This is a genomic window from Ensifer sp. 22460 (assembly GCF_052044935.1).
Taxonomy (GTDB): domain Bacteria; phylum Pseudomonadota; class Alphaproteobacteria; order Rhizobiales; family Rhizobiaceae; genus Ensifer.
Genome location: NZ_JBQENZ010000016.1, coordinates 1 through 56723, shown reverse-complemented (window position 1 = coordinate 56723; position 56723 = coordinate 1). Strand labels below are relative to the sequence as shown.

At 59.4% G+C, this 56723-nt stretch carries 52 protein-coding genes and 4 pseudogenes (1 of these 56 running past the window's edge); 38 read left to right on the top strand and 18 right to left on the bottom strand.

Annotated features, from left to right (window positions below):
• From ACTJKM_RS20110 to ACTJKM_RS20070, 9 genes are all read left to right on the top strand, one after another.
• A protein-coding gene (locus tag ACTJKM_RS20110; protein ID WP_440660741.1) for a class II aldolase/adducin family protein crosses the window boundary here: on the top strand, positions 1-543 show its 3' portion. Its footprint begins 231 nt before the window's first position; only the last 543 of its 774 coding nucleotides appear in the window; the start codon falls outside the window, past its left edge; the stop codon is at positions 541-543.
• A 339-nt stretch (positions 544-882) separates the two neighbouring features.
• Complete coding sequence (locus tag ACTJKM_RS20105) at positions 883-1137, top strand: hypothetical protein (RefSeq protein ID WP_440637050.1); 255 nt, start codon at positions 883-885, stop codon at positions 1135-1137.
• Between the two features lie 27 nt (positions 1138-1164).
• The gene (locus ACTJKM_RS20100; protein WP_440637048.1) at positions 1165-1341 is read left to right on the top strand and encodes a hypothetical protein; all 177 of its coding nucleotides are present in this window, start codon (positions 1165-1167) and stop codon (positions 1339-1341) included.
• Positions 1342-1695: 354 nt separating this feature from the next.
• Positions 1696-3309, top strand: coding sequence for an ABC transporter substrate-binding protein (locus tag ACTJKM_RS20095; RefSeq protein ID WP_440637046.1), 1614 nt, complete (start codon positions 1696-1698; stop codon positions 3307-3309).
• A complete protein-coding gene (locus tag ACTJKM_RS20090; protein WP_440637044.1) occupies positions 3306-4340 on the top strand; it encodes an ABC transporter permease in 1035 nt (344 codons plus the stop codon). Before ACTJKM_RS20095 ends, ACTJKM_RS20090 begins: the two co-directional genes overlap by 4 nt.
• On the top strand, positions 4337-5182 hold the full coding sequence (locus tag ACTJKM_RS20085; RefSeq protein ID WP_440637042.1) for an ABC transporter permease: 846 nt from the start codon (positions 4337-4339) through the stop codon (positions 5180-5182). Before ACTJKM_RS20090 ends, ACTJKM_RS20085 begins: the two co-directional genes overlap by 4 nt.
• On the top strand, positions 5179-6876 hold the full coding sequence (locus ACTJKM_RS20080) for a dipeptide ABC transporter ATP-binding protein (protein WP_440637040.1): 1698 nt from the start codon (positions 5179-5181) through the stop codon (positions 6874-6876). Before ACTJKM_RS20085 ends, ACTJKM_RS20080 begins: the two co-directional genes overlap by 4 nt.
• Entirely contained in the window at positions 6873-8099 is a 1227-nt protein-coding gene (locus ACTJKM_RS20075) for a CaiB/BaiF CoA transferase family protein (RefSeq protein WP_440637038.1), read from the top strand. Before ACTJKM_RS20080 ends, ACTJKM_RS20075 begins: the two co-directional genes overlap by 4 nt.
• A 9-nt stretch (positions 8100-8108) precedes the next feature.
• Positions 8109-10442 (top strand): molybdopterin-dependent oxidoreductase, encoded by a 2334-nt coding sequence (locus ACTJKM_RS20070; protein ID WP_440637036.1) that lies wholly within the window; start codon positions 8109-8111, stop codon positions 10440-10442.
• Positions 10443-10582: 140 nt separating this feature from the next.
• Here ACTJKM_RS20070 and ACTJKM_RS20065 read toward each other — a convergent pair whose 3' ends face one another.
• The 4 genes from ACTJKM_RS20065 to ACTJKM_RS20050 form a co-directional block, all read right to left on the bottom strand.
• Positions 10583-11524 (bottom strand): LysR family transcriptional regulator, encoded by a 942-nt coding sequence (locus ACTJKM_RS20065; RefSeq protein WP_440637034.1) that lies wholly within the window; start codon positions 11522-11524, stop codon positions 10583-10585.
• A 295-nt stretch (positions 11525-11819) separates the two neighbouring features.
• Positions 11820-12773: an NAD(P)-dependent oxidoreductase gene (locus ACTJKM_RS20060; RefSeq protein ID WP_440637032.1), complete on the bottom strand. Its 954-nt coding sequence runs from the start codon at positions 12771-12773 to the stop codon at positions 11820-11822.
• A gap of 43 nt (positions 12774-12816) precedes the next feature.
• Positions 12817-14478 (bottom strand): acyl-CoA synthetase, encoded by a 1662-nt coding sequence (locus tag ACTJKM_RS20055; protein WP_440637030.1) that lies wholly within the window; start codon positions 14476-14478, stop codon positions 12817-12819.
• A 36-nt stretch (positions 14479-14514) separates the two neighbouring features.
• Positions 14515-14907, bottom strand: coding sequence for a rhodanese-like domain-containing protein (locus ACTJKM_RS20050; protein WP_440637028.1), 393 nt, complete (start codon positions 14905-14907; stop codon positions 14515-14517).
• A 219-nt stretch (positions 14908-15126) separates the two neighbouring features.
• Between ACTJKM_RS20050 and ACTJKM_RS20045 the strand changes: the two genes are divergently transcribed.
• The 4 genes from ACTJKM_RS20045 (at position 15127) to ACTJKM_RS20030 (ending at position 16626) form a co-directional block, all read left to right on the top strand.
• Positions 15127-15966, top strand: coding sequence for an AraC family transcriptional regulator (locus tag ACTJKM_RS20045; protein WP_440637026.1), 840 nt, complete (start codon positions 15127-15129; stop codon positions 15964-15966).
• A 98-nt stretch (positions 15967-16064) separates the two neighbouring features.
• Complete coding sequence (locus ACTJKM_RS20040) at positions 16065-16265, top strand: hypothetical protein (RefSeq protein ID WP_440637024.1); 201 nt, start codon at positions 16065-16067, stop codon at positions 16263-16265.
• Positions 16262-16420 carry an IS66 family insertion sequence element accessory protein TnpB gene (gene tnpB / locus ACTJKM_RS20035; RefSeq protein WP_440637022.1) on the top strand — a complete coding sequence of 53 codons (159 nt, stop codon included), beginning with the start codon at positions 16262-16264 and terminating at the stop codon, positions 16418-16420. The genes ACTJKM_RS20040 and tnpB (ACTJKM_RS20035) overlap by 4 nt, the downstream gene beginning before the upstream one ends.
• 29 nt (positions 16421-16449) lie before the next feature.
• Positions 16450-16626: a hypothetical protein gene (locus tag ACTJKM_RS20030; RefSeq protein ID WP_440637019.1), complete on the top strand. Its 177-nt coding sequence runs from the start codon at positions 16450-16452 to the stop codon at positions 16624-16626.
• Positions 16627-16640: 14 nt separating this feature from the next.
• On the opposite strand, the gene ACTJKM_RS20025 is transcribed toward ACTJKM_RS20030, so the two are convergent.
• Positions 16641-17681 (bottom strand): AraC family transcriptional regulator, encoded by a 1041-nt coding sequence (locus ACTJKM_RS20025; protein ID WP_440637017.1) that lies wholly within the window; start codon positions 17679-17681, stop codon positions 16641-16643.
• Between the two features lie 192 nt (positions 17682-17873).
• On the opposite strand from ACTJKM_RS20025, the gene ACTJKM_RS20020 reads away from it, so the two are divergent.
• From ACTJKM_RS20020 to ACTJKM_RS20000, 5 genes are all read left to right on the top strand, one after another.
• A complete protein-coding gene (locus tag ACTJKM_RS20020; RefSeq protein WP_440637015.1) occupies positions 17874-20240 on the top strand; it encodes a beta-glucosidase family protein in 2367 nt (788 codons plus the stop codon).
• 82 nt (positions 20241-20322) lie between these two features.
• Positions 20323-21558 carry an ABC transporter substrate-binding protein gene (locus ACTJKM_RS20015; protein WP_440660739.1) on the top strand — a complete coding sequence of 412 codons (1236 nt, stop codon included), beginning with the start codon at positions 20323-20325 and terminating at the stop codon, positions 21556-21558.
• Between the two features lie 53 nt (positions 21559-21611).
• Positions 21612-22487, top strand: a complete 876-nt coding sequence (locus ACTJKM_RS20010; protein ID WP_243016910.1) for a carbohydrate ABC transporter permease — start codon at positions 21612-21614, stop codon at positions 22485-22487.
• Positions 22488-22492: 5 nt separating this feature from the next.
• The gene (locus tag ACTJKM_RS20005; RefSeq protein ID WP_024899969.1) at positions 22493-23362 is read left to right on the top strand and encodes a carbohydrate ABC transporter permease; all 870 of its coding nucleotides are present in this window, start codon (positions 22493-22495) and stop codon (positions 23360-23362) included.
• Between the two features lie 3 nt (positions 23363-23365).
• Positions 23366-24436 (top strand): ABC transporter ATP-binding protein, encoded by a 1071-nt coding sequence (locus ACTJKM_RS20000; RefSeq protein ID WP_243016909.1) that lies wholly within the window; start codon positions 23366-23368, stop codon positions 24434-24436.
• A 351-nt stretch (positions 24437-24787) separates the two neighbouring features.
• Here the strand turns inward: ACTJKM_RS20000 and ACTJKM_RS19995 are convergent, their stop codons facing one another.
• The gene (locus ACTJKM_RS19995) at positions 24788-25447 is read right to left on the bottom strand and encodes a nucleotidyltransferase family protein (RefSeq protein WP_440637011.1); all 660 of its coding nucleotides are present in this window, start codon (positions 25445-25447) and stop codon (positions 24788-24790) included.
• A 464-nt stretch (positions 25448-25911) separates the two neighbouring features.
• Positions 25912-26061, bottom strand: coding sequence for a hypothetical protein (locus ACTJKM_RS19990; RefSeq protein ID WP_161662585.1), 150 nt, complete (start codon positions 26059-26061; stop codon positions 25912-25914).
• 26 nt (positions 26062-26087) lie between these two features.
• Here ACTJKM_RS19990 and moaA point away from each other — a divergent pair, with 26 nt between their 5' ends.
• Positions 26088-27131, top strand: coding sequence for a GTP 3',8-cyclase MoaA (gene moaA / locus ACTJKM_RS19985; protein ID WP_024899966.1), 1044 nt, complete (start codon positions 26088-26090; stop codon positions 27129-27131).
• A gap of 884 nt (positions 27132-28015) precedes the next feature.
• A complete protein-coding gene (locus tag ACTJKM_RS19980; RefSeq protein WP_440637009.1) occupies positions 28016-30103 on the top strand; it encodes an oxidoreductase in 2088 nt (695 codons plus the stop codon).
• Between the two features lie 18 nt (positions 30104-30121).
• Here the strand turns inward: ACTJKM_RS19980 and ACTJKM_RS19975 are convergent.
• Positions 30122-30706, bottom strand: a pseudogene (locus ACTJKM_RS19975) (DDE-type integrase/transposase/recombinase); the annotation flags it as partial.
• Positions 30707-32019: 1313 nt separating this feature from the next.
• Here ACTJKM_RS19975 and ACTJKM_RS19970 point away from each other — a divergent pair.
• From ACTJKM_RS19970 to ACTJKM_RS19945, 6 genes are read left to right on the top strand one after another with little or no spacing between them, the layout of a single operon-like run.
• Entirely contained in the window at positions 32020-32352 is a 333-nt protein-coding gene (locus ACTJKM_RS19970; RefSeq protein ID WP_243016905.1) for a hypothetical protein, read from the top strand.
• Positions 32342-32728 carry a hypothetical protein gene (locus ACTJKM_RS19965; RefSeq protein WP_243016904.1) on the top strand — a complete coding sequence of 129 codons (387 nt, stop codon included), beginning with the start codon at positions 32342-32344 and terminating at the stop codon, positions 32726-32728. The genes ACTJKM_RS19970 and ACTJKM_RS19965 overlap by 11 nt, the downstream gene beginning before the upstream one ends.
• Positions 32729-32732: 4 nt before the next feature.
• Positions 32733-32900 (top strand): hypothetical protein, encoded by a 168-nt coding sequence (locus ACTJKM_RS19960; RefSeq protein ID WP_024899960.1) that lies wholly within the window; start codon positions 32733-32735, stop codon positions 32898-32900.
• Positions 32901-32913: 13 nt separating this feature from the next.
• Positions 32914-34311, top strand: coding sequence for an APC family permease (locus ACTJKM_RS19955; RefSeq protein WP_024899959.1), 1398 nt, complete (start codon positions 32914-32916; stop codon positions 34309-34311).
• Between the two features lie 22 nt (positions 34312-34333).
• Entirely contained in the window at positions 34334-35011 is a 678-nt protein-coding gene (locus tag ACTJKM_RS19950; protein WP_427142569.1) for a hypothetical protein, read from the top strand.
• 10 nt (positions 35012-35021) lie between these two features.
• Complete coding sequence (locus ACTJKM_RS19945; RefSeq protein WP_243016902.1) at positions 35022-35270, top strand: hypothetical protein; 249 nt, start codon at positions 35022-35024, stop codon at positions 35268-35270.
• Positions 35271-35273: 3 nt separating this feature from the next.
• Here the strand turns inward: ACTJKM_RS19945 and purU are convergent, their stop codons facing one another.
• The 7 genes from purU to ACTJKM_RS19910 all read right to left on the bottom strand — a co-directional run bounded on the left by purU (position 35274) and on the right by ACTJKM_RS19910 (position 42383).
• The gene (gene purU, locus ACTJKM_RS19940) at positions 35274-36158 is read right to left on the bottom strand and encodes a formyltetrahydrofolate deformylase (protein WP_243016901.1); all 885 of its coding nucleotides are present in this window, start codon (positions 36156-36158) and stop codon (positions 35274-35276) included.
• Between the two features lie 78 nt (positions 36159-36236).
• Positions 36237-37544, bottom strand: a complete 1308-nt coding sequence (gene glnT, locus ACTJKM_RS19935; RefSeq protein WP_024899787.1) for a type III glutamate--ammonia ligase — start codon at positions 37542-37544, stop codon at positions 36237-36239.
• A gap of 95 nt (positions 37545-37639) precedes the next feature.
• Positions 37640-38968: an FMN-binding glutamate synthase family protein gene (locus ACTJKM_RS19930; protein WP_440637005.1), complete on the bottom strand. Its 1329-nt coding sequence runs from the start codon at positions 38966-38968 to the stop codon at positions 37640-37642.
• A gap of 15 nt (positions 38969-38983) precedes the next feature.
• Entirely contained in the window at positions 38984-39670 is a 687-nt protein-coding gene (locus tag ACTJKM_RS19925; protein ID WP_024900024.1) for a GXGXG domain-containing protein, read from the bottom strand.
• A gap of 24 nt (positions 39671-39694) precedes the next feature.
• Positions 39695-40600: a class II glutamine amidotransferase gene (locus tag ACTJKM_RS19920; protein WP_024900023.1), complete on the bottom strand. Its 906-nt coding sequence runs from the start codon at positions 40598-40600 to the stop codon at positions 39695-39697.
• Between the two features lie 90 nt (positions 40601-40690).
• On the bottom strand, positions 40691-41359 hold the full coding sequence (locus ACTJKM_RS19915) for a helix-turn-helix domain-containing protein (RefSeq protein ID WP_036568532.1): 669 nt from the start codon (positions 41357-41359) through the stop codon (positions 40691-40693).
• 49 nt (positions 41360-41408) lie between these two features.
• Positions 41409-42383: a GlxA family transcriptional regulator gene (locus ACTJKM_RS19910; protein ID WP_427142564.1), complete on the bottom strand. Its 975-nt coding sequence runs from the start codon at positions 42381-42383 to the stop codon at positions 41409-41411.
• A gap of 90 nt (positions 42384-42473) precedes the next feature.
• Between ACTJKM_RS19910 and ACTJKM_RS19905 the strand changes: the two genes are divergently transcribed.
• From ACTJKM_RS19905 to ACTJKM_RS19870, 8 genes and pseudogenes are all read left to right on the top strand, one after another.
• The gene (locus ACTJKM_RS19905) at positions 42474-43724 is read left to right on the top strand and encodes a sarcosine oxidase subunit beta family protein (RefSeq protein WP_440595081.1); all 1251 of its coding nucleotides are present in this window, start codon (positions 42474-42476) and stop codon (positions 43722-43724) included.
• Between the two features lie 23 nt (positions 43725-43747).
• Complete coding sequence (locus ACTJKM_RS19900) at positions 43748-44023, top strand: sarcosine oxidase subunit delta (RefSeq protein WP_024900018.1); 276 nt, start codon at positions 43748-43750, stop codon at positions 44021-44023.
• Positions 44020-46983: a sarcosine oxidase subunit alpha family protein gene (locus tag ACTJKM_RS19895; RefSeq protein WP_440660737.1), complete on the top strand. Its 2964-nt coding sequence runs from the start codon at positions 44020-44022 to the stop codon at positions 46981-46983. Before ACTJKM_RS19900 ends, ACTJKM_RS19895 begins: the two co-directional genes overlap by 4 nt.
• Before the next feature lie 16 nt (positions 46984-46999).
• On the top strand, positions 47000-47527 hold the full coding sequence (locus ACTJKM_RS19890; RefSeq protein WP_243016894.1) for a sarcosine oxidase subunit gamma family protein: 528 nt from the start codon (positions 47000-47002) through the stop codon (positions 47525-47527).
• A 29-nt stretch (positions 47528-47556) separates the two neighbouring features.
• On the top strand, positions 47557-48453 hold the full coding sequence (gene folD, locus ACTJKM_RS19885) for a bifunctional methylenetetrahydrofolate dehydrogenase/methenyltetrahydrofolate cyclohydrolase FolD (RefSeq protein ID WP_243016893.1): 897 nt from the start codon (positions 47557-47559) through the stop codon (positions 48451-48453).
• Between the two features lie 614 nt (positions 48454-49067).
• A pseudogene (tnpA, locus tag ACTJKM_RS19880) lies at positions 49068-49528 on the top strand (IS66-like element accessory protein TnpA).
• On the top strand, positions 49509-49793 hold the full coding sequence (gene tnpB, locus ACTJKM_RS19875) for an IS66 family insertion sequence element accessory protein TnpB (protein WP_243016891.1): 285 nt from the start codon (positions 49509-49511) through the stop codon (positions 49791-49793). The pseudogene tnpA (ACTJKM_RS19880) and the gene tnpB (ACTJKM_RS19875) overlap by 20 nt, the downstream one beginning before the upstream one ends.
• A 123-nt stretch (positions 49794-49916) precedes the next feature.
• Positions 49917-50762 (top strand): annotated as a pseudogene (locus ACTJKM_RS19870) (IS66 family transposase); the annotation flags it as partial.
• A gap of 152 nt (positions 50763-50914) precedes the next feature.
• On the opposite strand, the gene ACTJKM_RS19865 reads toward ACTJKM_RS19870, so the two are convergent.
• Positions 50915-51817, bottom strand: coding sequence for a VOC family protein (locus tag ACTJKM_RS19865; RefSeq protein WP_427142560.1), 903 nt, complete (start codon positions 51815-51817; stop codon positions 50915-50917).
• 217 nt (positions 51818-52034) lie between these two features.
• Here ACTJKM_RS19865 and ACTJKM_RS19860 point away from each other — a divergent pair, with 217 nt between their 5' ends.
• A complete protein-coding gene (locus tag ACTJKM_RS19860) occupies positions 52035-52928 on the top strand; it encodes a LysR family transcriptional regulator (RefSeq protein WP_427142559.1) in 894 nt (297 codons plus the stop codon).
• Positions 52929-52996: 68 nt separating this feature from the next.
• On the opposite strand, the gene ACTJKM_RS19855 is transcribed toward ACTJKM_RS19860, so the two are convergent.
• Positions 52997-53299, bottom strand: coding sequence for a helix-turn-helix transcriptional regulator (locus ACTJKM_RS19855; RefSeq protein WP_440636994.1), 303 nt, complete (start codon positions 53297-53299; stop codon positions 52997-52999).
• Positions 53300-53379: 80 nt separating this feature from the next.
• Positions 53380-54028: pseudogene (locus ACTJKM_RS19850) on the bottom strand (IS630 family transposase); the annotation flags it as partial.
• 89 nt (positions 54029-54117) lie between these two features.
• On the opposite strand from ACTJKM_RS19850, the gene tnpA (ACTJKM_RS19845) reads away from it, so the two are divergent.
• The 3 genes from tnpA (ACTJKM_RS19845) (at position 54118) to tnpC (ending at position 56626) form a co-directional block, all read left to right on the top strand.
• Complete coding sequence (gene tnpA, locus ACTJKM_RS19845; RefSeq protein WP_065998904.1) at positions 54118-54561, top strand: IS66-like element accessory protein TnpA; 444 nt, start codon at positions 54118-54120, stop codon at positions 54559-54561.
• Positions 54558-54911 (top strand): IS66 family insertion sequence element accessory protein TnpB, encoded by a 354-nt coding sequence (gene tnpB / locus ACTJKM_RS19840; protein ID WP_047637286.1) that lies wholly within the window; start codon positions 54558-54560, stop codon positions 54909-54911. The genes tnpA (ACTJKM_RS19845) and tnpB (ACTJKM_RS19840) overlap by 4 nt, the downstream gene beginning before the upstream one ends.
• A 62-nt stretch (positions 54912-54973) precedes the next feature.
• On the top strand, positions 54974-56626 hold the full coding sequence (gene tnpC / locus ACTJKM_RS19835; RefSeq protein ID WP_065998900.1) for an IS66 family transposase: 1653 nt from the start codon (positions 54974-54976) through the stop codon (positions 56624-56626).
• The last annotated feature ends 97 nt before the right edge of the window (positions 56627-56723 follow it).

Sequence of the window (56723 nt, the reverse complement as noted above, 5' to 3'; positions counted from 1 at the left end):
AAGAAAGTGGACAATGCTGCATCGGATCAGGTGGTTAACGAGGCCGGGTTCGTTATACATTCGGCCTTGCACGCTGTCCGCGATGACTTGGTCTGCATTGTGCACACCCATACCAAAGCCGGGATAGCTGTTTCAGCGCAACGGGATGGGCTGCTGCCGATAAGTCAGCACGCGCTGAAGTTCTATGGCCATCTTGCCTATCACAAATACGAGGGCATCGCGCTGGACGTGGCAGAGCGTGATCGTCTGGTCAGTGATCTCGGCCCCAACCACCGGGCAATGATCTTGCGCAATCACGGACTGTTGGTTGGTGGTCGTTCTATCCCAGAGGCGTTTGACCATATCTATTTCCTCGAACGCGCCTGCGAGGCCCAGATCGCCGCGCAATCCGGCGGGGCCGAGCTCGTGATCTGCCCTGACGAGGAAATCCGGGAACATACAGCCAAACAGTTCCGACATGACGAAATGGTGCCTTGGTATAACATGGCCTGGACCGCTGCGCTTCGCCAAATCGATCCGGATGCAAGTGATGTCTGGACCTGATTGATTAGCGCTCAGGGCGTCCCGCCCGTAAGAAGCCGGCTAGGGCGGTCAATTTTCAGATCGGTGTAGACCTTCCATCCCTTGCATGATCGCGCTCCATGATGTCACGCACGCGAACACTTAGCGTTCCGGTACGTGGCGACGCTTCGCGCCAGTCAAGTTCCATCGTCCATTCTTGCGAATTTGTTGGCTCGGCCGGATATGCCGTCGGTAACCGCTCGATCAACGTCAGCCACGCTCATATGTGGGATTCCGACGTGAAGCCGGCCGTTTTCTTCTGAATATCCCCCTGGGCTAAGAACTTTGGAATCAAGCCTCCCGGTAAACGAGGAGATTTTGATGCCGGCAAACAGAAGATTGACCATTATAGGACAGATGTTCCGGCTTGACGGAGGCGGGGCCAGCAGTGGCGAGATCGAAATGATCCTCGAGATTGTCGGCGGCACCACGCAGGACAACCTCAAGCGGGGCGCGACGGTGTGGTTAAGTTGGTCCCTCTCGCATAACTTAACGGACGATGCCCTGAAGGGTCGGCTTTTCAATTGCCGGGTCAAGCAGGGCAGGCGGCGGCGGCCGGAGCCAAACTGGGCCTAGGTTTTCTATAGTTTTAAGAAGTTAGGCGTGACGCTGCTCACCCTTCAGGAAGAAAATCACAGCATTCATGCCGATGGCTACGACTATAGCCGTTTCTGCAAAACTGTTTTGCGAATTGTAACGCGTCGTTTACCGGCAATGCGGGAGGCGCATGCCGCCGGCGACAGGCTCTTCGTTGGGCAAGAAGCTGCCAGCCGTCGATAGCAAGACGGGCAAGATCCGCGAGGCGAGCTGTTCCGTCGCGAGCTCGGTGCGTTAACCTAAACCTTCGCCGAGGAGACCTAGACGAGACCCTGTCGCCTTTGAGGTCACACCACTTGATGGCCCTGCATCACACAAACTTATTTGCCGAACGGATAGAGGTGCTGCCATGATATCGAAAGCGAGGAGAAGGTTGCGCTTCAAAGACAGCCAATCTGTCCTTTTCGCGAGTTACGCAGTTTTCCAAACTACGAGATAACGTCACTCGACGCCTTCGCAAACGGTCCCAGAAGTCGCCAATATCCTCCGCAGTAAGCCTTTTGCGAACACAATATCCGCAATCAAAAGGGGAACATTATGGATATTACTAGACGAGTCTATCTTGCCGGCAGTCTTGCGCTCGGATTTACAGCCTATGCTGGACTCGGCCACGCGCAGGATCGTAGGGCGACATTGCGCCATGTGATGGGAGGCGGGGTGAATTCTCTCGATTCAAGCCTTCTAGGGGCTTCGCGCGAGAGCTATTGCGTGACCATGAGCGTATATGACAGGCTGATCAGCTTTGGCCGCAAGATGGTTGATGGTCAATGGACATTCGACCAGAGCGTTATCGTTCCTGAGCTCGCAGAACGCGTGGAGAAGAGCGCCGACGGGTTGAAGCTCACGTTCCATCTGAGGCCCGACGCGACTTGGCACGACGGTTCGCCTGTGACCGCCGAGGATGTCAAATGGTCACTTGATCGCATGGTTTCGGCCAAAACTAATGCGCCAGCCCAGCTCCAAAGCGGCAGTATGACGAAGACGGATCAGTTCGTCATTGCCGGACCTCACATAGTCGAAATCAATCTGCCTGACGCTAACCGTCTGGCGCTTCCGAACCTCGGTCTGCCGTTCTGCGCGATCTTCAATTCCAAGCTGGCGAAGCAGCATGCAACAGCGGAAGACCCGTGGGCGCTGGAATGGTTGAAAAACAACACCGCAGGATCGGGCGCTTATATGATAGAATCATATAAGCCGGGGGAGCAGGTTGTACTACGCCGGAACGACAACTGGAAGGGCGGTCGCGACGGGAATATCGCACATTTTGAGCGGATTGTCGTCCAGACCGTGCCAGAACCCGCGACGCGCGCTAATCTTGTGGAACGGGGCGACGCAGACCTCGCGTTGGATGTCCAGGCCAGTGACATCAACTCGCTCAAGGAGCGGGGCGTAGCCAAGGTGGTGCCAATCTCCCCGACCAATGGGTTCACCCACATTTCTTTCAACACCAAACTAGCGCCCTTCGACAACCCTAAGGTCCGTCAGGCTGTCGCAGCCGCCCTACCTTATGAGGAAATATTTCAAGCCGCCCTATTCGGGCGTGGGAAAAAGCTGTTCGGCGCCCAATGGACGGATGAACCGCCAACCCCTGATTTTCCACAGCCGCTTCCCAATCACACAGATCTCGACCGTGCGAAGGCGCTGATGATTGAGGCGGGTCATCCCGATGGCTTTGATACCACGTTTACATTCGCAATTGGTTATGCGGCCGTCGGCGAACCTATCGCAGCTCTCATCAAGGAGTCCCTCGCCAACATAGGCATTCGTGTTACTATCCAGAAAGTCCCGGACGCACAGCTCTTCACGATGCAGGCGGAAAAGAAAGGCCTGCCATTCTATATCGAAAGCGGTAGCGCTTGGCTGCCCGAAACATTCTACTTCTTCTGGGTATACTTCACGCGCGATCAACGCTGGAATTTAGCTAACTGGACAAATGAGAGGATTGTCGAGTTGGTAAACTTGGCGAGAACTGAAGCTGATCAAGCCAAGTACGACGCGTACTGCAAGGAGATGATTGCCATTCTGGCTGAAGAAAATCCGTCAGTCCTGGCCTATCAGGCAAACATCGATGTAGTCATGGCACCCTCGATTGAAGGTTATACCTATCACTACTATCGCCAGGCCGACTATCGGGATCTGGTTCGAGCATGAATATCTTGGTGTCAATCGGGCGCCGCTTTAGGCGGCGCATCGTGTCCTCGATTCCGGCTATTCTCGGCGTCGTTATCGTCACGTTCATCCTCATGCGCATCCTCCCTGGTGACCCTGCGGTCTTCTTCACATCTTCATCGGTCACAGCCGGTCAGGAAGAGATTACGGAAATGCGTGAGAAAATGGGGCTCGACAAGCCCTTTCCCGTTCAACTGGCAATCTATCTGCGAGATGTCGCGCGGGGAGATCTCGGAAACTCTTTGATGACTGGTCAACCAGTGCTAAAGGATATGCTGCAACGGCTTCCGGCTTCGCTTGAGCTGACATTAGTCGCATTGTTCATCGCGCTTGCCGTCTCGATTCCGCTGGGGGTGCTCTCGTCGCTTAAGCCTGGGTCGCTTATCGACCATGCAATCAGGTTATTCTGCACGGTTGGCGTCTGCATGCCCACCTTCGTATCAGGCTTGATGCTGATTTACCTCTTCTATTACCTGCTTGGCATCGCTCCCGATCCAACGGGGCGGATCGACATCTTCGTTGCAACGCCACCGGACATTACCGGATTTCTTCTCATTGACTTCGCGCTTGTCGGCGATTGGGCGGGATGGCGCTCGGCATTGGCCAACATCATCCTGCCGGCGTGCACCATGGCCCTATTTGTATTGGCGCCACTAGCCAGGATGACCCGGGCGTCGATGCTTGGAGTTCTAGGGAGCGAGTACATTCGAACCGCAAAGTCGGTCGGGTTACGCAATTCACGCGTTGTTGTAACTTATGCACTGCGTAACGCGCTTCTTCCGGTGCTCACCATCGCAGGGGTCGTCTTCTCTACGATGCTGGGGGCAAATGTTCTGGTCGAGAAGGTATTTTCCTGGCCAGGTGTCGCTTCTTACACACTCGATGCATTGGTGTCATCCGATTACGCCCCAGTTCAAGGCTTCGTCCTGCTGATGGCCGGCATCTTCGTGTTGGTGAATCTCGTAATCGACATTCTTTATGGCATTGCCGATCCAAGGGTCAGTATCGAATGAACAGCACATTCTCCCACGTCGTCTGGGTCATGCGCGGCAATCTCATCACATCCATCGCAATGGCTGGAATCGTTTGCCTAGTCGTGATTGCCATGCTCGCTCCGTGGATCACACCCTACGACGCCTTAGCGACGGACGTCGCAAACGCGTTGCAACCGCCCAGCGCGCAACATCTTTTTGGTACCGATCAGCTTGGTCGTGATATCCTTTCGCGGCTTATCGTTGCAACTCGGCTAGATCTCGCGATTGCAGCCTCGGCGGTGGTCGTTTCGTTTATAAGCGGCTCCCTGGTCGGGGCTTTTTGCGGATATATGGGCGGCTGGCTGGACCGTTGGGTTGGACGCCTTGTCGACGTGCTCATGGCGTTCCCGCTTTTCGTTCTGGCGATGGCGCTTGTGGCCGTGCTGGGCAATTCCGTCCAAAACATTATCATCGCTACGGCGGTGATTAATCTGCCCATATATATCCGTTTCGCGCGAGCCGAAGTGAATGTCCGGCGCAATGCGGGTTGGGTGGAGGCGGCCCGTGCCGGGGGCCACAATGATGTCTCGGTCGTGATTAAGTACCTGCTGCCTAACATCATGCCTGCCATGGCCGTGCAGATTTCTCTCAATCTCGGCTGGGCGATTATCAACGCCGCTGGTCTCTCCTTCTTGGGACTGGGCGTGGTCGCGCCGACACCGGAGTGGGGCATCATGGTCGCTGAAGGCGCCCGCTTTATCACCGCGGGACAATGGTGGCTGGTGGCCTTTCCCGGTCTTGCCCTGATGCTCACCGTTCTTTGCTTCAACCTCATGGGGGATGGCCTGCGCGACATTCTCGATCCCAGGATGCGTACATGACCCAGCTATTGAGTATAGAGGATCTACGTGTTGTCTTTTCTACACGCAACGGACCGGTAGAGGCGCTACGCGGCATATCCTTCGGATTGGAAGACGGCGAAACTCTTGGCGTGGTCGGCGAGTCCGGCTCAGGCAAGTCGGTGACAGCCTACGCGATTACCCGGCTGCTAGCAAAGTCGGCAAACATCGTTAATGGCCGCGTCCTTTACAAAGGGATTGACGTCACACGCTTGCCCGAGTCCGAATTACGGACCATGCGCGGCGCCGCAATGTCGATGATCTTTCAAAACCCTCGTTCGGCACTGAATCCAATACGGACTGTTGGGCTGCAGATCGCTGACGCACTGCGGGCACACAATAACATGACTGCCCGGGAGGCGCGCGCCGAGGCACTCGAACTCCTGAAGGCGGTGATGATACGGGATCCGGAACTGAGGCTCGAAGCCTATCCCCACGAGCTCTCCGGAGGCATGTGCCAGCGCGTCATGATTGCTATCGCGATCGCGTGCCGCCCCGATCTGCTCATCGCGGACGAACCCACAACCGGGCTCGACGTGACGACGCAAAAGACCGTCATGGACCTGCTCGCCAGCATCACAGCGGATCGCAACATGTCGACGATACTGATCACGCACGACCTTGGTCTTGCTGCACAGTATTGCGACAATATCGTCGTCATGGAGAGAGGGAACATCGTCGAACGAGGTCCGACGCAATCCATCTTCCTGACGCCGCAGCATCCCTACACGAAAAAACTGGTCAACGCATCGCCAACGCCGACTTCGACGATCGAGGATATGGCGCGCGTGTCGGAGTCTCATGAGCCGGCGGGCGCTGTTCTGCCACCCTCCGTCCCGGATTCTAGTGCGCCACCGCTTCTGCAAGTTCGCAATCTCCTCAAGCGGTTCGGCAATGTCACGGCTGTAGACAATGTCTCATTTGATATTCCCGCCGGCGGCAGCATGGGTTTGGTAGGCGAGTCAGGCAGTGGTAAAAGCACGATTTCTCGCATCATCTGCCGCCTCATCTCCCATTCGGAAGGCACGATCCTCTTCGATGGCAAAGACATTGGCGCGATTTCCACGCGCGTTTTTCACCGCGCACCACAGCGAAGGGACATCCAGATCGTCTTTCAAGACCCGGACGACAGTTTGAACCCGCGTTTTTCAGTGTTCGACAGCATCGCCGACCCCCTTTGCCGCCTTGAGGGATTGCGCAGCGGGCCGGAGCTTCGAGAGAGAGTCCGCGAGACTGCAGCCCGTGCTGGCCTTGCGGAGAACCTCCTTGGTCGCTTTCCGCACCAGCTGTCGGGCGGCCAGAAGGCACGCGTTGGCATAGCGCGCGCAATCGCTGTGAGACCACGCCTTTTAGTTCTCGATGAGCCTACGGCGGCGTTGGATGTTTCGGTGCAGGCAATCATCTTGAGCTTGCTCGACCGCCTGCGGCGCGAAGACGGTATGGCCTTCCTGTTCGTGAGCCACGACCTGAATGTGGTTCGCATGATGTGTGAAAATGTTGTCGTAATGCGGCTGGGCAAGGTCGAGGAGATCGGTGGGAGTTCGCTATTCACGGATCCTCGGTCGCAATATACGCGCGAGTTGCTTCACGCCATTCCCCATTTCAATCCAACAGAGCATGCGTCTCGAAATTGCGCGGTGCCCGAGACGGCTATTGCCTCAGGTGTGTCCAAATGAAGTCGATCATGAATTCCGATCAGATGTTCGAGCAGGAAAAAGGTCCGATGGACGGGTTGACGATTGTTGATCTGACCCAGATCTACAATGGTCCATATGCCACTTTTCTTGCTGCCATGGCTGGCGCACGTGTGATCAAAGTCGAACCGCGCGACGGCGAACACCTACGCAAGCGGAGCGCACAGAGCGGTGCAGCCCTGCCATTTGCCCTGCTTAATGCCAATAAGGATTCCATCACACTCGACTTGAAGACGCAAGACGGACACCGCATACTTCTGGAACTGATCGACCGGGCCGATGTGCTTGTCGAGAACTTTGCTCCCGGCGTCATGGACCGACTGCGTCTGGGCGTGGACACTGTGCGAAAGCGAAATCCGCGCATTATCTACGCCTCGGGCTCAGGTTATGGAAAATCTGGGCCGTACACTTCCTATCCGGCGATGGATTTGACCGTGCAGGCAATGTCCGGGGTTATGAGCATCACCGGTTATGCGGACGGCCCCCCAATGAAAGTCGGCCCCGCGATCTGCGACTTTTTCGGCGGCATCCACCTTTACGGCGCAATCGCAACGGCCCTTCTCGGGCGCGAGCGTACGGGCGTGGGCCGTGTAGTTGAGGTATCGATGCTCGAGGCTGTGTATCACTCCCTCAGTTCATCGCTGGGATTGTTATATGGCGGGGCGCGGCAAACACTACGCACCGGCAACCGGCACGGCGGAATGTCGCTAGCTCCCTATAATGTATACCCGACCTCGGACGGCCACATCGCGATCATTTGCAATAATGATGGTCACTGGATGGCGCTGGTTGAGACAATGGGCGCATCGGCGTTAGCTCAGGATGTGCGCTTTGCCACAATGCCCGACCGTGTGCGTAACATGGACGAGTTGGATGATTTGGTTGGCGCTTGGTCGTGCCAACATCCGAAGGCCGTGCTGTTCGACCGCCTAATTGCCGCCCGCGTGCCGTGTGCGCCAATCCGCACGCTTGACGAAGTTACGCATGATCCGCATCTCTTCGAGCGAGGCATGCTGACAGGTATGCAGCACCCGGAATTTGGCGCTATCACCATGGCACACAGTCCGCTGCGTTATCCCGATACGCCGATGACACCACTGCGGCCTAGCCCGCAGCTGGGCGCTCATACGGATTACATTCTTGGTGCCGACCTTGGCTATGACGAGCACGAGATCGAGGCCTTCCGAGCAAACGGGGTAACCTGAGGAAACTCTATGCGCAAACCTTTAGTCCAGGGCACATCGAAACACTATACCGCCGCGCATTGGGGCATCTACGAGGTCGAGACGGATGGAGACGGCACACCCGTTTTAAAATCTTGGCATAAGGACGATTGGCCACCGGAAATAGGCTTTAATCGCATCGATGCCGACCTCAATCGTATGCGGGTCGAACGACCGGCGGTTCGACGCGGATGGCTTGATAATGGGCCCGGCCCGGCTCTGGGCCATCGCGGATCGGATAGTTTCGTTGAGGTTGACTGGAATACTGCGCTGGATCTTGTCGCGCGAGAAGTGGAGCGTGTGCGCTCAAAACACGGTAATAATGCAATCTTCGGCGGTTCGTACGGGTGGGCTAGCGCTGGCCGGTTCCATCATTCGCAAAGCCAGGTTCACCGGTTTCTGAACCTGGCCGGTGGTTATGTGGCGCATTCCGACACCTACAGCCTTGGAGCGGGACGGGTTTTGATGCCACATGTTGTTGCTCCCATGGACGCGCTGATGGCCGAGCACACCTCGTGGCAGAACCTTACGGAGAACACAGAACTTTTCGTCGCATTCGGTGGCGTTCCTTCTAAAAACGCGCAGATCTCGTCGGGCGGAGCCAGCGAGCATCGGACCGATGCGGGACTGAGGGCTATGGGCGCTCTAGGAACTAGGTTTGTCAACATCGGGCCGGTGAATGACAATCTCGATGTCGGCGCTGAACATCGTTGGATAAAGCTACGTCCTAACACGGACACCGCGTTCATGCTCGCGCTTGCGCATGTGCTCTTTACTGAAGACCTCTGGAACGAAGACTTTGTCTTGCGCTACTGCACGGGGTTCGATCGGTTCGTTCCTTATCTTCTAGGCAAGACTGACGGCGCGCCAAAAACGCCGGACTGGGCCGCGCCAATCACCGGCGTCCCTCAAGATGAAATTGTCCGACTGGCACGTGACATGGCCACGCACCGTACGATGCTAAACGCCGCGTGGGCGCTGCAACGGGCCGCGCATGGCGAGCAGCCTTTCTGGATGTTGGTAACCTTGGCCGCGATGCTGGGCCAGATTGGTTTGCCTGGCGGTGGATTCGCTGTGGGTTATGGAACTACCAACGCCATCGGGAGCCCCCACCCACTTCTGCCTGGCCCGACCTTTCCCCAGGGTAGCAATCCGGTAGCGGAGTTTATACCCTGCGCTCGCATCACGGATATGCTGCTCAATCCGGGAGGCTCGTTTGTATACAATGGGCAGACGCACACTTATCCCGATATTCGTCTTATCTTGTGGGCAGGTGGTAACCCCTTCCATCACCATCAGGATCTGGCCCGGCTTTCATCGGCCTGGCAACTCCCGGACACGATTATTGCGAATGAACAGTTCTGGACCGCGAACGCGAAGATGGCGGACATAGTTCTGCCTGCGACCCTCTCTGTAGAGCGAAACGATATCGGTCACGCCAAACGCGAAGGCGTGCTGGTCGCAATGAAACAGATCACAACACCTTTTGGCGAGGCGCGCAGTGACTTTGACATTTTCCGCGGCATCGCACAGCGGCTCGGTCTCGAGCAAGTGTTTGCCGAAGGCCGCGATGAAATGGGCTGGCTGAAAAACATCTACGACGTATACCGCAGCCATCCGACCGTTGACTCCGCTCTGCCTACCTTCGAGGATTTCTGGGATAAGGGGTTGCTGGATTTCAGAGACACAGCGCAGCCTTCGGTGCTGTTGTCGCAGTTTAGGGCGGATCCAGACCGTCATCCGCTCGGCACGCCCTCAGGTCGCATCGAAATCTTTTCGGAAACGATTGACAGCTTCGGCTATTCTGATTGCCCGGGTCATCCAGTCTGGCTTGAACCGTTCGAATGGCTCGGGGGAGATATGGCGGCGAGGTGGCCCTTGCACCTGCTGTCGGATCAACCGAAATTTCGACTACATAGCCAATTGGACCATGGCACCAGCAGTCAGAAGGGCAAGCGCAACGGGCGCGAACAGGTGTATATGAGCGCCACCGATGCGGCACTACGGGGCATCCGCGACGGCGATCTGGTGGAAATCTACAACGATCGCGGACGCTGTCTTGCCACGGGAACTATCATCCCTGGCATCATGCCCGGCGTGATCCGTTTAGCAACTGGTGCATGGTATGATCCGGGCACAGATGCCGATGGCGCAATTGAACTCCACGGTAACCCAAACGCGCTGACACTCGACCGCGGTGCATCAAGCCTATCACAGGGCTGCTCCGCCCAGTCCTGTCTCGCCGACATTCGCCGATATTCAGGCAGTCCCCCGCCCATTACGGCCTTCGATCGGCCAATTCTAAAACGCGAGACCGACCTCTGAATCAATGGAACAGTTCGTGAGTCGGCTGACCGCTAGCGTGAGACTTAATGCTCTTTCTGCCGTAGAGAGACGCGGCTTCAATGCAACCCAGAAAAGCTTGGGGTCGAGTTGCTCCGCTTCGAGGTCTGCGGCGGATACCGTCATTCGCTCGCTGCGGGTAAGCCTTTCACGACAGGCGCATTTGTGTCGGGAACAGTGCAATACGCATTCGCCGTTAGAAGCTTGCGCACTACGTCGCCAAACAACGTCGCGGCCATGGACAACGGACGACCGCGAGACCATACGAGCCAGCGATCGCGTTCGATTGCAGGTTCGCATATCGGCGTCACCGCAAACTCGCCGTCCGGCATCCCACAGAAAGCACTGGCGGGAAGGATCGAAAACCAGCCCGGTTGGCGCAACATTCCAAAGATGCTGTTCGCCGCATCAACCTCGACCGCGGCCGTTAGTTCGATTCCGGCACGAGCGAAGTCATTCTCGAACCGCCGGCGCAGAACCGGACTCAGCACCATGCGATATTTGGCGATGGACGCAGCGGAAATGCTTTTCATCCGCTCCAGTCCACTTCCCGGCGCGCCCACGAACAAGAGCCGCTCTGACCCTAGATAATCATGTGGAAGCCGCTCATGCTTCTTGATCTCGCTTACGATGGCAATGTCCAATAGTCCCTGCGACACACGGTCGAGAAGCTCTTCGTTGAAGCTGTGGCGACTGGTAATCTTGCAGCCAGGAAATGCCTCCGCGACCGCGCTAAGTGCAACCGGAAGCAGGCTGTACTCCCCCGACGGTAACGACCCAACGGTAAGCGTAGTAGGGGTCTCGATGTCGCCGCACCGCAACACATCCGCTGCCGCAGCTACCTGATCCAAAATATGGACGCAGATCTCGTACAGTCCGCGTGCCTTTTGGCTAACGACAACACCACGCGCGGTCCGGTCGAATAGGACGACTCCGAATTCATCCTCGAACTTGCGCAGGGACATGCTGACGGCAGGCTGCACAACATTCAGGCGCCTTGCTGCGCCCGTCACGCTGCCTTCCTCAACGAGCGCCACGAAACATTTGATCTGTCTTAGGTCCAAGGGTGTTCCTTTCGTTCGTCGAAACGACATCGACACACCGCTACAGTGCATAGTCAACAGTAGCAGGATATCGGAACAATAACCAGAAACGTTACGACGTGCCCGGTGCACGTCTAGACTCAAGAACTTCGTTTGGAAGCTCCAACCGCACTACTCCAAGGGCTCCGGTAAAACTGTGCGGGAAGCCAGCGCTCCCTCGAAAAAACAGCTTAGGTGGAAAGCGGACTGCATTGCCGGCTTTTCGGTACCGCTCGCGTGCATTCTGAGGCGATAAACGAATTGCCCTTCCTCCGGCTCAATAGCCCCGCTCCACATCAACCTGAAAGTCTGGCTTGTCGCCATTGGCGTAGGCGGTGAGCCCCCGTAAGACGCGCGCCGTAAAGGCGGCATTTGAGTCTCCTCCGGTCCACGCATTGTGGGGAGTGATCAAGATATTCGGATGGTTAAGCATTGGATGCCCGATGGGCAGCGGTTCGGGATCGGTGACATCCAGCGTCGCACACCGAATACATCCGGCATCGACTGCGGCGATCAGACCCTCTTGATCCAGCAAATCACCGCGAGAGATATTGATCAAATGTAGCCCGGTCCGAGCCGAAAGAAGCCGTGACCGGTTCAGCAAGTTGCGGCTTTCGGACGTTGATGGCAGGGCAAGTACGAGATGATCGGCCCAGCCGATAAGCTCCTCGATATCGGAGCAATAACGCGCGCCTGCGGGTGCCTCGGCGGGCGGCTCGCGCCGTAAGATGGAGACATCCATCTCGAAGGCTCTGGCTCGTTGGAGAATTTCCACGCCAATGGCCCCAAAACCTGCAATACCAAGCCGCTGTCCTGCCACTGCCCCCAGAGGCGCGCTAGTCCATATATTTCCGCGCACGGCCGTTAGTTCGAGGGGTTTCTGCGTCCGCAGAATTGCCGCCATTACATATTCTGCAACTAAGGAGGATGTCAGTCCGCGCCCCGTCGAGACAAGCCGCCCGGACAGGAGCCACCTCGGAAAAATATCCACCCCAGCAGATATTGTCTGGATCCAACCGAGGTCCGACAGCTCTGACGGCGCCTGTTCAGGCGCGTCACGCCAGCCCGGAAGCGTTCCAGTGATCAGAATATTCGCATCTTCACGTATAGCCCACGGTCGGTTGAGCGTTGAAACCGTTTCGACGATAGGCTTGCATGGATGCGCGGACAGGGCATTGCCCAGCGCTTCACCAAGGTGATTGACGACAACAAGGGGGGCAGACTGAACCACAATTCTTCCTTTCTCAGGACGACAAGCGACGGTCTAAATGCGGTCACCCGGCACTGCCGTCTGAGGCCAAATCCTCGGCACGAGCTCGAAGCACGAATTTCTGTATCTTGCCGGTTGAGGTCTTCGGCAGGTCCTGGAAGATAATCCTAGATGGGCATTTGAAACGGGCAAGTGTGCTTCGACAGTAGTCAAGCAGTTCCTCTTCGCTTGCTTCCACACCCCGACGCAGTTCGACAAATGCTGCGGGCCGCTCGCCCCATTTAGGATCAGGCATCGCGACAACGGCGCAATGCGATACTTTTGGATGACGGTACAGCACATCCTCGATCTCGATCGAAGAGATGTTTTCTCCTCCGGAAATTATGATGTCCTTCGAGCGGTCCTTGAGTTGAATGTAACCGTCGGCATGCAACACTCCGAGGTCGCCGGTGTGGAACCAGCCACCGGCAAACGCTTCCTCAGTCGCCTTCCTGTTCTTCAGATAGCCCTTCATTACGACGCTGCCCCGCATCATCACTTCACCAAGCGTCTCCCCGTCGGCGGGAACCGGCTCCATAGTCCTGGGGTCCAGGACCGCAACGTCCGACATCGAGAGGTAGCGAACACCTTGGCGTGCTTTGCGTGCGGCCTGATCAGCAGGCGGAAGTTCATCCCATTCGGCTTTCCATTCATTGACCACGGCCGGACCGTAGGTTTCCGTCAATCCGTAGAGATGCAGGACGCGAAACCCCGCTTCCTTCATCGCAGCCAGAACGGCCGCCGGGGGCGGCGCAGCGGCGGTAATGAAGAGGACTTCATGAGAAAAGCGGCGTTTGTGTTCGTCTAGAGAGTCTAGCAATGTCGACATGACGATAGGCGCGCCGCAAAGGTGGGTTACCCTATGTTCTACTATAAGATCGTAGATCGACTTAGACCGAACCCAGCGTAGGCAGACATGAGTACCTGCCTGGACGGACACAGTCCAAGAAAAGCTCCATCCGTTGCAGTGGAAGAGAGGCAATGTCCAAAGATAAACGGGATGCCCGCTCATTTCCCCATGGATTGTCTTGTTCAGCGCCATGAGGGCTGCCCCACGGTGATGGCAGACCACGCCCTTGGGGTTGCCGGTCGTGCCGGAGGTGTAGTTTAGCGAGATTGCGTCCCACTCGTCTTGGGGCGGTTGGGCAACGAATTCCGGATCACCCGCTTCAAGAAACTCGGCATAATCCAGTGACCCGATGCGCGGACCTTTCGGTTGAGGAGCATCTACGGGGAACTCGGGGTCGTCGTAGTCGATAACGATCGGAGGATTATCGAGCGTCGAGAGTGCTGCCGCGGCGAGCGCTGAAAATTCGCGATCCACAATCAGCACTTTGCTATCGGCATGATCAAGCTGAAACGCGATAGCCGGTCCGTCCAACCGATAGTTCAGCGAGTGCAGCACTGCGCCATTAGCCATGGCTACGCCATAGTGCGCTTCTATCATTGGCGGCGTGTTGGACAAAAGCACCGAGACGGTGTCGCCCCTTCCAATTCCAAGCTTGATGAGTGCCGACGCCAGCCGCCGGCAGTTCAGCCATAGTTCTTGGTAGCTGGTTCTGGTTGCTCCGTGAACCACCGCCAATTGATCGGGGTAGGTCAACGCGGCCCTCTCAAGATATGAGATAGGCGTCAACGGCTGGTGATTGGCCGGGCACCGGCCCAAACCATCCTCGTATTTTTCCATTCGCATATTCCTTCCCGCAGGTCATTCCGGCTGATTTTAGCCGCGCGCAGCTTTTTCGCCGACGGGTTGCGCCTGCTTTTTCCATTCTCCAAAACCCCCGCGTAGGCTGCGGGCATCAAGGCCCATCTGCATGGCAAGACGGGCAGCAAGCAGCGAGCGCCAGCCGGACGCGCAGTAGAATACGTAGGTTTTGCGTTGCGCGAACGCCAGTTTGTGGTAAGGGCTCTCTGGATCGATCCAGAATTCGAGCATCCCTCGGGGAGCGTGGAATGCACCTGGGATCATGCCATCGCGTTCTAATTCTCGCGGGTCGCGGATATCGACCATGACGATATCGTCAGAGCTAAAACGCCCCGCCATTTCTTCGACAGTTACCGACGCAACTTCGGCGTCAGCTTCGGCGAGCATCTGCTTGTAACCAATTGCCATACGTCCTCTCCGTTCATTTTGAACCAATTTGATGTGCCGCGGGGTCAATCCAATCGCTGCGATATACTGAATAGCGAGGCGGGCTCGAGCGAGTTGGCCCGACGTCGACGCCAAGGCCAGCCAATCGCAAGCGAGCATAGACGTTGTCGAATTGTCTGTCTTTCGATAAACAGACCACTGGCATCAACAATCAGACATTTTCTATCAGGGGGTATTCTCATGAAACGCGTTTGGCACACCGTCGATGTCCCGAAAATCCTTGCGTTGCCCCGCCCGGTCTTCTTGCGATCTCAGGCGCTTGCAGCCCGGCATGCCTTTCCCATGCATGTGCACTCGTGGAACCAGTTCGTTTATGCCACCGCAGGAACACTCTTAGTGACGCTTGATGACGCGCGCTATGTCATCACACCGGAGCAGGGGATTTGGATTCCGGCCGGCGTGCGCCACACTACAGCCGCTCTTGACGACGTAGAGTTCCGAAACCTCTATATTGGGGAGGCGCCCGACCTCGGCATGCCTGAGAAGTGCAGCGTTCTTTCCGTCTCCCCGCTTCTTCGCTTGCTGATCGTGGAAATCGCGGCAATCGCGCAGGATGCCGACGAGGCGCTTTACCGTGACAGACTCGATGCTGTCGTACTTTCTCAGATAACACGGCTTAGGCAGCTTGATTTCCACCTTCCTTGGCCTCGAAGCAGTCATTTACGTGACATCTGCGAAGTGCTCTATTTTTGCCCTGACAATCCGCGCCATATAGATGATTGGGCAGCCGATGCCGGACTGTCCTCGCGAACTCTCGCCCGCCATTTCAATGCCGAGGTTGGGATGAGTTTACATCTCTGGCGTCATCGAATGCGTCTGTTCCGAGCTGTAGAATGGTTAAGCGCGAAACGGCGGGTAACGGACATTGCGCTCGACCTAGGTTTCAGCTCCACCTCTGCATTTACCTACGCGTTTCGCAGGGAAATGGGATGCTCGCCCACGGGATGGCTTACCCAACACGGTGGGCGCACCGATAGCTTGTTCCTTTGTCGTGAGCTGTTGATTTCCACTAAGAGCTGATGGAGTGGATGCCCCTCCCGACGGCATCGCAATGTGCCAGAGTGATGTTCGTCAGAACGTCAATTGGAGGAGAGAGCATCCATGAAGGAAGTCGGCGTGTGCCCGTAGTGACGAAAGAGCATTATGACACCGAAGGAGCTCGCGCCGCTGTCAACGTGAACGTGCGCCGCGGTTTGGGCCCACTGCCCGAGCAGCCAACGATTGAGATCGGCCTGCCGAACGGCCGACGGCTGATGATCTCGGCGTCGCTTGATCCGACCATCCTTGCCCGGCTGTGGCCGGTCCTGGATGCGTCATGATCGCCTTTCCGGCTGGGGTGAAGGTATCGATCGCGGATGGTGTAACGGACATGCTCTGTGGTATGAACAGCCTGGCGCTGAAAGTGCAACACGATCTTGGCCGCGATCGTCATAGCGGCGAAATCTTCTGCTTTCGGGTCGCAAGGGTCATCTGATCAACGTTCTATGGCACGACGGGATCGGCATGTCACTTTACCTGAAGCGGCTTGAAGCCGGAAAGTTAATTGGCGTTGCCCTGTTCATTCGCGGGCATGGCGGCGTCAGCCTTACGGGTGCGGGCGACCGATTCATCGGCAGGGTGCACAAGGCGCTTAACCAGCTCATCGACACTTGCTTTCGAAAAAGCAAGCTTGACTGCTAGCCTAGATCCCAACGTCAGCTCAGGCTGGCATGGTGAGGAGCGCTCAGGACGACATGGCGCTTTGCTGCGTTCAGCCCGACTGCCAGGTCTGCGGCCCTGCCTAATCCTGCCGCATGAGTGGAAAGAATTTTCAAAGCCGTGGAAGTATCCTCGTCGGTAAGGAGGCTCTGCGGACGGAGAGGGCGGCTGCCGCGTCTAAATTCCGCCGGGCTACTACCAAATCGGGCCCGAAACTTGTTGTAGAAGACGGCGGGATTGCCGAAGCCGTTGCGCTCCATGATCGTTCTGATCGTATCGTCGGTGGTGCGCAGATCGCCCGCGCAGCTATCGAGCCGCAGGTTTTGCGAATAATCGCGATAACCGATGCCCAGATGCCGTTTGAACAGCCGTGAAAGATGGCTGACGGTCAAGCCTTCCGCCTCCGCGATCTCGTTGAGGTGCTGGCCCTCGTCCTGGCCGCCGAGCGAATCCATAATGCGCAAGATGCGATTGCGGCTGTCGGCGCGCATTTGGGCATTCGCGGTCTCGGCATCCTCAAAGGGTATCCAGCGGTAGACATAGCAAGCCAAGAGATTGGCGACGGTCTGGTGCGCCATTTCTTCCTCGGGCCGACCGGCCTGGTCGACAATAATGCGAGCGATCAGCGATTTGATCGGGGCGACCTTGTTCATGAAAGAGCGGCAATGCAGGAACGTGCGGCAGAGATACTGCCGGCTGGAAAACCCTGACAGTCCCATGCGCTCGAAATGGCTGCTGTCGAGATGCACGCCGCAGATCAATGCATCGCGGGAAATCGACGTGGAATTGTGGGGGACATCGCCGTTGATGATGATGAGGTCGTCCTTGTGCATCTCGCAGACCTGCCCGTTGACGATCAGACGGAAGCTCCCGCGCAGAACGAAAACTATCTCCATTTCCCGGTGCCAGTGGTATGGTACGTCGGCGTAGCCATGTACAAAGGCTCGGCAGTAGGATTGGCCGAATGGACCGTGATCTTCGAATCCACAACCGCTCCGCTCGCACCAGTGGTCCTGACTAAGATAGGCGACGTTCATGTGCTCCTCCCTACTTTCAAAAGCACTAAATATCAAAAACTGATCTATATCCAGAACAAGTTTCGCGGCTAGATGCATCGCGTTTCCTGTGACATCGTTAAGACATTCTTTGGCGCGGCGTGGGAGCCGCAAAGGCGAGGAGGCCTGCCGGAGTAGGCTGGCCTGTGCCCGCAAAATTAGGATAGACGACCGATGAAATGGAACATTTCCGACAAGCAGTTGGCCGGATTGCTGGACCAGATGACGCCTGAAGAAAAGGTGGCGCTGGTAAGCGGCCAGGGGTTGTGGCGCACAGCAACCAACTACCGTCTAAACATCCCGGAAATCCTCATGACTGACGGCACCTACGGTGTGCGCTATTCGATCGACCAGATCGAGGGTCCGCAGGATAGCGACAGCCAGCTTGCCTCGTTCCTCAGCGTCGTCAATGCGGACCCGTCGCGTGGCGTCGAGGGCGCCTTCGGCGCCACCCGTCCGGCCACTTGCTTTCCGAACGGCTCCTCCTTCGGTTGTTCCTGGGATGTTGATCTGGCCTACGAACTGGGCGAAGCGCTGGCGGTCGAATGTCAGGCGTTCGGCGTCCACATCCTGCTCGGCCCCGGCATTAATATCCGCCGCACGGCCCTGGCCGGTCGCTCCTACGAATATTATGGCGAAGACCCGGTCGTTTCCGGCGATATTGCCGCCGCCGTCATCAACGGCATGCAGGACAACGGCGTAGGCGCATCGCTGAAGCACTTTGCTTGCAACAATTCTGAGGTGCAGCGCACCACGATGAGTTCGGATGTCGAGGAACGAGCGCTACGCGAAATCTACCTCAAAGGCTTCGAGCGGGCGATCCGCAAGAGCAATCCCTGGACGGTGATGAGTTCCTACAATCGCCTCAACGGCGTTCAGGCTGCCGAAAACCGTTGGCTGCTTACCGAGGTTTTGCGCGACGAATGGGGGTATGACGGCCTCGTCATGTCCGATTGGCACGGCATCAAGGACCGCCCCGCCTCGCTGAACGCCGGCAACGATCTTGACATGCCCGAAAGCGGCGCGCGCAAGCAGGAACTGCTGGATGCCGTAAAGGATGGCCGCGTGTCGATGGAAGCGCTCGACGAGGCTTGCCAGCGCGTCCTTAAGCTGGTGCGCACGGCCCACAATGGCGCCCGCGACGATGTGACGGTGGATTACAGAAAGCATCATGCACTGGCGCGGCGCATGGCCGCGGAATCGACCGTCCTGCTGAAGAACGAGGGCGGGCTGCTACCGCTGGACGGGGCAAAGCTGAAGCGCATCGTCGTGGTCGGCGCTGCTGCGAAGGAGCCGGTCATCCAAGGATCCGGCTGCGCCACCACCCGGCCGACCGATGTCGATGTTCCGCTTGACGAAATCCGCCGGCTGGCCCCCACCGCGGCTATCAGCTTCCATGGGGTAACCGATTTCGATGCCGGCTGCGCCACGGAACAGGCCGCGCTCGCCGATATCGACGCTGCCGATATCGTGCTCTTCTTCGGCAATACCGAAGTGGGCTATGACGGCGAAGGTTCGGACCGTGTCCATCTCAACCTGCATGACGGCCAGGACGAGTTGATAGACCGGCTGTCGCGTCGCAACGCCAAGATGGCCATCATTCTGGCAATCCCGGATGCGGTGGTCATGCCGTGGATCGGCCAGACGCCTGCGGTGATTTCCGCCTTCTTCGGCGGTCAGGGAGCGGGCCGCGCAGTGGCCGATATTTTGTTCGGCGTCCAAAATCCCTGCGGCAAGCTCACCGTCACTTTCCCGGTTCAACTTGAGGATACGCCCGGGTTCCTCAGCTATCCCGGCGAAAACAACCGTCATGTCTATAGCGAGGGAATCCATGTCGGTTACCGCTCCTATGACAAGCGCAAGCTCCAGCCGCTTTTCCCCTTCGGGTTCGGCCTCAGCTATACCAGCTTCGACTATGCCAATGTCGTGGCCGATCGTGAGCGAATCGATGCCGAAAGCACACTGACCGTTTCCGTCGACGTGACCAATACCGGCCCGGTCGCTGGCAAGGAGATCGTGCAGGTCTATGCCCGTCCTCATGCGCCGCGTCTTATTCGCCCGCTGCGGGAACTGAAGGGCTTCGCCAAGGTTGAGCTTCAACCCGGCGAAACGAAGCGCGTGTCCATTACCGTCGAGGCTCGCGATTTGCGCTACTACGACCCGGATTATCGCCGCTGGCTGCTAGATGTCGGCAAGTTCAGCATCGAGGTCGCCGCCTCCTCCCGCGACATTCGCGGCGAATGCGTGGTTGATGTCGATGCGGCAGCGCTGCCGCTCACCATCCTAAATGTCGAAAGCCAGCCCTCCATGGTGCTGGAGCAGGAATTCGCCCGCAAGCGCTTCGGCGCCTTCCTACAGGTCCAGCTCGACCTCGACGACGAGGAGACCGAGAAGATGCTGGAATATTGCGGCGGCTCCTTCCTCGGGATCTACAACACCGTGGCCTGGGTCGCGGGCGACAAGATCACCAAGAGCGACATGGCCACTCTTCTCGACAGCATCAACCGCGATCTGGGTGCTGCTCCCGGCAAGGCCGCCTGACATTTCCGGGGCGCAGAAAGCGGCGCCTCTCCATCCTGTCGAACCGGAACCGACAGCACGTTGCAGAAAAAGGGGAATGAAAATGAACGTGACACGCCTCTCTTCCACACTGACCCTATTCGGCTTGCTCGCGGTAGCCGGCGCAGCACATGCCCAGACGGTCGATGTCCAGCAGTACTGGACCAGCTCCAGTGAATCCAAGGCGATGAACGCCATCGCCGATGCTTACAAAGCGCGGGGCGGCAAATGGATCGACAGCCCGTCGGCCGATTTCGACTCTGCCATAGCTGCCGCCACCAGCCGTATCGCCGGCGGGGAGCCGCCCTCCGCCGTCCTGATGACGCCGAACGCGGCACTGCGCGACCTTGCCGCAGCGGGCCAGCTTCGCGATTTCAACGATCTGGCAGAAACCGGCGGCTGGCAGAAGCTGATGGCACCCCTGATCTGGGACAAGCTCAATGTAGACGGCAAGCTGGTCGCCTTGCCAGTGGGTATCCACGCAGATAACTGGATCTGGTATTCCAAGTCGCTGTTCAATGAATTAAAGCTTGAAGAACCGAAGAGCATTGACGATATGTTTGCGGCTGCAGACAAGCTCAAAGCCGCCGGCTACATCGCTTTTGCTGTCGGCGGCGAGCCGTGGCAAGAGGTCTCGATCCTCACCGATTTTATCCTTGCGCTGGGCGGACCGGACTATTGGAACGAACTGTTCGTCAAACGCGATCCGCAGGCGTTGAAATCTCCGATCCTGCCCAAGGCGTTCGAGCTATACCGCAAGGTTTCGACCTATGCTGATCCGGCAAGTCCCGGCCGTTCGTGGAATGACACGACCAATCTTGTCATCACCGGCAAGGCTGGCATGCAGTTCATGGGTGACTGGGCGCGCGGCGAATTTCTCGCGGGCGGGCTGACGGCCGGGAAGGAGTTCGGCTGCTTCCTGACGCCGAGCGAAAAGCCCGCTTATGCCGTGATCGTTGATATTTTCGCCTTCCCGGTTAACAGCGATGAGGACCGCATCAACGGCCAGACGCTGCTGGCAGAAACCGTGATGGACCCGGTCGTCCAAACGAAGATCGCCGCGGTCAAGGGTTCTGTTCCGTCCCGCCTCGACGTCGATACCAGTTCGCTTGACGCTTGTGCGGCCAAGGGGATCTCCATGCTCGCCAGGCCGGGGGAGGCGGTCAACTCCGCCTATGTCGCCCTTGCGGGAGACCTGAACGGCCAGTTGACCGATCTCGCCACGCAATTCTGGACCGACCCGACGATGCCGACTGAGGCGGCGATCGAGACCCTGAGTGGCATCCTCCAAAGCCAATAATATTTGAGAAGGGCGGCGCCTCGCCGCCCATGAGGGTTTCGGGAGACCTCGGAATGACAAGCTGGCTCAACCGGCAGGCCTTCAGGCCAGATATCACCGTGGCGGTGTTCTTCGCCGCTATCGCGATATTTTTTTACGGCTCGATTTTCTGGACGTTTTACATGTCGATGACGCGGTCGACACTGGTGCCGAGCTACGAGATCATTGGTTTTGGCCAATACGTAAAGCTATTCGCCAACCAGCGTTGGCTCGTTTCCTGCGTCAACATGGTGATTTTTGGTGTACTCTACATCGTTGGTACGCTAGCCTTCGGCATGCTGCTGGCGGTTCTGGCGGATCGCCGCATCAGCGCTGAATCGTTGTTCCGCACCATTTTCCTCTATCCGCTGGCTGTGTCGCTGATCGTCACCGGCCTGTCCTGGCGCTGGCTGCTCGATCCCTCCAACGGGTTGCAGGCGCTGATGCACTCCATCGGCTGGCAAAGCTTCACCTTCGACTGGCTGGTGCGCCCCGACCGCGCCCTCTACACGCTGGTGATCGCCAGCATCTGGCATTCCGCCGGTCTCATCATGGTCATCGTTCTCGCCGGCCTGCGCGGCATCGACACCGATCTGTGGAAGGCGATCCGAATGGAGGGCATTCCGCTGTGGCGGGCCTATCTCCAGGTAATCTTTCCCGGCATGCGTCCGGTCATCGCCTCCTGCGTCGTGCTTCTGATGTCGGAAGTCATCCGCGGATACGATCTCGTTATCGCCATGACCAAGGGCGGTCCCGGCATTTCGACTGAAATGCCCGCGAAATTCGCCGTCGATTTCTATTTCGCCCGCGTCAATCTAGGGCTCGCGTCGGCAGCGTCGATTATGATGTTGTTGCTCTCGCTGCTGCTGCTTGCGCCGTATTTCTACAGCGAATTCCGGAGGCGTACATGATCGCGCTGGCCCAGTCCAAACCGTTCGCGCCACGCGCCGCGCGCATCGGCCTTTATACCTTCCTCGTCGTCTCTGCGATCTTCTTCCTCATGCCGCTGCTGCTCGTGTTGATGAATTCGCTGAAGCCGATCGAGGAGATCCGCCAGGGCAACCTCCTGACCCTTCCGTTCGCACCGAGCTTCGATGCCTGGGTGACCGCATGGAAGAGCGCCTGCACCGGCCTCGATTGCGAAGGCGTGCGCCCCGGTGTGTGGAACTCGATCAAGATCACCATCCCCGCAGTCATCATTTCGACGCTGGCGGGAGCGCTGAACGGTTACGCGCTGGCGCAATGGAAATCGCGCCATGCGAATATCACAATGCTGCTGGTGACAGTAGGCTTGTTCATTCCCTACCAGGCCATGCTCTATCCGACGGTGAAGATCCTCAGCAATATCGGGCTGTTTCGCACCTATGCCGGCATCGTCTTCGTGCATGTCATCTATGGCCTGCCCTATACGACGCTGCTGTTTCGCAATTTCTATGTCGGCGTGCCGGATGAAATCAGCCGGGCGGCCCGCATGGAAGGCGCCAGCTTCCTGCGCACCTTCTGGTCGATCATCCTGCCGATTTCGACCAATATTCTCGTTGTGGTGGCGATCCTGCAGTTCACCGGCATCTGGAACGACTATCTGCTCGGCCTGATCTTCGCCGGCAACGACAATCTGCCGATGACGGTGCAACTGACCAACATCGTCAATAATGCCCGTGGCGCGGCCAATCCCAATGTCAACATGGCCGCCGCCCTCATCACCGCCATACCGACGCTCGTCGTCTATTTCCTCTCCGGCCGTTATTTCGTCCGCGGCATCGCCGCCGGCGCCGTCAAGGGTTGATCCATGTCCAGCATTTCCCTCCGCCAAATCAAGAAATCCTATGCCGGCCTCGACATCCTCAAATCCGTCGACATGGACATCGAGAAGGGCGAGTTCGTCGTCATCCTCGGCCCTTCTGGCTGCGGCAAGTCCACGCTGCTCAACGTGATCGCCGGCCTGGACGATTGCGACGCCGGACAGATCGTCATTGACGGCAGGGACGTCGTCGGCCTGGAGCCTAGCGAGCGGGGCCTCGCAATGGTGTTCCAATCCTATGCTCTCTTCCCGGCCATGACGGTGCGGCGCAACCTCTCCTTCGGCATGCAGATCTCCGGCACCCCCAAGGTTGAGATCGCGCAAAAGGTTGACTGGGTGGCGAAGCTCTTGCAGATCGAACCGCTGCTGGAGCGCAAGCCTGGCCAGCTGTCGGGCGGACAGCGCCAGCGTGTGGCGATCGGCCGGGCCCTGGTGCGTTCCTCATCGATCTGCCTGTTCGATGAACCGCTTTCAAACCTAGACGCCAAGCTGCGCGCCGAAACCCGCGTCGAACTCAAGCAACTCCACGAAAAGCTAAAGTCCACTATGATCTATGTCACCCATGACCAGATCGAGGCCATGACCATGGCTGACCGTGTGGCCGTCATGTACAAGGGGCAGGTCGAGCAATTCGCCCATCCGCAGGCCATTTATGAGAAACCGGCCAGCCTGTTCGTCGCCGGCTTCGTCGGGTCACCTTCCATGAACTTCCTGAATGGCCGGCTGGATAGCGAGGCGAGCTTCGTTACGGACAATACCCAAATCGATGTCTCCGAGTACAAATTTGAAAATGCTACGAATCTGGCCGAAACGGTGTTAGGCGTGCGCTGCGAGGATATAAGCGTCGTTGATCGCGGCGCGCCGGGCAGCCTGCCGGCGACCTTGTCCTTCATAGAATTGCTCGGCGCGGATGCCCTTGGCTGGTTCGATTGCTTTGGCAAGCGCTTCAGCGTGCGTCTCGCCGTAGCATCGGCGCGCGCAACGCCGAAGGAGGTTGGATTGAAGCTCGATATCGCCAAAGCGTCACTTTTCTCCGTCGCGAACCAACGACGTCTTTGAGCGCGCCGATGCATCGCCAAGATAACTCATAGCAAGTTTGCAAAACGCATTGCAGGTCGACGCTTGCGGGCCTGCGTCCCTTTGGCACCCAGGCGGCTGCCGAAAGCCCGGCTCCAGTGTGGGCCGACGATTGGGTCAACTCCGACGCTGACGCGTGCTGGAGTTCCTAACGTGATTGGGATGGATATCTACCGAGGCAAACAATTTTCCACAGCCTCGACAGTTCGTATTCCAAGCTCCGGCGAAGAAGGTTTACTGGAAGAGCTCATTTATGTGGGAAAGCGTGGTGGCGTCTCTCGACTTTGAAGTCAGTGATTGCATCCGTTCGCATTGAAAAAGAGCCGCTATTCGTTATTTACGCAAAACGCCACCTGCCGCTTCAACGGCATGTGGGGTATCAACATCGATAAGCGCGCCATCACCGATCTCAACATCGATGACGGGCAGGGTGGAAGCGCGAATAAGCTCTCTCGCGCCCTTGTCACCGTTCAGGCTTTTCAGTTCCTGGTAAAGCATGCCGGGGAAAACCACTGGATTGCCCGATTTCCCGCCGGCCACCGCGCGGATGATGCACGCAGCTTCGTGATCCCGAAACGCCGATATGAGAGAGTCAAGATCTGCCCCGGTCAGCGTGGGCATATCGGCGAGCATGATCATTATTCCGCTCGGCTGATTGGCCTCGGCAGCCGCGACACCGACAGCGATTGAGCTTGCCATGCCGGACGGAAAGCCGGGGTTGTGCACGAGCGCGACTGGGAGGTCTGAGATCGAATCCCCGATGTCGTGATGCCGATAGCCGGTCACTACGACGACCGAATGGCTCTCACACTTGCTTGCAATTATCGCGGATCGGCGAATGAGCGGCACGCCTTGAAATTCGGCGAGCAGCTTATGAGCACCGCTTTCACCCATCCGGCTCGATAGTCCCGCCGCGAGTAGGACAATGGAAACGGAGATCGGTTGCTCACGCTTGCCCGAGCTCCTTGTCACCGTTTTCTGCCGCTCAATCATCCGTAGATCGCCAGTCGAGAAGCCGCAACATCGGAATGTCTTGAGGCGGTCGATGCGGCCTTCGACCAAACTTGTGCTGCGAGGATGGGAAACGGTGCGTTTCGATTGCTCGTCAGCGCTGCGCCTGTTCCCGTTCGTCAGAGTGTCTAATATTAAACATATCCCATTTTGGGCGATCAAAGGCTACTCTGCAACAGTCGGAAGCCCACCGATACCGACTCCGCGACGCTCACCTACGCGCAATTGCACGAGAGAGCACTTCGCCTAGCCGGCGCGTTGCGATCTATGGGCCTCCAGACCCATGTTTTTGTCTCCCGGCAAAACGGCTTGATCGGTTGCGCCGCATTCCCGGGCAGGTGAGGCATGATCCCTGCGACAAAATGGCTAAGAGTGGAAGTTCGTCCGGCCGCAAATGGTTCGATGCACAGTTCTTGCTTCTGCTGTCCGGCATCGACTGGACAAGATCAAGCAAAACCCGGTAACAGGGCAATGAAAATGGCGCAATTCGATCGTTGCGCAATATCGCAGATGCCTGGCGGAAGGAATTCTTTGCCTTCACTTTCCTCGACGGAAAGAATGTGTTCACGGGTTTTAACGCCGCCCGTTTCGCTCACGACATTAATTCAACAGGAGAATTTCGTTGGATACCGTCACCATCGACCAGGTCGGCACTCAGATTGATCCCACAGCGCCGATGATCGACCCGTTCGGACGCGCCGTCACCTATCTCAGGGTTTCGGTGACGGATCGCTGCGACTTCCGCTGCACCTATTGCATGGCGGAAAACATGACCTTTCTGCCGAAGAAGGATCTTCTGACGCTGGAGGAATTGAACCGGCTCTGTTCCGCCTTCATCGCCAAGGGTGTGCGCAAGCTGCGCCTGACTGGCGGCGAACCGCTGGTGCGCAAGAATGTCATGTTGCTGGTTCGCGAGCTTGGCAAGCACGTCCATTCGGGCACTCTCGATGAACTGACCCTGACCACCAACGGATCGCAGCTGTCGCGCTTTGCCTCTGAACTCGCCGATTGCGGCGTTTGGCGCATCAATGTCTCGCTCGACACGCTCAATCCCGACAAGTTCAGGCAGATCACCCGCTGGGGCGAATTGTCGAAGGTGATGGAAGGCATCGACGCGGCGCAGACGGCCGGCATCAGGGTCAAGATCAACGCCGTCGCGCTGAAGGGCTTCAACGATACCGAGATCCCCGACATGCTGCGCTGGGCGCATGGGCGCGGAATGGACCTGACGCTGATCGAAACCATGCCGATGGGAGAGATCGACGAGAATCGCACCGACCACTACCTGCCACTGTCGGAAATGCGTGATCGCCTCGCCCGCGAGTTCACCCTTTCGGACCTCACCTACAAGACCGGCGGCCCCGCCCGTTATCTGAGTGTCTCTGAGACCGGCGGGCGGCTTGGGTTGATCACGCCGATGACCCATAATTTTTGCGAGAGCTGCAACCGCGTCCGCCTCACGTGTACCGGCACGCTTTACATGTGCCTCGGTCAGAATGACGACGCCGACCTGCGGACGGCGCTCAGGGCTTCCGACGACGACGCATATCTATCGCGCGTCATCGAAGAGGCGATCACCCGCAAGCCCAAGGGCCACGACTTCATCATCGACCGCACCCGCAACATACCCGCCGTTGCCCGCCACATGAGCGTCACTGGCGGCTGAGCTTAGCACAGCCAGGAAACCAGCGTTGAACCGCCCTCGCCGCAATTTGACCGGCGCTGGAAACGCCGGACTATAAACAGGCAGGCGAAAATCTACCACACATGCTCTCCCAGTCACGTAGGCCGCTCTTCGCGCTCACGATAAACGTGTTGCCGGATTCGGGGAGAGATTTCTGCAGGGCAAAGGCAGGCAGTGTTGTCGCGCCAAACGCCATGCTTGGGCAGGTAGCCTTGCATCTGTTACCGGGTAAGAGGTGCAGCTGCCAACAGCGGGCGCTCCGGCACTTTCCCCGCCGTCGCTGTCAGCATCAAACGAGTTTGAAATTTGACCCATACCCTGCGAAACCATTGCCAATTACAAATGGAGGCTTGTCGAGCAGAAGAATTATTCCGAAGATGAATGACCACGATCATCGATGATTTCACGTTGGCAGATAGAATTGGCGCCAGGGAAAAACATATCGAATAAATCGTTATAAATAGTACGTTTAGTTGAATTGTTGCTCTCTGTGCTCTTTTGTATTGAGTTCAGCTAGCTTGCGCAAAAAATAAAACTACGAATAAATATGTTGCAAGCTATCGCAACATTGCTAGGCTGGTGGCGCAGCTGCTTCGACAACAGCGAAGGCTCCACCTCGATTGAGTGTCCTACCATCGAGTGGTGATCTCCATCAGCCGGGGCGTCCTCTTCACCTTAGAGGACGCGTGTAGTTGGCGTCAGCCGTGATGGCGCCAACTACACGGGGCAGGGTGCGTCAAGCGGTGGGGCATTCAAATACCTGTCTCGTCTGGGACGGGCTTCATTTGCAGACAGATCCTATTAATGCACGCGGCAACGGTGGGGTTTTATGCAGCTGATTTGAGCGGCAAACCGTGGGAGGTTGCATGGCACGTGATCCGCGATACGACGTACTCTTTGAGCCCGTAAAAATTGGACCTAAGACGACAAAAAATCGTTTCTACCAAGTTCCGCACTGTACAGCGCTTGGTACTTTTTCTCCGCACGCGACAGCAAAGTTCAGAGAAATCAAAGCAGAGGGCGGTTGGAGTGTCGTAAACACTGAATTGTGTATGATCCATCCTTCCTCGGATTCATCCCCGAGCGGTGGTGAGCGGCTTTGGTCGGATGATGATAAGCCCGGACTTCGGCTTATGGTAGAGGCGGTTCAAAAGCACGGGGCGCTTGCAGGGTGCGAGTTGACCCATCAGGGTGCGCTTGCCGGAAACCGAATGTCCCGAGAGCGCCCGATGTCTGCCTCACCCAGGCCTGCAATGGATGTACCGGCTGTCGTCCGGCAGATGGATAAGCAGGATATTAGCGACGTTAGAAGATGGCATCGCGCTGCTGCCCGGCGCGCACGCGAAATCGGATTCGACATCGTGTACGTCTACGCGAGCCACATGATGGGATTGCCCGGCGATTTTATCACGGAACGTGTCAATCGGCGAACCGATGAATACGGTGGAGTTATTGCCAATCGCGCCCGACTGTTGCGTGAGTTGATTGAGGATACCAAAGAAGAAATTGGATCCGACTGTGCAGTTGCGGTCCGCTTTGGTGTTGATGAGGGCCTTGGCGATGCGGGCTACACCTGCAGTGGAGACGGTCGACGGGTCGTCGAAATGCTGGCCGAACTGCCTGACCTTTGGGACGTTAACATTCAGAACATCAATCTCGATGTAATGACCGCGCGATTCGCCGATGAGGGATGGCAGGAACCGTTTACCGCCTTTGTGAAACAAGTAACATCTAAGCCCGTGGTTGCCGTCGGGCGTTATACGTCACCAGATCGGATGGTGTCGCTCATCAAGAAGGGTTTGGTCGATCTGATCGGAGCGGCACGCCCGTCGATTGCAGATCCCTTTCTCCCGAAAAAGATTGAAGAAGGTCGTATCGACGATATTCGTGAATGCATAGGCTGCAATACGTGCCTGTCCATGCAATACATGGGTGGTGGGATCCGTTGCACGCAAAATCCAACAACGGGGGAAGAATGGCGGCGAGGTTGGCATCCCGAACGCGTTCCGGGAAAGGGGTCTGATGCACGCGTGCTTGTTGTTGGCGGGGGTCCAGCAGGACTTGAGGCGGCTCTAACACTTGGACGGCGCGGCTATTCTGTTGCGCTCTCTGAGAGAAACACTTTCCTTGGAGGTCGATCGGTGCTCGAATCGACACTACCAGGTTTATCAACGTATCGGCGCGTAGCAGATTATCGAATCGGTCAGATCAACAAGTTTCCAAATATCGATGTCTACCTCGGAAGTGAAATACAATGTTCCGATGTAGGCGATTTTGACTTTTCAACAATACTCATCGCAACTGGAGCAAGGTGGGACCGGGACGGAATCGGCAAGGCAAACCGTTTTCCGGTCAAGGGTTGGGACCAGGGACACGTCATCACTCCCGATGACGTCCTTGCGGGCCAGACGATTACAGGGCCGGTTGTTATCTATGATGATGAAGGCTACTATCTAGGAGGAGTTATCGCTGAAAAGCTCTCCAAGCAAGGTCTGGAGGTTACGATCCTTACCCCCGATCCAGAACCCTCTCCGTTACTTAAATATACGTCCGAGCGCGAGGTCGTCCACCAAGCTTTGCTCAGCTTGGGTGTGAAGCTCGTCACGGCTAGACGTCTAGTCGAGGTCGGCACCGACGAGGTAGAAGCCCATTGCATCTACACCGGGAAAGAAATCCGGTTGCCTGCCACGACGGTGGTAATGATCTGTCTACGCTCACCGAACGACGGTCTACTTCGTGATTTGCGAAAGACAGTTGCAGACAACCGGCTGAACTTCACCGTCCATGCGGTCGGCGACTGCTATGCGCCAGGCACAATCGCAGATGCGGTTCATTCAGGACATCGGTTCGGTCGAGAAATTGACCAAAGGCCAATCGGCGACATTAATTATTTGATCGAGCGACCTTTGGTACGAGAAGCGAATAACTGGGACCAATTCGGTGGTACGCGCTGACCCTTGACCTGAGCCCCCACTGCCGTTGTCCACCCTGATCGTCTTCGGATAGCCGGTCTTCCGGCAGATGCCCTCCAGGGTCTGGACCACATGCTCGCCTCTGTAGGTGAAGCGGACGTCGGCTGCGGGGCAATAGCGCGAGTGCGTGTCGACCACGGCGAGGATGCGTAGCTTCTTGCCGGTCGCGAGCGGGTCGTGGACGAAGTCCATCGCCCAGACGTCGTTCGGGCCGGCGGCTTCCTGACGATTTTCCCGGAGCTTTGCCTTCCTGGCGCTTGGGGTGCTTGTTACGCAGCTGAAGGCCTAACTCACTGTAATCCTGCGTGTGTTCTTCATGTTGATCTTCCCACCATCGCGGCGCAAGTGAACATGGACCCGCCGGTAGCCATACCGCACGCGTGTCTCGCAAATCTCCTTGATGCGTCGTTCGAGCGGGGCCTGTCCGGTGCGGCGGGACTTGTAGTGGTAGGGCGACGTGTCGAACCTCAGGACCTTGCAGGCCCGTCGGATCGATATGCCCCAGTCCAACAGCATCCCGTCGATCAGCTTGCGCTTCCGGACAGGCCTCAGTTGCCGTCGCGGCCACATCACGTCCTGCTCCATCGCCGGCGCGTCAGCTCTCAGCCAAACTGTATGCCTCGTTCCAAGGCAACGCTGCTCTTTCGTCTGATTGGGAGGAGTTTTGATGCGCATAAGCAAGGCCTTGGGTCGTTTCATCCATGGCTACTTGTCGCACAATTTGAACGGAGGCGGTGGATGCCCCACCCAGCGGTCATGACGGTTCAGAACCAATCGGAGGGTACATTCATGACTGAGATGAGCATGCCGACAATCGACCCGGTGAAGGGTAACTTCCAAGTTTGCACGGCCGGGTTTCAATTGCGCCTTGTCAAAGTCGCCGTTGATCGTATTGCTGACTGATTAGCAGGCTTGCGTGGTTGCTATGGACGCGTGCACGACGTCGCATCATTGGGGTCGAGTGACGCAGCACACGGGCACGAGTCCGGTTGGTTCCGGCCGTCTAGGTGAAACCCTTGGTCAAGCGTCAGAGAACGACCGCTAAGACGCCGAAGCGATCGTGAAGGCGGCGCCACGGCCATCCATGCGGTTCTTCAGGAAAAGCGCCGCCACGAAGGGTTGTGCCGTCGCTTTCCGCGCCCACCAATGTCTGGTCCGGCAGAGTGCGCATTCAGATGAAGTCGGCCATTGGTTCCAAACGAGCCGGCCTATCGCGATTTCATTCTGGCCACCGTTCCGATCTGAAGCCGGCAAGCGTGAGAGTGCTGGAGGAAGCCTTAGCCGACGAGGCCAGGGTCCTACCCGCCGTTGTGCGAGAGATGGTCGCGATCTATTTGGACCAGATCGCGAGTTCACGAAAATTATCAATCAGCTGGCAGATGAACTTGAGATAACTCAGAAGACCGACATAGAGCTTTGCAGGCTCTGCGCCATCTTGGGAATCGGAGGGGGACCGCAGGTGCCGTCCCGGCTTTCACACCGGACCTCCACACGTTCGAAGGTGCCCGGGATCTGCCGATCGAGGTCGGGCAGCCTGCTCCACGTGTTCCAGGTCTTGCGTCAACTCCGTGGCAGCGCGACAACGCTGGTTCTGTCATGGTTCATATCCAGAAATGGCTTTCGAGCGACTGTGCCATTTCTGACCCGACCGCCAAGCCGCCGTGACCTGCGCTCTCCCGCGCCGGGCCAGCCATTGTTGGCGCCGTCGCATCCGGTGGTCCCTGCGCCTGATCCCCAGGTTCCGGCACCATGGCTTTGGTGATTGCCTCGTGGATGACGCTTTGACGATTGGTGCGGCAAAATAGCGCGGGTTTGCTTGACATCTCGCGGCAACCGTTCATATTCCCACTGCGAAACTAAGTTGCCTGGGGGGCAATTTCTTCTGGGGAGGAGAGCGCATGGTGTCGCATAGCGAAGGTGTGGATATACACCTTTCCCGCCGCATCGACAAAATGCACGCGCGGGATCGTGCCGGCCTTATTTCTTTTATCGTCGTGCTCTGGTGTACGATGTTGTTTGCCCTTTTCACGGTATGGCCCTTCATTTCGATCCCGGCCATCCGCATCATCCTTTCGATCTTCTGCGCGCTGGTTCTGCTTTTCAATTCCGCGGCCATTATCGCCATGCTTCGCCACTATGTCGAAGATAGGGAATTCATCTACGGGCTGGACCTAAAGCACCTCGATGAAATGCGCGCCCGCCGCCGGGAAGGAGCTAATCATGGCCTATAAACCGCCGCAACAGGGTCTCGCCGGGCAGATCTTCGACGTTCTGACGCTTCTCGTCCTGACCGTCGGTGCCCTTTACGTTCCCCTCTATCTCGGCCTCGCGGGTGCGGCGAAGACGCCGGCGCCCATCGAGAACCCGACATGGGAAGCGCTCGGCCAGAATGCCGGCGAGCAGGCCCAATGGGCGGCCCTCGGCTACACCGATCCGGCCAGCGTGAACGAGATGATCACGGCCCGCTTCGACTATTCGTTCAGCTGGTCGGCGCTCATCGTGATGGCGGTGCTCGTCATCGGCTACTTCCTCCTCGTCGTGAGGCTTTCCGACAAGGAGTATCGCGAGGTGATCGACGAGCGCTTCGGCCCGAACGGAAAAAGGTGAGCACATGGATCTCTGGAACATCCTGGAATATGCCGCCTGGGCGCTCTCGGCCGTGTTCGCGATCGCCATGCTCTACGATATGGCGCGCGTCGACACTACCTACGACAACGACCTGCTGACATCCTCCCGCGAGGGTGAAATCGAGGCCACCGCAGAGCGGCACGTCATCTAAAAGGGACAAGCGCATGTCGAAATCTCCAGCGACGGCCGGGCAACCGGAAAGACTGCAGCTGCTCCGCGTTCTCGGCCCTGCCCATATCTGGGCGCTCGGCGTGGGCATCGTTCTCGTTGGTGAATATATGGGCTGGAACTTTTCGGTGGGCAAAGGCGGCATGATTGCCGGCCTGGTCGCCTGCTGGGTCGCCGGCCTTCTCTATACCTGCGTCGCCATGATCGATTCGGAGGTGACGTCGACGGTTGCCGCGGCAGGCGGCCAGTATGCGCAGGCCAAGCATATCGTCGGGCCGCTCATGGCCTTCAATGTCGGCCTCTTTCTCGTCATGGCCTATACGATGCTCGAGGCCGGCAATGCCATTACGATCGGCTTCCTTCTCGATACGGTTGCCGGCCTGCAGGGGCATAGCGGGCTCAGCCAGCAGCCCTTCATCGTGCTGTCCATCATGTTCCTTGCCTGGTTGAACTACCGGGGCGTTCTGGCGACCTTGACGTTCAATCTCGTTATCACCGCCATCGCCTTCCTTGCGATCGTCGCTCTGTTCCTGGTCGTCCAGTTCGGCGGCTCGCAGGTGCCGCTCGATTTCTCGGCCGTGACGACGGATCCCCTGCCTTACGGCTGGGTGGGCATCGTTGCCGCCCTGCATTTCGGCCTCTGGTTCTATCTCGGTATCGAAGGCACCTGCCAGGCGGCCGAGGAAGTGCGCTCGCCGGCGCGTTCGCTGCCCTATGGCACCATGGCCGGGATCATGACGCTGCTGATCGCCGCGACCATGACCTGGTATGTCTGCTCCGGCCTCATTCCCTGGGAATATCTCGGCCAGGCCGGTACGCCGCTGTTCGACGCGGCACGCGTCACGGGCAATAGCGGCCTCATGGTGCTGCTCTTCATCGGCACGATGTTCTCGACGCTTGCGTCGGCGAACGGCTGCATCAATGATGCGTCCCGCGCCTGGTTCTCGATGGGACGCGACCGCTACCTGCCGATCTGGTTCGGCGCCGTCCATCCGCGCTATCGCACGCCCTACCGCTCGATCGTCTTCCTCGTCCCGATCGCGCTGATCTTCGCGCTTGGCGCGCCGCTCGACCAGGTCGTGACGTTCTCGATCCTGTCCGGTCTGCTGGGATACACGTTCATGACGTTCAACATGGTCATGTTCCGCAAGAAATGGCCGCTGGGCAGCATCAAGCGTGGTTATGTCCATCCGCTGCATCCGCTGCCGACGATCGTGCTGTTCCTGCTCTGCTCGACGGCCTATTTCGCGGTGTTCCTCGGCTACGGTACGCAGCTTATCGCGATGATCGGCTTCTACATCGTCGCCTCCCTCTGGTTCCATTTCCGCCGATACCGCTTCGTGCGCAGAGGGGATCAGTTCACCATGCCGTGGCCGCGCCCGAACGGCTACTGAGGCTGAGCAGGAGGCGGCTTCCATGGTCTGGCAGACAATCGTGATCCTGTGCATCGGATGCTTTTGCGTGCTCTGGGTGGCAAGCCGGGAGCAACGCAAGAGCATGACGCAAAGACGGGGCCTGCTCGACCAGGTGGGCGATCTTCTGGACGACGCGCGCTTCACCCATGCGGCCGACGGGCACCCGATCGTGCTCGGCCGCATGGCAGACGGCACGCCGGTCAAGCTGGAGGTGATCACGGACACGCTGATCACGCGCCGGCTTCCTCAATTGTGGCTGCGCGTGACGCTCTTCCAGGATCTGCCCGCGCTGCCGTCGCTTGGCCTTCTTGCACGGCCGACGGGCGCCGAGTTCTACTCCGTCGTGCATGATTTCACGGACTGGATCGCCCCGCCGCCATCGGACGTGCCAGCCCTCATGCGCGGCAATGCCGGGTCGGAGGATGCCTGCTGGGAGGGATTGCGCCGCGGTATCGTCGGCTTCACCGCCGACAAGACGGTCAAGGAACTGGTCGTCGACGCCGATTTTGTCAGGATCGTCGTTCAGGCCGCGCAGGGCGAGCCGGCATCGCATCTCCTGTTGCGGCAGGCGCGGTTCTCGATCCAGGCGATTGCGGTGTCCGGCCTGCAAAAGGCGCTTGGCGTCGCCGTCGATCTGCGTGAGCTTGCCTCAGGCAGCACAATTCGCCAGGCAGGCTGAAGGAACGAACATGCGCAAGGCCATCAACCCGTATTCCGTACTCGCGGCCGCCGTACTCTTGCCCGGCGGCGGTCACGTGCTCCTGGGCGAAACCCGCCGCGGCCTCTGTTTTGCGCTTTTCGTGCTGATGTTCGCGATCCTGTCCTATCTCACGACGACGCCGGAACATTCCTTCATAGGCCGCCATGCCGGCGGCCTGTTCGTGTGGGCCTTGTCCATACCGGAGGCCTACAGGCGCGCGCGCTTGCGCATGGCCTGACAGTCAGCCCATGCGCTCGGACGCGAAACTTCCCGGACTCGGCGGGAAGACGACGGTGCGGCTGCCGTTCAAGAGCACGCGGTGATGGATGTGGGCATGGACGGCGCGGGCAAGGACCTGTGCCTCCACGTCGCGTCCGAGCGATACATAGTCCTCCGCGGACTGGGCGTGGGTGACGCGCACGGTGTCCTGTTCGATGATCGGACCTTCGTCGAGATCCGCCGTCACATAATGCGCGGTTGCACCGATCAGCTTCACGCCGCGCTGATAGGCCTGCTTGTAGGGATTGGCGCCCTTGAAGCTCGGCAGGAACGAGTGGTGGATGTTGATGATCCGGCCCGACATGCGCTGGCACATCGTATCGGAGAGCACCTGCATGTAGCGCGCCAGCACGACGAGCTCGGTGCCGGTCGTCTCGACGATCTCCATGATCTTGGCTTCCGCCTGCGGCTTGTTTTCCTTCGTCACAGGGATGTGGTGGAAGGGGACGTCCTGGTTGACCACCACCTTCTGGTAATCGAAGTGGTTGGAGATCACGCCGACGAGGTCGATCGGCAGGGCGCCGATCCGCGAGCGATAGAGCAGATCGTTGAGGCAATGGCCGAAACGGGAAACCATCAGGAGCACTTTCATGCGCCTTTCCTGATCGTAAAGCTCCGTCTCCATCGAAAACCGCTCGGCAATCGGCTTCAGTCCTCCGCGCAGGTCCTTTTCCGTTTTTCCCTCCTCCGAAATGAAGGAGATGCGCATGAAGAAGCGGCCCGAACCGAGATCGTCGAACTGCGAACTGTCGACGATATTGCACGCCATATCCGCGAGAAAACCGGAAATCGCGGCGACGATGCCGCGGGTGGACGGGCAGGTGACGGTCAGGACGAAGGTCGTCAAATCGGATCTCCTCGCGATAAGTGAAAAATCCCCGCGCCTGTCGACGCGGGGAAAACGGCCACAGGGGTGGCTCGGGGACTAGATGTCAAGCGTGGTGGCGTGTTCCCAGGCCGTGAACTGGGCGCAGTAGGTGTTCCATTCGCTCTTCTTCAGCTTGATGTAGGCGGCGGAAAACTCCGTGCCCAGCGCCGCCTGCAGTGCTTCGTCCTTCTCGTATTCGCGCAGCGCATCGAGCAGGTTGAGCGGCAGCTTCGGCGCGTCCGTGACCATATGGCCGTCGCGATACATGTCGATGTCGTGGTGCGGCCCCGGATCGGCATTGGTCTTCAGGCCACTAAGGCCGGCCGCGATGATGATCGCCTGCAGCAGATAGGGATTGACGGCGCCATCCGGCAGGCGCAGCTCGAACCGGCCGGGGCCCGGGACGCGGACCATGTGGGTGCGGTTGTTGCCGGTCCATGTCACCGTGTTCGGTGCCCAGGTCGCGCCGGAAATGGTGCGCGGTGCGTTGATGCGCTTGTAGGAATTGACCGTCGGATTGGTGATCGCGGCAAGCGCCGAGGCGTGCTTCATGATGCCGCCGAGGAAGGTCCGGCCCTTGGCCGAGAGGCCGAACGGCATGGCCTTGTCGGCAAAGGCATTGGTCCTGCCATCGAGGTCCCAGACGGAAATATGTGCATGGCAGCCATTGCCCGTCAGGCCCTTGAAGGGCTTCGGCATGAAGGTGGCACGCAGGCCGTGCTTCTCGGCAACGGATTTCACCATGAACTTGAAGAAGGAGTGCTTGTCGGCCGTCTGCAGCGCGTCGTCATACTCCCAGTTCATCTCGAACTGGCCGTTCGCATCCTCGTGGTCGTTCTGGTAGGGCTTCCAGCCGAGTTCGAGCATGTAGTCGCAGATCTCGGCGATCACATCATAGCGACGCATGACCGCCTGCTGGTCGTAACAGGGTTTTTCCGCGGTATCGAACTCGTCGGAGATCTTCGAACCATCCGGCGAAATCAGGAAGAATTCCGGCTCGACGCCGGTCTTGACGCGCAACCCCTCCCTGGCGGCTTCGGCCACCAGCTTCTTCAGCACCACGCGCGGCGCCTGATCGACCGGCTTGTCCTCCATGACGCAATCGGCGGCGACCCAGGCCACATCCTTCTTCCAGGGAAGCTGGATGACGGAGGAAGCATCCGGCAGGGCAAACAGGTCCGGATGGGCGGGCGTGAGGTCGAGCCATGTCGCGAAACCGGCAAAGCCCGCGCCGTCCTTCTGCATGTCGGCGATCGCTTCGGCGGGCACCAGCTTGGCACGCTGCCCGCCGAACAAATCGGTATAGCTGATCATGAAATATTTCACGCCGCGGTCCTTGGCGTAGGTGGCAAGATCGAGTGTCACTGTGTTCCCCTTTTGGATTTATCAGACACTTTTTCATGGAAACGGCCGCTGCCCGGCTTGGGAGTTTCAGGCGGCGGCCGGCGTGGCATTTTACGTCAGAAGCCTCCCTTGCCGGGGATCCAGCTGGTGCCGGCGAGCGGCACCTGCGCCATGGCGGACGCCTCGATGGTCAGCGCCACGAGGTCTTCCGGCTCCAGGTTGTGCAGATGGTTCTTGCCGCAGGCGCGCGCGATGGTTTGCGCTTCCAGCGTCATCACCTTGAGATAGTTGGCAAGGCGGCGGCCGGCGGCGACCGGATCAAGCCGCTTGGCGAGTTCAGGGTCCTGCGTGGTGATGCCGGCGGGGTCCTTGCCCTCGTGCCAGTCGTCGTAGGCGCCGGCGGTAGTGCCGAGCTTCTGGTATTCGTCTTCCCAGTGCGGATCGTTGTCGCCGATGGCAACCAGCGCCGCCGTGCCGATGGCGACCGCATCGGCGCCGAGCGCCAGGGCCTTGGCGACGTCGGCGCCGGACCGGATGCCGCCCGAGATGATCAGTTGCACCTTGCGGTGCATGCCGAGATCCTGCAGCGCCTGGACGGCCGGGCGGATGCAGGCGAGCGTCGGCATGCCGACATTCTCGATGAAGACGTCCTGCGTTGCCGCGGTGCCCCCTTGCATGCCGTCGAGCACGACCACATCGGAACCGGCCTTGACCGCAAGCGCGGTGTCATAATAGGGGCGTGCACCGCCGACCTTCACGTAGATCGGCTTTTCCCAGTCGGTGATCTCGCGCAGTTCGAGGATCTTGATTTCCAGGTCGTCCGGGCCGGTCCAGTCGGGGTGGCGGCAGGCGGAGCGCTGGTCGATGCCCTTCGGCAGGTTGCGCATGTTGGCGACGCGGTCGGAAATCTTCTGGCCGAGCAGCATGCCGCCGCCGCCCGGTTTCGCGCCCTGGCCGACGACGACCTCGATCGCGTCCGCCCGACGCAGGTCCTTCGGGTTCATGCCGTAGCGCGACGGCAGGTACTGGTAGACGAGCGTCTGGCTATGGCCGCGCTCCTCGTCCGTCATGCCGCCGTCGCCGGTGGTGGTCGAGGTGCCGGCGATCGTCGCGCCGCGCCCGAGCGCCTCCTTGGCATTGCCGGACAACGCGCCAAAACTCATGCCGGCAATGGTGATCGGTGTCTTCAGCGTGATCGGCTTTTTGGCAAAACGCGAGCCGAGCACGACAGTCGTGTCGCATTTCTCGCGATAGCCTTCGAGCGGATAGCGGGAGATCGAGGCCCCGAGGAACAAAAGGTCGTCGAAATGCGGCACCTTGCGCTTGGTGCCGGCGCCGCGAATATCGTAGATGCCGGTCGCCGCCGCACGGCGGATTTCAGCGAGCGTATAGTCGTCAAAGGTCGCTGACTTGCGCGGCGGGGTATAGGGGTTGTGATAGCTCATCGGTCTGTCCCTGCCTTAGTACGCGTCAGCGTTGTCGATGTTGAAATTGTAGAGCGTGCGGGCCGAGCCGTAGCGCTTGAACTCCTCCGGCTTGACGCCGGTGACGCCGGCCTTTTCGAGAAGCTCGGCGAGCTTCTCCAGATGTTCCGGCCGCAGTTCCTTCTCGATGCAGTCCGCGCCAAGGCTCTTGACCGTGCCGCGCACGAAAAGTTTCGCCTCGTAGAGAGAGTCCCCGAGCGCATCACCGGCATCGCCGAGCACAATGAGATGGCCGGACTGCCCCATGAAGGCGGACATGTGGCCGATATTGCCATGCACGACGATATCGATGCCCTTCATCGAGATGCCGCAACGCGAGGCGGCATTGCCCTTGATGACGAGCAGGCCGCCGCGGCCGGTGGCGCCGGCATACTGGCTGGCGTCGCCTTCGATGACGACGGTGCCCGACATCATGTTCTCGGCGACGCCGGGACCGGCGGAACCCTTGACGGTTACGGTGCCGCCGTCGTTCATGCCGGCGCAGTAATAGCCGACCGAACCGCGGACCTCGACGCTGACGGGACTGTCGATGCCGACCGCAACCGCATGGCTGCCGCGCGGATTGACGACCTCGAACGCGGTGTCGTTGGCGCCCTTGGAAAGGGCATGGAGGGCGCTGTTGAGTTCGCGCAAGGGCGTTTTGGAAAGGTCAAATACAGGCATTGCAGGGCTTTCTCGTTTGGCCGGTCACGCAGCTTTTTCGTGGTCCCAGAAGTAGACGGTCGACGGCTCGGGCTCCCAGACGCGTGCATCCTCGATGCCCGGCAGGTTGACGAGCGCGCGATACTCCGAGCCGAAGGCGACATACTGGTCCGTCTCGGCCATCACGGCGGGCTTGCAGGCGATCGGGTCGCGCACGACGCCGAAGCCGGATTTCGTGCCGACGACGAAGGTGAAGAAGCCGTCGAGATCATCAAGCGCGCCTTCCAGCGCCTGACCGAGATCCTTGCCCTTGGCCATCTCCGCCGTGAGATAGGCGGCCGCCACTTCGGTGTCGTTCTGCGTCTCGAAGGTCATGCCTTCGCGGATGAGCTCGCGGCGCAGGTTGTTGTGGTTGGACAGGGATCCGTTGTGGACGAGGCACTGGTCGGCGCCCGTCGAGAACGGATGCGCGCCCAGCGTCGTCACGGCGCTTTCGGTGGCCATGCGGGTATGGCCGATGCCGTGCGTGCCGCCCATCGAGCGCACGTCAAAGCGCGCCACGACATCCTTGGGAAGGCCGGTTTCCTTGTAGATCTCGACGCTGTCGCCCGAGCCCATGACCCGGATATCCGGCCGGATCGAGGCGATGGCCGCGCGGGTTGCCGCGATGGCGCCGGCGGCGATCTCGACGACGGCGTGGGTACTCTTGACGGTCACGCTGGCGTCGATGCCGGCGGCGGCGAGATCCTTGTCGAGCCCGCGGAAATCGACCTCGGGCTTTGCCGACTGCAGGGTGACCTTCGCTTTTCCGTCAGCCGGTGATCCGTAAATCGCAATGCCGGCCGAATCCGGGCCGCGATCGGTCATCGTGATCAACATGTCGGACAGCAGCGTTCCGAGCTGCGGTTCGAGGCTCTTGTCTTTGAGGAACAATCCAACAATGCCACACATAGGTGCCTCCATTTGTCGCTGTGACAAATGGCTACCATGGGGCTTTCGATCAATCAACTGATAGGAATAAAAATTTCGTGTGAGGCAACTTTAGCCGGGACTGCTGCCCTGTTTCGGATAGCTGATGATGGAGAGATAGCGCGCCGGAAGCTTCACCAGTTCCTGGGGGCCGTGCGGTGCATCCGCGTCGAAGAACAGGCTGTCGCCCGCCTCCATCTTGAACAGTTGGTCGCCATGGCGGTAAACCACGACGCCGTCGAGCATGTAGAGGAATTCCATGCCCTCGTGCTGGAAGGTCGGAAAGATGTCCGACTCGGCCGTGAGCGTGATGAGATAGGGTTCCACCGTCACGCCGCTCGAATTGTTGTCGATATGACCGAGCAGGCTGTACTGGTGGCCGGCGCGCGTGCCGCGGCGCTCGATCTTCACGCCCTCACCCGCCTTGACGAAGGTCGCGTTGCGCGGTTCCTCGAAGCGCCGGAAGAACGCCGTGAGCGGGACGCCAAGGGCCTTGGAGAGGGACTGCAGGGTTGTCAGCGATGGCGAGACGTTGCCGTTCTCTATCTTCGAGAGCGCGCCGACCGACATGCCGGTCGCGGCGGCGAGATCGGCGCCGGTAATGCCGAGCTTCTTGCGATAGGCCCGGACCTCGTGCCCGATCGCCATTTCAAGGTTCTTCTCGCGCGGCTCGCGCACCGCGTGCGGGTTCTGGGACAGGGCGTTCTGCGCCTTCTTGGAGATCTGCTTGCCGCTGGCCATGGCCCACCCGCTCTTCATGGTAAAAACATTCCCTACAGGAAAATATCGCTCACTCGTAGGAAAATCTCGTGCGCAGCGCCGTCGGTGTCTGGCCAAACCGCGTCTTGAAGGCGGTCGACAGATGCGCGGCCCCCGAAAAACCCGTGGCGAAGGCGATTTCCGCCACGGAAAGCGGGCTTTGCTCCAGCAGGCGCCGGGCATGGTCGAGACGGATGTTGCGGTAGGTTTCCAGGAAGCCGCCCGCCATATGCTCGGCAAACAGGCGGTCGAGATGACGGACACTGACGCCGGCAAGCTTTGCCATGGCTGCACGATCGAGCGGCATTTCGATCGTCGCTTCCATTTTCTCCAGGACGGCCAGAAGCGCAGGATGGTGCGTGCCGAACCGTTCGGGCAGGGACCCGCGCTGCGGAGCGCCGGGTTCGGCCACCGCCGTATGCAGATACCAGTCGCTGACGCGCCGGGAAAAATGCGCGCCCATACGTTCGCTGATCATGGCGTGCATGAGATCGAGCGGCGCGACGCCGCCGGCGCAGGTGACACGGTCGCCGTCGATCACGTATCGGGCCTGGCGTGGTGCGAGGGCGGGAAAGGCCTCCTTCAACAGGCCGGCATGTTCCCAGTGGATGGTGAAGTCGCGGTTGTCGAGCAGGCCCGCAGCCGCAAGAACATAGGCGCCGCTCGATATGCCGCCGATGCGAACGCCTTTTCGCGCAAGGCGCCGCAGGACCGGATGGGCATCCTCGACGGTGCTCCAGTCCTTGGGATTACCGCCTGCGCAGACGAAGACCGTGTGGCAGGTTTCGCCGAGCGCGGTCAGTTCCGTGCATTCGACGGTCAGGCCTGAAGAACTCGCAACCGGTCTGCCATGAAGAGACAGGGGTAGCGCGCTGTAGAGATCGAGGCCGGCAATGAGATTTGCCGCCCGCAGGGGCTCCACGGCGGAGGCATAGGACATCAGGGCGAAATTCTGCACGAGCAGAAATCCGATCCTCTGGGTTTTTCTCGTGTCAAACGCAGTCATGGCCCAAATCTATATCATGGCGTCCTATTTTTGAAAGTCTGCCGTCTAAACGGCGACTAGGCTCGGACCTGTGATCGTCGAGGCCTGACCATGCGCTATTCTGCTTTATCCATTCTCCTGAACGGACTGACGGGCAATCGTTCCTGGCGCCCCGCCTGGCGCGACCCGCAACCCAAAGCCCGCTATGACGTCATCATCGTGGGCGGTGGTGGTCACGGTCTGGCAACGGCCTATTATCTTGCCAAGGAGTTCGGCATCACCAATGTCGCCGTGCTTGAAAAGGGCTATATCGGGTCCGGCAATGTCGGCCGCAACACGACGATCATTCGTTCGAACTACCTGCTCGAAGGCAACAATCCCTTCTATGAATTTTCGATGAAGCTCTGGGAGGGGCTGGAGCAGGATTTCAATTTCAACGCCATGGTGTCCCAGCGCGGTGTCGTCAATCTCTACCATTCCGACGCCCAGCGCGACGCCTATACACGGCGCGGCAACGCGATGCGCCTGCACGGGGTGGATGCCGAACTGCTCGACCGTGCGGCGATCAAGGCGATGCTGCCCTTCCTCGATTTCGACAATGCCCGCTTCCCGATCCAGGGCGGCCTGATCCAGCGCCGCGGCGGCACGGTGCGCCACGACGGCGTTGCCTGGGGCTATGCGCGCGGAGCCGATAGCCGCGGCGTCGATATCATCCAGAACTGCGAGGTGACGGGCATTCGCCGTGAGAACGGCCGCGTCACCGGCGTCGAGACGACGCGCGGCTTCATCGGTTGCGGCAAGCTCGGCCTTGCGGCGGCCGGCAATTCCTCGCGCGTCGCCCAGATGGCGGACATGAAGCTGCCGATCGAAAGCCATGTCCTGCAAGCATTCGTTTCTGAGGGGCTGAAGCCGTTCATCGATTGCGTCGTGACCTTCGGTGCCGGCCATTTCTACGTTTCCCAGTCAGACAAGGGCGGGCTGGTCTTCGGCGGCGACATCGACGGCTACAATTCCTATGCCCAGCGCGGCAATCTCGCGACCGTCGAGCATGTCGCGGAAGCCGGAAAGGCGATGATCCCCGCGCTGTCGCGCATTCGCGTGCTGCGCTCCTGGGGCGGCATCATGGACATGTCGATGGACGGCACGCCGATCATCGACAAGACGCCGACCGACAATCTCTATCTGAATGCCGGCTGGTGCTACGGCGGCTTCAAGGCGACGCCTGCCTCCGGCTTCTGCTTTGCCCATCTCATCGCGAAAGACGTTTCGCACGCCACGACCCGGCAGATGCGTCTCGACCGGTTCGAGCGCGGCTATCTCATCGATGAGAAGGGCCAGGGCGCCCAGCCGAACCTTCACTAGTTTGCCCGACCAAGGACATCGAAATGGCCAGCCTCGTCACCTGCCCGCATTGCGGACCACGCCCGAAGGAAGAGTTCACCGTCAAGGGCGCCGCGTTGCCGCGCCCCGCCGCGGATGCGTCCCAGGAGGTCTGGTTCGATTTCGTCTATCTGCGTGACAACCCGCGCGGCGCCTACCGCGAATACTGGCATCACACATCCGGCTGCCGCCGGTGGCTGGTGGTCGAGCGCGACACCGCAACCCATGACATCCACGCGACCCGTGATGCCGCCGATCGTCGCGGCGAGGTGACCCCATGACGCCCTTTCGCCTCTCCTCCGGCGGCCTGATCGACCGGTCGCGGCCGCTTTCCTTCTCCTTCGACGGCAAGACGCTCGGCGGCTTTGCCGGTGACAGCCTTGCCTCGGCGCTGCTGGCAAACGGCCGCCTGCTGGTCGGCCGCAGTTTCAAGTATCACCGCCCGCGCGGTGTCCTGACGGCGGGCAGCGCGGAGCCGAATGCGCTGATGACGATCGGCCGGGGTGGCCGCACGGAGCCGAACACCCGCGCCACCATGCAGGAACTCTACGATGGGCTCGAAGCGGTGAGCCAGAACCGCTGGCCGTCGCTCGATCTCGACATCGGCGCCCTCAACAGCCTGCTGTCGCCCTTTCTCAGCGCCGGCTTCTACTACAAGACCTTCATGTGGCCGGCCGCCCTTTGGGAAAAGCTCTACGAGCCCTTCATCCGCCGCGTCGCCGGTCTCGGCCGGGCAAGCTACGAGGCGGATCCGGACAGCTACGAGAAGGCCTGGATCCATTGCGACCTGCTTGTCGTGGGCGCGGGCGCGACCGGCCTCGCCGCCGCCCTTGCTGCCGGCCGCGCGGGCGCCAGGGTCATTCTCGTCGACGAGCATTCGCGCTGCGGCGGCGGCCTGCTTTCGGAGACGGCCCGCATCGGCACCGAGACCGCGACGGAGTTCGTGGCGACGGCCCTTGCGGAACTCGCCTCGCTTCCGAACGTCACCGTCATGCCGCGCACCACGGTCTTCGGCTGGTATGACGGAAATGTCTTCGGTGCCGTCGAGCGCGTGCAGAAGCATGTGCAGGCGCCGCTGGAGCGGCTTCCCGTCGAGCGGCTCTGGCGCATCGTCGCCAGGGAGGCGCTGCTGGCGACCGGTGCGGAGGAACGGCCTCTCGTCTTCGGCGGCAATGATATTCCCGGCGTGATGATGGCGGGCGCCATGCGCAGCTATCTCAACCGCTATGCTGTCGCGCCCGGAAGGAAGGTGGCGATCTTCACGACCAATGACAGCGGCTATGCGCTGGCGCGTGATCTCGAAGCCGTCGGCGCGAGCGATGTCGTCATCATCGACAGCAGGGCCGAAGGCGCTGGCTTCCGATATGCCGGCACGGCGAAGATCATCAAGGGCGCCGTGGTGTCGGATGCGCATGGCGGCAAGAGCCTGTCGTCGATTTCGGTCACGATCGCCGGACGCACGCAAAAGCTTGCCGTCGATGCCCTGGCGATGTCGGGCGGCTTCAACCCTGTCATCAGCCTTGCCTGCCATCGCGGCGGCAGGCCGGAATGGAACGCCTCATCGAGCGTTTTTCTGGCTCCGTCCAACCTCAAGGGCCTGACACTTGCCGGCGCTGCCGCCAATATCGACGGGCTCGGCGCCTGCCTGCGGCATGGTTTCGCCAAGGGCGCCGAGCGCGCCGAGGCTCTTGGCTACAGCGCGAAGCGCACGACCGTTCCGGCCGTGGCCGACGATCCGAGCGCAGTCGCCAAGCCGCTCTGGTCAATTCCCGGCGTGCGCGGCAAGGCCTTCGTCGATTATCAGAACGACGTGCATCGCAAGGATCTCGGGCTTGCCGTTCGCGAAGGTTACGGTCACGTGGAACTTGCCAAGCGCTACACGACGAACGGCATGGCGACGGACCAGGGCAAGCTGTCGAATGTCAATGCGATCGCGCTTCTGGCCCAAGCGCGCGGCGTATCACCCGCAGAAGTAGGGACGACGACCTTCCGCCCCTTCTACACGCCTGTCTCGTTCGGCGCGCTGACCGGGCCTTCGCACGGCAAGCATTTCCAGCCGGTGCGCAAGTCGCCGCTGCATGGCTGGGCAAGCCGGAACGGCGCGACATTCGTCGAGACCGGCCTGTGGTATCGCTCGTCGTGGTTCCCGCGCGATGGCGAGACGACCTGGCGCGAAAGCGTCGACCGGGAAGTCCTGAACGTCCGCAAGAATGCCGGCATCTGCGACGTCTCGATGCTCGGCAAGATTGAGATCACCGGCAAGGATGCCGCTGAATTCCTCAACCGCGTCTATTGCAATGCCTTCCTCAAGCTGCCCGTCGGCAAGGCGCGTTATGGCCTCATGCTGCGCGAAGATGGCATGATCTATGACGACGGCACGACCAGCCGCCTGGAGGAAAACCGATACTTCATGACGACGACGACGGCCTATGCCGCCGGCGTGATGAACCATCTGGAGTTCTGTGCGCAGGCTCTCTGGCCCGATCTCGACGTGCGCCTCGCCTCCGTCACCGACCAGTGGGCGCAGATGGCCGTTGCCGGCCCGAAGTCGCGGCAGATCCTGCAGGCGATCGTCGATACGGATATTTCCAACGAGGCCTTCCCGTTCTTGGGCGCGGCCGAGGTTTCGCTTTTCGGCGGGCAGCTACGCGGACGGCTGTTCCGCATCTCCTTTTCCGGCGAGCTCGCCTATGAGCTGGCGGTGCCGGCGGGCTACGGCGACAGCGTTGCCGACGCCATTATGCAGGCAGGCGCCGCACACGGCATCCAGCCTTACGGCGTCGAGTCGCTCTCGGTGCTGCGCATCGAGAAGGGTCATGTCACCCACAACGAGATCAACGGCACGGTGGTGCCGAAGGACCTCGGCTTCGCGCGCATGGTCTCGGCCGCCAAGGCCGACTTCATCGGCAAGCGGATGCTGGAGCGGGAGGGCCTGCATGCGCCGGACCGGCCGCAGCTCGTCGGTATCGTGCCGCTCGATCCCGCGGCGGGCTTCCGCACTGGTTCCCACATCCTTGCCAAGAATGCCGCGCCCACGCTGGAAAACGACCAAGGCTATGTCACCTCGACCTGCTATTCACCGCATGTCGGTTCTACCATCGGCCTTGCGCTGGTGCGCCGCGGGCCGGAACGGCATGGCGAGGAAATTATGATCTGGAACGGCCTGCGCGGCGAGTTCACGCCCGGCCGGATCTGCGATCCGGTGTCCTTCGATGCCGCCAATGAAAAGCTTCACGCCTGATTGAGGGAGGATTTGGATGTCAGCCTATCGTGTCACGCAGCGCGCCGCCCTGGCCGATTGCAAGCCCGTTCTGCGCACCGGTGTCAGTCTGGAAGCCCTTCCCGAGGGCACGGTCCTGCATCTCCTCGCGCGTCCCGATACCGGCTCGCCGGAGATTATCGGCGATGCTTCACTCTCCGGCCTGTCGCTTCGCTCCGTCTCGGTCGGCCAATGGTTCGCCGTGGGTGCGACGGCTCTGCCTTATGCGGATCTCGATGCAATCGCGGAAAAGCTGAGGCCGGTGGCGGATGTCATCGACCAGAGCCATGGGCGCGTGCGCATCCTCGTGCGCGGGCCCCAGGCCGCCCATGTCCTCGCCAAGGGTACGGCCATCGATCTGTCGAACGCCGCGTTCCCCGTCGGGCAGTCGGCCACGGCGCTCATTGGCCATATCGCTGCCCATGTCACGCGAATGGAGGATGATGGTTTCGAGCTTCTCGTTCTGCGTGGTTTTGCAGAAAGTCTATGGGACGATCTCGTGCGCATGAGCCTCGAATTCAGCTAAGCGAGATGTCAGCGAAGGATATACATCGGATGCCAGTTATCGATGGGAAGCAGGTTGCCGCTTCCGTGATTGACGCTGTGAAGGCCGCGACGGTGACCCTGGAGAACGAGGCCGGCGTCAAGCCCGGTCTCGCCGTCGTCATCGTCGGCGATGATCCGGCAAGCCACGCCTATGTCGGCGCCAAGAGCCGCATGTCGAAGGAATGCGGTTTCAACTCCATCCAGCATACGCTGCCGGAACATACGACGCAGGAAGAGTTGGCCGCGCTCGTGGAGACGCTGAACACCGACGAGACCATCCACGGCATCCTCGTCCAGCTGCCGCTGCCCAGGCATTTGAATTCGGATCCGATCATTCAGTCGATCAAGCCGGAAAAGGATGTCGACGGCCTGCATGTCGTCAATGCCGGCAAGGTCGCGACCGGCGATCTCGATGGCGGTCTCGTCTCCTGCACGCCGGCCGGCGCGATGATCCTCGTGCGCCGCACCCATGGCGAGGACCTGTCCGGTCTCAATGCGGTGGTGATCGGCCGCTCCAACCTGTTCGGCAAGCCGATGTCGGCTCTGCTGCTTGCCGCCAATGCGACTGTCACGACCGCTCATTCGCGCACCAAGGACCTTGCCGGCGTCTGCCGCAATGCCGATATCCTGGTTGCCGCCGTCGGTCGCCCGGAAATGGTCAAGGCGGATTGGGTAAAGCCAGCAGCCACCGTCATCGATGTCGGCATCAACCGCATCCCGGCTTCGGAAAAGGGCGAGGGGAAGTCGCGCCTCGTCGGCGACGTCGCCTATGACGAGGTTGCCAAAGTTGCCGGCGTCATCACGCCGGTTCCGGGCGGCGTCGGACCGATGACCATTGCCATGCTGATGGCCAATACGGTCATCGCGGCCTGTCGCAAAGCCGGCCAGACGCCGCCGAAGTTCTGATTGCGTCTCACAGTGGACATGTCTCGTCGCGCAGCGACGATTGTCCTCGGTTCGGGTACGGGAACTGTCGGCAGCGGCAGCGTTTTCCCGGATTAGTCAAGGAGGCCACAGAAAAATCATGGAACGAGTGCTCGCAGCCGAATCGACTTGTGATTGCGGCGTTGCGTGGACTTTTCTCTGACGGCTCCGGGTTTGCGATCAATACCCTCCGGCATCCGTCAAACTTTGCGCGAAGCTTCTCCTGAACGAATGTCGATCGTCTCCTGTTTAGCTTGCAGCTCGACGATGCGGAGGCCCCGAGGTTCTGATCGAGCTTGGAAGGCGTGAGCTCGATCCGCGTTCCTTCGCTTAACAGCGTCGGCATCCCGAATTGATCATTTCGCGGCTCAATGGCCGGCCTGCCGGTTTCCACTGTCAACGCTTCGACGCACACCTCGCGATGTGCCCCGCATGACTCGGGGTCAGAGTGATTCGCCACTTCTTCTCCGTATTGAACCTTCATCAACTATCTTTCATCGGCTTTGCAGCCGCACTAAGCGCTCATTTCCATGCGCCTTTTCTCGTTGATGCCTCTGCCGCATGAAGTGTCCATTAAAAATAGGTGGACACCAAATATGAGTGACGAAGAGCAGAAACTGCGTGTGCGGCATGTGGGGCGCGATGGTCGACGCCGCTACGATCCAGGATCAAAGGCGCGGCTTGTTGCGGCCTGCCTTGAACCTGGTGTGTCGATATCCGGCCTTGCGCTTACGCATGGGATCAATGCCAACCTACTGCGCAAGTGTGTGTCAAGGAGGCCAGGGAGTCTGGCTCCCTGGCGGTATCTCCACGCTCGGCGTTTATCCCGGTCGTGGCAGTAGACGGCAGCCTGCCTGTCGGGACCTGCTCGCTGGATATGTCGGTCACGTGTGATGAAGAACAACGAGCATCACTGGAGAAGACGGGCCATCCGTCAGGTTTATCCGAAATCAGCGCATTGCTGCCAAACGGCGTGAAGCTTTCGCTGGAATGCAGAGATGTGGATGGGTTGACGGCTGTCATTGGAGCATTGGGCCATGTTCAGACTGGACGCTGATCTCAAGGTCTACCTGCACCGCGAACCGATCGACTTCCGCGCCGGCATCAACAGCCTTGCGGTCCTAGTGCAGGAGACGATGGAGCTCGACCCGTTTGCGCCTGCGGTCTTTGCCTTTTGCAATCGCCGCCGTGACCGGCTGAAGCTCCTGTTCTTCGATCGGTCCGGTTTTGTGATGGTCCTGAAGCGATTGACCGAAGATCGGTTCAGATGGCCATGCCGGGAGACGGCGGTGGTGACGCTTTCGACTGAGCAGCTTCACTGAATTCTCGACGGCATCGATATCGACGCCATGGTGCGCAACCCTGTGCGGCAATATCAGATCGCCGGCTGACGACTCTGAACTTCTGCGGTTGACGCGGTGGTGCGGTTCAGATTCAAGAATCCGATGAATCGAACCGGCGAACCAAGCGTTGCAGAACTGATGGCGCAGTTGGCGGCAAATGCTGCCGAAATCGCCGCGCTGAAAGCTGAGGAAGAAGCGCTCAGCGCCCGCGTGGTCAAGCTCGAGGAAGAGTTGGAGCTGGCGCGGCTGCATCGTTTTGCGCCGAAGAGCGAAAAGCATGTTCTTCGATGAAGCCGAGCAGGTTGCCGATGAAGACGACGCCAGCGGAGAAGATGGCGAGGTCTCGACCTGCCGGAAACCGGTTTTGCGACGATCGAGAAACCGGAGGGCAAGAAGCGTGGCCGCAAGCCCCTGCCGGAACACCTGCCGCGCGAGCGTGTCGAGTATGACCTTGCCGACGACCAGAAGGCCTGCCCTTGCTGCCGTCATCAGATGCATCGCATGGGTGAGGCCGTCACCGAGCAGCTCCATATCGAGGTGAAGGCCAAGGTCCTGCAAAAAGTGCGGTTCAAGTACGCCTGCCGCCATTGCGACCGGACCGGCATCAACACGCCTGTCGTTCTCGCGCCAATGCCCGCGCAGCCCTTGCCGGGCAGCATCGCCACGGCCTCGACGCTGGCATTTGCACTGGTCCACAAATATGTCGATGGCACACCGCCCTACCGTCTGGCGCAGGCCTTCGAGCGCGCCGGCGTTCCTGTCAGCCGTGGTGCTCTGGGTCACTGGGTGATCGGCTCGAGCGAGAGGCATCTCTCTCGCATCTATGACGCGCTGAAACGGCGGCTCAGATCGCAACCGCTGATCCATGGTGACGAGACGACGGTCCAGGTGCTGAAGGAAAAGGACAGGGGGGCCACCAGCACATCCTTCATGTGTTGGGGTGGACGGCCCCGAACGGCATCGAAATGTGCCAGAGTGAGGTTGTTAAGATCTCAAACGAAGGGAGCCGCCCATGGACAAGACTAAACGCAACTATTTTAGAAGTTGTAGCGGTTCGGCTCGGCGGCCAATCCCCTCTATCCGTCGGCACCTTCGCGTTTTCAGCCTTCGACCACTTGGCATTGAGGCGCATCTGCTCCTTCCTTACTCTTCAGAACGATCGTAGTGTCCCAGGGATCGCGCAGCGAAAGAGTGCTCTCGTTCCATTCGACGTAGATTCCTGAGGCTTCTGCCCGCTCGGCGATCCGTGGGAGTTCTTGTTTGTGCCGCACAATGATCTCGAAGGTTTCCAGACCTGTCATTTTCTGACGATGCCCTGCAAAGGATTGCCCGCCCCAGTTGTTGCAGGCAACTTGATGGTGGTAGCCACCCCGCGCGAAGAAGGATGCTCCCTGGAGTTGCAATGACACTTCAAAGCCAAGAACCTTGCCGAAAAAATGCTCGGCTTTGCCTGTTTGATCCACCCGAAGATGGACATGGCCGATAACGCTGCCCGAAGGCAGCCCCTGCCAGGAAGTCAGATTGGCTGCAGCCAATAGATCATTGATGTCGAGAGGAGTACTGGTCGTCAGGATCGTGCCATCCTGCGCCTGCCAATGCGCCATCGGGCGGTCAGCATAAATTTCAATGCCATTGCCCTCCGGGTCGGCAAGATAGATCGCCTCGTGCGTGTGGTGGTCCGAGGTGCCCTGCAGCGGCACCCGCTTTTCAATCGCATGAAGAAGCCATCGTGCAAGATCCCTGCTGCTCGGCAGAGCGAAAGCGACATGGTAAAGACGGGCGTTTCGTTGATCATGGGGAGCAAGGCTAGGGTCACCGGAAAGCCTGAGGAGTGCGAAGCCGTCCACGCCTAGGAGGGCTTGGCCCGGTCCGGTCGACAACACTTCAAGCCCGAGTGCCTCCTGATAGAAGGTTGAGACGAGTGGTAGATTTCGCACTTTAAGTGTAACCAGACCTATTTGAATGGGAGCAGTGTTGTGATCGAAGTAGTCGGTGCTGGCCATAGTTGCTACTGTCTCCTTTTTCCCGGGGCCGCCTGCATGGCCCCGCGCTTACGATCGTATTGGCGAGACTTCTGGCGCGGCGCGTGCAGCTTTGGGAAACGACATATAACTGTGAATACCCTTCAAAAAAATGAGTTAAATTTCGAGCATCTAGTTCAAAAAATTGGAATGACATGCACAAAAATAGCTTCACCACTCGGCGAGAGGGATAGTCACCATGGACGCCCTGACGATCGATCAATTCACGGTCTTCGTGACAGTTGTCGAGAAAGGCAGTTTCGCCGCCGCCGCACGACAGTTGTCCCGGGCGCAATCGGCGATCACCTACGCTATACAGAAGCTTGAGGAGCAAAGCGGGCTTGCACTCTTTGACCGGTCAACATACCGCCCAACGTTGACTGAGGCCGGAATTGCTTTGCTCCCCAGAGCTAGGCGCATCCTGCACGACATTGCGGACTGGCGCCAGCATGCCCACGGTATCGCTCAGGGGTTGGAGGCAGAAATCTCGCTCGTCATGGTACCTTACGCGACGGAGGTTCCTGTCGGCCGGATCCTTGGTGCGTTCAACACGCGCTTCCCGCGCGTTTGCGTCCATCTATCGACGGTCTCCTTTTCCGTTGCCATCGAAGCTCTATGCCAAGGTAGCGCCGATATCGGACTACTGACTGAGCATGAACCACTATCGAAGGAGTTGCAGCGGCATCAATGCGGATGGGTCGACCTTATTGCGGTTGCAGCACCCGGCCATCCACTAGGCAAGATCAGAGGAAAGTTGAATGCGGCGATGTTGCTTGACTGCACACAACTGGTATTGGGCACCGCGCTTGGAACGGATAAGGGGCGCGACTACGGGGTTCACGCGGTCAATCACTGGCGCGTTAGCGATGTTCAAACGAAGCACAGACTGATCTTGGAAGGGGTCGGATGGGGATCTATGCCGAAGTCTGTTGTCGTAGACGATATTGCCGCAGGTCGACTAGTGGAATTGGAACTTGACCGTTGGGAGGGATCCGCCAGAATGCCTGGCTTTCCCCTCGTCATTGCACATCAGAATGGCCGTGCACTCGGACCGGCGGGTCGGTGGCTCATTGAGCAGTTCTCCGCCCAATAGTGCAGCAAACCACTGTTGCGGCCCTGCGCGTTGCCGCGTTTGCACACTTCTCGCTAAGATGAAGCGGTTCAGTGATTCATTCCGTGAGCTCGTTTATAGGTTTCTGAGGGTACGCCATATCGGCTGCGATATTCGGCTGCCATGCGTCCCATGTGGAGGAACCCCCACCTTAAGCCAACCTCCTTCAGTTCCATGCCGGGTTGACCACCTTTGAGATCCTGATGCATGGCCTCAAGCCTCAGATATCGCAGATAGGCCATCGGCGTCGTCATTTTAAATTGCCGAAAGCCCATCTGAAGGGCCCTCTCACTCACTCCGCTTACGGCGGCAATTTTATCAAGCGTCAAAGGCTCCGCAATGTTGGCGATCATGAACTCGATCGCTCTCTTCACGTGCCGTGGCATGGCCGGTGTGATACGTCCAAGCCACGGTGAAAAGCGATGCGGCAGCGCCAGGCATCGCAGCAGTGATCGACGATGTCGTCGTATGATTTGAACACGCGGTTTGATAGCCAGTTGTCGCGCATGAAATGCCAGAGGTTTTCGACCGGGTTCAGCTCCGGCGATTTCGGCGGCAAAGGCAGAATGGTGATGTTTTCGGGCACGACGAGATTGTTGGACATGTGCCAGCCTGCCTGATCCATGATGAGGATCGCGTGCGCGTCGTCATCGACGTGACGGGCGATTTCGGCCAGATGCTGGGTCATTGCGTAGGTGTCGCACCATGGCATGACCAGCGCCGCCGCCTTGCCGAGCTTCGGGCAGATTGCGCCGAAGATGTAGGCCGACCTTGTGCGCTGATCGTGCGGTGCTGAAGGCCGTGTTCCACGCTTGGCCCAACGGCGCGTGATCTTGTTCTTCTGCCCGATACGGGCCTCATCCTCGAACCAAATCTCTATGCGTTTTCCTCGGGCCGCTCCAGCGGCAATCTCTGCCACTGCGGCAGGGAACTTTTTTAAAATCCTCAATGGCTTGAGGGTTTTGAGCGTGATGCTTGGGCCGGACAGCCAGCTTGCGATAGCCCATGGTCAGGACTTCACGGCTCAGCGTTTGCTCGCTCACCGAAACACGAAACTCTTCCCAAAGCCATTGCGCCAGATCGTAAGCGCCGTCTCCGCCCCATTGGATAGGCTGTATTTTGAGGCTGGCCGGGCGTGCGAGAAGGTTTCCAGGACTATCTGGAGATTTGCATGGCAGATGATGGATTTGTTGGGCGCTACGAAGTTGTCGAGCCGCGCCGCGGAAACCGGCGGTGGCCAGATGATGTGAAGGCGCGGATCGTCGCGGAAAGCCTTGAGCCTGGTGTTCGTGTTGTTGATGTCGCGCGCCGTCATGACGTTGTTCCGCACCAGCTTTCCTTGTGGCGCCGGCAAGTGCGCGAGGGCATTCTGACGCTGCCTTTTGAGGCTATGCCGGGCCTGTCGGAGAGCGGCGATGCCGAGCCAGCATTTGTGCCTTTGGCGATTGCGGCAGAGCCGAGCGAGGCTGTGAATGTTTTGGCGCCGCCGCTGTCGGAGGCGGTTTGTCCGGTCTTGACGTTGGAGATCGGCCCGGACGTTGTGATGCGGGTTCCCGGCGATGTGCCAGTTGAACGTGTGGCCGCTCTGGTGCGCGCCATGCGAGGGACGGCATGATCGTCGCGGGCCAACGACTGCCGATCCTGATTGCAACGCGGCCGGTGGACTTCCGCTGCGGGCATCAGGCGTTGGCTCTGATGGTGCAGACCGAGTTGAAGCTCGACCCGCATTCCGGGGTGACGGTGATCTTCCGGTCGAAGCGCGGTGATCGTCTGAAAATCCTGGTATGGGATGGCACCGGAATGGTGTTGACCTACAAAATTCTTGAACATGGAAGCTTTGCCTGGCCCAAGGTGCAGGATGGGACGATGCGTCTTTCCAGGGGGCAATACGAAGCGTTATTCGAGGGGCTCGACTGGCGGCGAGTCATGGCGCAACGGGTGATCGCGCCGTCGGCGGCAGGGTGAATATCCCGCTGCCTTTGCATTGTTTTATTTGGATTTTTTGTGCTGTCTTGCTATAAGACCGCATGTCGTCGTCCCTTGATCTCAGCCTGTTTCCGGACCTTCCGCCAGAGGTGGTGAAGGCGTTTGCGGCGATGCAGTTCGAACTGTCGGTCGAGCGTGCTGCACGTCAGCACGAGCAGGCTGTGGTTGCCGAAAAGGACGCCTTCATCGCCGAGCTGAAGGAACTGGTCGAGAAGCTTGAAGGTCAGGTTCACGACTATCGGCGCACGAAGTTCGGGCCGAAATCGGAAAAGCTCGATCCGGCGCAGATGGAACTGGCGCTGGAAGACCTTGAAACGGCAATTGCCGAAACACAGGCGCGGATTGCCGCCGTGGAGAAAAAGATCGAAGCCAGCGCATCCGATCCGGAAAAAGTCGCTCCTCGCAAGGAGCGTAAAGCCCGTGCACTGCCCGAACACCTGCCGCGGGTCGAGAGAGTGATCGAGCCCGAGAGCATCGTTTGTCCCTGCGGTTGCGGCAACATGGTTCGGATCGGCGAAGACCGGACGGAACGGCTCGACCGGATTCCGGCGCGCTACGAGGTGATCGTCACCATCCGCCCGAAATACGCATGCCCCAAGGGTCGAACGGGCGTCATCCAGGCCAGAGCGCCAGCGCATCTGCTGGAAGGGAGCTGGCCGACGGAAGCCCTTCTGGCTGAGATTGCCGTCTCCAAGCATTCCGAACATATGCCGCTCAACCGGCAGGCCGAGGTCATGGCGCGACACGGGGTGCCGATAGACCGCACGGTCCTGGCCGATTGGATGGGGCGCACGGGCAGCGAAATCGCACCGGTGGTCGACCACATGGCAAAACGGCTGCTGTGGGAAAGCACGCGGCTCTATGTCGATGAGACCACGGCTCCGGTGCTTGATCCGGGGCGAGGCAAGACGAAGACCGGCTATCTGTGGGCCGTGTTGCGTGACGATCGCGGCTGGAATGGCTCTGCGCCGTCGGGCGTGGTGTTCCATTATCGACCTGGGCGTAAAGGCGAATATGCCGCTGAAATCCTCGACGGGTTCAACGGGACAATCCAGGTGGATGCCTACGGTGGTTACTCTCACCTCGCCACGTCGGACCGGATGGGTGGCGATCCCTTGAAGCTGGCCTTCTGTTGGGCGCACGGGCGCAGAAAGCTGATCAAGGCCACGCCAAAGAGTGGATCGCCCATCGTCGACGAGGCGCTGGTGCAGATCGCCGCGCTCTACAAGATCGAAGACAGTATCCGGGGCTCAGATCCCGGACATCGCCGGGCAGTTCGACAGGACCTGTCCCTCCCGCTGGTGGACGAGTTCTTCACCTGGCTGGCAGCGCAAGCCAAGCGCGTCTCACGCAAGTCTGACCTCGGAAAAGCCCTGGCCTATATGCTGACGCGGCAGGACGGCTTCCGGCTGTTTCTGGGCGACGGCCACGTCGATATCGACTCCAACCTGGTGGAAAACGCGATCCGCCGACCGGCCATGAACCGCCGCAATGCGCTCTTTGCGGGGCACGATGAAGGGGGCCGCAATTGGGCCCGGTTTGCCAGCCTGATCGGCACTTGTAAAATGAACGGCGTTGAGCCCTACGCCTATCTGTGCGACCTCTTCACCCGCCTCGCAAACGGCCACCTCGCCAAAGACATCGATGCCCTGATGCCATGGGCCTATGCCGCCCGCATCAAGGCCTCACAATGAGCTCGTCAGGTACTCTTCGGTGAGCTCATTTGACGGCCCGTAGATCAACCTCAGATTGCTGCAACTGAAAAAGCCATGGGGCGTGGACGTCGCATAC

Coding starts and splice junctions, on each gene's coding strand:
- ACTJKM_RS20105 (WP_440637050.1), top strand. CDS start 883: ATGCCGGCAAACAGAAGATTGACCATTATAGGACAGATGTTCCGGCTT.
- ACTJKM_RS20095 (WP_440637046.1), top strand. CDS start 1,696: ATGGATATTACTAGACGAGTCTATCTTGCCGGCAGTCTTGCGCTCGGA.
- ACTJKM_RS20090 (WP_440637044.1), top strand. CDS start 3,306: ATGAATATCTTGGTGTCAATCGGGCGCCGCTTTAGGCGGCGCATCGTG.
- ACTJKM_RS20085 (WP_440637042.1), top strand. CDS start 4,337: ATGAACAGCACATTCTCCCACGTCGTCTGGGTCATGCGCGGCAATCTC.
- ACTJKM_RS20080 (WP_440637040.1), top strand. CDS start 5,179: ATGACCCAGCTATTGAGTATAGAGGATCTACGTGTTGTCTTTTCTACA.
- ACTJKM_RS20075 (WP_440637038.1), top strand. CDS start 6,873: ATGAAGTCGATCATGAATTCCGATCAGATGTTCGAGCAGGAAAAAGGT.
- ACTJKM_RS20070 (WP_440637036.1), top strand. CDS start 8,109: ATGCGCAAACCTTTAGTCCAGGGCACATCGAAACACTATACCGCCGCG.
- ACTJKM_RS20055 (WP_440637030.1), bottom strand. CDS start 14,478: ATGGAAAAATACGAGGATGGTTTGGGCCGGTGCCCGGCCAATCACCAG.
- ACTJKM_RS20050 (WP_440637028.1), bottom strand. CDS start 14,907: ATGGCAATTGGTTACAAGCAGATGCTCGCCGAAGCTGACGCCGAAGTT.
- ACTJKM_RS20045 (WP_440637026.1), top strand. CDS start 15,127: ATGAAACGCGTTTGGCACACCGTCGATGTCCCGAAAATCCTTGCGTTG.
- tnpB (WP_440637022.1), top strand. CDS start 16,262: ATGATCGCCTTTCCGGCTGGGGTGAAGGTATCGATCGCGGATGGTGTA.
- ACTJKM_RS20030 (WP_440637019.1), top strand. CDS start 16,450: ATGTCACTTTACCTGAAGCGGCTTGAAGCCGGAAAGTTAATTGGCGTT.
- ACTJKM_RS20025 (WP_440637017.1), bottom strand. CDS start 17,681: ATGAACGTCGCCTATCTTAGTCAGGACCACTGGTGCGAGCGGAGCGGT.
- ACTJKM_RS20020 (WP_440637015.1), top strand. CDS start 17,874: ATGAAATGGAACATTTCCGACAAGCAGTTGGCCGGATTGCTGGACCAG.
- ACTJKM_RS20015 (WP_440660739.1), top strand. CDS start 20,323: ATGAACGTGACACGCCTCTCTTCCACACTGACCCTATTCGGCTTGCTC.
- ACTJKM_RS20010 (WP_243016910.1), top strand. CDS start 21,612: ATGACAAGCTGGCTCAACCGGCAGGCCTTCAGGCCAGATATCACCGTG.
- ACTJKM_RS20000 (WP_243016909.1), top strand. CDS start 23,366: ATGTCCAGCATTTCCCTCCGCCAAATCAAGAAATCCTATGCCGGCCTC.
- ACTJKM_RS19995 (WP_440637011.1), bottom strand. CDS start 25,447: ATGATTGAGCGGCAGAAAACGGTGACAAGGAGCTCGGGCAAGCGTGAG.
- ACTJKM_RS19980 (WP_440637009.1), top strand. CDS start 28,016: ATGGCACGTGATCCGCGATACGACGTACTCTTTGAGCCCGTAAAAATT.
- ACTJKM_RS19970 (WP_243016905.1), top strand. CDS start 32,020: ATGGTGTCGCATAGCGAAGGTGTGGATATACACCTTTCCCGCCGCATC.
- ACTJKM_RS19965 (WP_243016904.1), top strand. CDS start 32,342: ATGGCCTATAAACCGCCGCAACAGGGTCTCGCCGGGCAGATCTTCGAC.
- ACTJKM_RS19960 (WP_024899960.1), top strand. CDS start 32,733: ATGGATCTCTGGAACATCCTGGAATATGCCGCCTGGGCGCTCTCGGCC.
- ACTJKM_RS19955 (WP_024899959.1), top strand. CDS start 32,914: ATGTCGAAATCTCCAGCGACGGCCGGGCAACCGGAAAGACTGCAGCTG.
- ACTJKM_RS19950 (WP_427142569.1), top strand. CDS start 34,334: ATGGTCTGGCAGACAATCGTGATCCTGTGCATCGGATGCTTTTGCGTG.
- ACTJKM_RS19945 (WP_243016902.1), top strand. CDS start 35,022: ATGCGCAAGGCCATCAACCCGTATTCCGTACTCGCGGCCGCCGTACTC.
- ACTJKM_RS19930 (WP_440637005.1), bottom strand. CDS start 38,968: ATGAGCTATCACAACCCCTATACCCCGCCGCGCAAGTCAGCGACCTTT.
- ACTJKM_RS19925 (WP_024900024.1), bottom strand. CDS start 39,670: ATGCCTGTATTTGACCTTTCCAAAACGCCCTTGCGCGAACTCAACAGC.
- ACTJKM_RS19920 (WP_024900023.1), bottom strand. CDS start 40,600: ATGTGTGGCATTGTTGGATTGTTCCTCAAAGACAAGAGCCTCGAACCG.
- ACTJKM_RS19915 (WP_036568532.1), bottom strand. CDS start 41,359: ATGGCCAGCGGCAAGCAGATCTCCAAGAAGGCGCAGAACGCCCTGTCC.
- ACTJKM_RS19910 (WP_427142564.1), bottom strand. CDS start 42,383: ATGACTGCGTTTGACACGAGAAAAACCCAGAGGATCGGATTTCTGCTC.
- ACTJKM_RS19905 (WP_440595081.1), top strand. CDS start 42,474: ATGCGCTATTCTGCTTTATCCATTCTCCTGAACGGACTGACGGGCAAT.
- ACTJKM_RS19900 (WP_024900018.1), top strand. CDS start 43,748: ATGGCCAGCCTCGTCACCTGCCCGCATTGCGGACCACGCCCGAAGGAA.
- ACTJKM_RS19895 (WP_440660737.1), top strand. CDS start 44,020: ATGACGCCCTTTCGCCTCTCCTCCGGCGGCCTGATCGACCGGTCGCGG.
- ACTJKM_RS19890 (WP_243016894.1), top strand. CDS start 47,000: ATGTCAGCCTATCGTGTCACGCAGCGCGCCGCCCTGGCCGATTGCAAG.
- folD (WP_243016893.1), top strand. CDS start 47,557: ATGCCAGTTATCGATGGGAAGCAGGTTGCCGCTTCCGTGATTGACGCT.
- tnpB (WP_243016891.1), top strand. CDS start 49,509: ATGTTCAGACTGGACGCTGATCTCAAGGTCTACCTGCACCGCGAACCG.
- ACTJKM_RS19865 (WP_427142560.1), bottom strand. CDS start 51,817: ATGGCCAGCACCGACTACTTCGATCACAACACTGCTCCCATTCAAATA.
- ACTJKM_RS19860 (WP_427142559.1), top strand. CDS start 52,035: ATGGACGCCCTGACGATCGATCAATTCACGGTCTTCGTGACAGTTGTC.
- ACTJKM_RS19855 (WP_440636994.1), bottom strand. CDS start 53,299: ATGATCGCCAACATTGCGGAGCCTTTGACGCTTGATAAAATTGCCGCC.
- tnpA (WP_065998904.1), top strand. CDS start 54,118: ATGGCAGATGATGGATTTGTTGGGCGCTACGAAGTTGTCGAGCCGCGC.
- tnpB (WP_047637286.1), top strand. CDS start 54,558: ATGATCGTCGCGGGCCAACGACTGCCGATCCTGATTGCAACGCGGCCG.
- tnpC (WP_065998900.1), top strand. CDS start 54,974: ATGTCGTCGTCCCTTGATCTCAGCCTGTTTCCGGACCTTCCGCCAGAG.